This window comes from Clostridium sp. UBA5988 (assembly GCF_002435615.1).
Taxonomy (GTDB): Bacteria; Bacillota; Clostridia; order Clostridiales; family Clostridiaceae; genus Clostridium_J; species Clostridium_J sulfidigenes.
The window spans coordinates 76877-120834 of record NZ_DJBA01000059.1; the positions used below are offsets into that span (position 1 = coordinate 76877).

At 29.7% G+C, this 43958-nt stretch carries 49 protein-coding genes and 1 pseudogene; 5 read left to right on the forward strand and 45 right to left on the reverse strand.

Translation table 11 applies throughout. The features are described 5' to 3' along the window. Positions 1-457 precede the first annotated feature (457 nt). The gene (locus B3J31_RS13430) at positions 458-1108 is read right to left on the reverse strand and encodes a hypothetical protein (protein ID WP_346867094.1); all 651 of its coding nucleotides are present in this window, start codon (positions 1106-1108) and stop codon (positions 458-460) included. 97 nt (positions 1109-1205) lie between these two features. On the opposite strand from B3J31_RS13430, the gene yyaC reads away from it, so the two are divergent. Next, positions 1206-1736: a spore protease YyaC gene (yyaC, locus tag B3J31_RS13435; protein WP_150844174.1), complete on the forward strand. Its 531-nt coding sequence runs from the start codon at positions 1206-1208 to the stop codon at positions 1734-1736. Between the two features lie 330 nt (positions 1737-2066). On the opposite strand, the gene B3J31_RS13440 is transcribed toward yyaC, so the two are convergent. The 19 genes from B3J31_RS13440 to B3J31_RS13530 all read right to left on the reverse strand — a co-directional run bounded on the left by B3J31_RS13440 (position 2067) and on the right by B3J31_RS13530 (position 17512). Further along, positions 2067-3101, reverse strand: a complete 1035-nt coding sequence (locus B3J31_RS13440) for a rod shape-determining protein MreB (protein WP_150844173.1) — start codon at positions 3099-3101, stop codon at positions 2067-2069. Positions 3102-3197: 96 nt separating this feature from the next. Next, positions 3198-3452 (reverse strand): sporulation transcriptional regulator SpoIIID, encoded by a 255-nt coding sequence (spoIIID, locus tag B3J31_RS13445; RefSeq protein ID WP_035135408.1) that lies wholly within the window; start codon positions 3450-3452, stop codon positions 3198-3200. A gap of 121 nt (positions 3453-3573) precedes the next feature. Continuing rightward, positions 3574-4266 carry a M23 family metallopeptidase gene (locus B3J31_RS13450; RefSeq protein WP_346867093.1) on the reverse strand — a complete coding sequence of 231 codons (693 nt, stop codon included), beginning with the start codon at positions 4264-4266 and terminating at the stop codon, positions 3574-3576. A 138-nt stretch (positions 4267-4404) separates the two neighbouring features. After that, positions 4405-5514 (reverse strand): stage II sporulation protein D, encoded by a 1110-nt coding sequence (gene spoIID / locus B3J31_RS13455; protein WP_346874115.1) that lies wholly within the window; start codon positions 5512-5514, stop codon positions 4405-4407. Between the two features lie 146 nt (positions 5515-5660). Then, a complete protein-coding gene (gene murA, locus B3J31_RS13460; protein WP_346874116.1) occupies positions 5661-6914 on the reverse strand; it encodes a UDP-N-acetylglucosamine 1-carboxyvinyltransferase in 1254 nt (417 codons plus the stop codon). Positions 6915-6942: 28 nt separating this feature from the next. Then, positions 6943-7647, reverse strand: a complete 705-nt coding sequence (locus B3J31_RS13465; protein WP_346874117.1) for a hypothetical protein — start codon at positions 7645-7647, stop codon at positions 6943-6945. A gap of 238 nt (positions 7648-7885) precedes the next feature. After that, the gene (locus B3J31_RS13470; RefSeq protein WP_346874118.1) at positions 7886-8413 is read right to left on the reverse strand and encodes a hypothetical protein; all 528 of its coding nucleotides are present in this window, start codon (positions 8411-8413) and stop codon (positions 7886-7888) included. Positions 8414-8509: 96 nt separating this feature from the next. Further along, positions 8510-9043 (reverse strand): hypothetical protein, encoded by a 534-nt coding sequence (locus B3J31_RS13475; protein ID WP_346874119.1) that lies wholly within the window; start codon positions 9041-9043, stop codon positions 8510-8512. 14 nt (positions 9044-9057) lie between these two features. Beyond that, positions 9058-9705, reverse strand: a complete 648-nt coding sequence (locus B3J31_RS13480) for a permease prefix domain 1-containing protein (protein ID WP_346874120.1) — start codon at positions 9703-9705, stop codon at positions 9058-9060. After that, a complete protein-coding gene (locus tag B3J31_RS13485; protein WP_346874121.1) occupies positions 9695-10039 on the reverse strand; it encodes a PadR family transcriptional regulator in 345 nt (114 codons plus the stop codon). The genes B3J31_RS13480 and B3J31_RS13485 overlap by 11 nt, the downstream gene beginning before the upstream one ends. Before the next feature lie 202 nt (positions 10040-10241). Beyond that, positions 10242-10508, reverse strand: coding sequence for a hypothetical protein (locus tag B3J31_RS13490; protein ID WP_346874122.1), 267 nt, complete (start codon positions 10506-10508; stop codon positions 10242-10244). A gap of 23 nt (positions 10509-10531) precedes the next feature. Then, on the reverse strand, positions 10532-11923 hold the full coding sequence (gene atpD / locus B3J31_RS13495; protein WP_150844164.1) for a F0F1 ATP synthase subunit beta: 1392 nt from the start codon (positions 11921-11923) through the stop codon (positions 10532-10534). A gap of 92 nt (positions 11924-12015) precedes the next feature. Further along, positions 12016-12879, reverse strand: a complete 864-nt coding sequence (gene atpG / locus B3J31_RS13500; protein ID WP_150844163.1) for an ATP synthase F1 subunit gamma — start codon at positions 12877-12879, stop codon at positions 12016-12018. A 32-nt stretch (positions 12880-12911) separates the two neighbouring features. After that, positions 12912-14426 carry a F0F1 ATP synthase subunit alpha gene (atpA, locus tag B3J31_RS13505; RefSeq protein ID WP_150844162.1) on the reverse strand — a complete coding sequence of 505 codons (1515 nt, stop codon included), beginning with the start codon at positions 14424-14426 and terminating at the stop codon, positions 12912-12914. A 38-nt stretch (positions 14427-14464) separates the two neighbouring features. Further along, a complete protein-coding gene (locus tag B3J31_RS13510; RefSeq protein WP_150844161.1) occupies positions 14465-15508 on the reverse strand; it encodes a F0F1 ATP synthase subunit delta in 1044 nt (347 codons plus the stop codon). Positions 15509-15510: 2 nt separating this feature from the next. After that, positions 15511-15990 (reverse strand): F0F1 ATP synthase subunit B, encoded by a 480-nt coding sequence (locus B3J31_RS13515; protein ID WP_035135392.1) that lies wholly within the window; start codon positions 15988-15990, stop codon positions 15511-15513. A 130-nt stretch (positions 15991-16120) separates the two neighbouring features. Next, positions 16121-16369 carry an ATP synthase F0 subunit C gene (gene atpE / locus B3J31_RS13520; RefSeq protein ID WP_035135390.1) on the reverse strand — a complete coding sequence of 83 codons (249 nt, stop codon included), beginning with the start codon at positions 16367-16369 and terminating at the stop codon, positions 16121-16123. Positions 16370-16452: 83 nt separating this feature from the next. Next, positions 16453-17133, reverse strand: a complete 681-nt coding sequence (locus B3J31_RS13525; RefSeq protein WP_150844160.1) for a F0F1 ATP synthase subunit A — start codon at positions 17131-17133, stop codon at positions 16453-16455. 4 nt (positions 17134-17137) lie between these two features. Further along, positions 17138-17512 (reverse strand): ATP synthase subunit I, encoded by a 375-nt coding sequence (locus B3J31_RS13530; RefSeq protein WP_035135386.1) that lies wholly within the window; start codon positions 17510-17512, stop codon positions 17138-17140. Positions 17513-18334: 822 nt separating this feature from the next. Between B3J31_RS13530 and B3J31_RS13535 the strand changes: the two genes are divergently transcribed. Beyond that, on the forward strand, positions 18335-18883 hold the full coding sequence (locus tag B3J31_RS13535) for an NADH peroxidase (protein ID WP_346874123.1): 549 nt from the start codon (positions 18335-18337) through the stop codon (positions 18881-18883). Positions 18884-19056: 173 nt separating this feature from the next. On the opposite strand, the gene upp is transcribed toward B3J31_RS13535, so the two are convergent. The 9 genes from upp to B3J31_RS13580 all read right to left on the reverse strand — a co-directional run bounded on the left by upp (position 19057) and on the right by B3J31_RS13580 (position 26277). After that, the gene (gene upp / locus B3J31_RS13540) at positions 19057-19686 is read right to left on the reverse strand and encodes a uracil phosphoribosyltransferase (RefSeq protein WP_035135383.1); all 630 of its coding nucleotides are present in this window, start codon (positions 19684-19686) and stop codon (positions 19057-19059) included. Positions 19687-19706: 20 nt separating this feature from the next. Next, positions 19707-20156: a ribose 5-phosphate isomerase B gene (gene rpiB, locus B3J31_RS13545; RefSeq protein WP_150846299.1), complete on the reverse strand. Its 450-nt coding sequence runs from the start codon at positions 20154-20156 to the stop codon at positions 19707-19709. Between the two features lie 14 nt (positions 20157-20170). Beyond that, on the reverse strand, positions 20171-21220 hold the full coding sequence (locus B3J31_RS13550; protein ID WP_150846298.1) for an L-threonylcarbamoyladenylate synthase: 1050 nt from the start codon (positions 21218-21220) through the stop codon (positions 20171-20173). 28 nt (positions 21221-21248) lie between these two features. Continuing rightward, on the reverse strand, positions 21249-21995 hold the full coding sequence (locus B3J31_RS13555; RefSeq protein ID WP_150846297.1) for a ZIP family metal transporter: 747 nt from the start codon (positions 21993-21995) through the stop codon (positions 21249-21251). Between the two features lie 45 nt (positions 21996-22040). Beyond that, positions 22041-22625, reverse strand: a complete 585-nt coding sequence (locus B3J31_RS13560) for a hypothetical protein (RefSeq protein ID WP_150846296.1) — start codon at positions 22623-22625, stop codon at positions 22041-22043. Positions 22626-22657: 32 nt separating this feature from the next. Next, complete coding sequence (gene prfA, locus B3J31_RS13565; protein WP_346867087.1) at positions 22658-23734, reverse strand: peptide chain release factor 1; 1077 nt, start codon at positions 23732-23734, stop codon at positions 22658-22660. A gap of 74 nt (positions 23735-23808) precedes the next feature. Further along, positions 23809-24660 carry a peptide chain release factor N(5)-glutamine methyltransferase gene (prmC, locus tag B3J31_RS13570; protein ID WP_346874124.1) on the reverse strand — a complete coding sequence of 284 codons (852 nt, stop codon included), beginning with the start codon at positions 24658-24660 and terminating at the stop codon, positions 23809-23811. 22 nt (positions 24661-24682) lie between these two features. Next, positions 24683-25594 (reverse strand): DUF1385 domain-containing protein, encoded by a 912-nt coding sequence (locus B3J31_RS13575; RefSeq protein ID WP_346874125.1) that lies wholly within the window; start codon positions 25592-25594, stop codon positions 24683-24685. Between the two features lie 83 nt (positions 25595-25677). After that, positions 25678-26277 (reverse strand): thymidine kinase, encoded by a 600-nt coding sequence (locus B3J31_RS13580; protein ID WP_150846292.1) that lies wholly within the window; start codon positions 26275-26277, stop codon positions 25678-25680. A gap of 229 nt (positions 26278-26506) precedes the next feature. On the opposite strand from B3J31_RS13580, the gene rpmE reads away from it, so the two are divergent. Beyond that, on the forward strand, positions 26507-26716 hold the full coding sequence (rpmE, locus tag B3J31_RS13585) for a 50S ribosomal protein L31 (protein WP_035135372.1): 210 nt from the start codon (positions 26507-26509) through the stop codon (positions 26714-26716). A 95-nt stretch (positions 26717-26811) separates the two neighbouring features. Here rpmE and rho read toward each other — a convergent pair whose 3' ends face one another. The 14 genes and pseudogenes from rho to B3J31_RS13655 all read right to left on the reverse strand — a co-directional run. Beyond that, positions 26812-28293, reverse strand: a complete 1482-nt coding sequence (rho, locus tag B3J31_RS13590; RefSeq protein WP_414632059.1) for a transcription termination factor Rho — start codon at positions 28291-28293, stop codon at positions 26812-26814. A gap of 398 nt (positions 28294-28691) precedes the next feature. Beyond that, positions 28692-29630 (reverse strand): sigma-54 interaction domain-containing protein, encoded by a 939-nt coding sequence (locus tag B3J31_RS13595; RefSeq protein WP_346874126.1) that lies wholly within the window; start codon positions 29628-29630, stop codon positions 28692-28694. Positions 29631-29705: 75 nt separating this feature from the next. Beyond that, positions 29706-30122: a DUF1934 family protein gene (locus tag B3J31_RS13600; RefSeq protein ID WP_150846289.1), complete on the reverse strand. Its 417-nt coding sequence runs from the start codon at positions 30120-30122 to the stop codon at positions 29706-29708. 88 nt (positions 30123-30210) lie between these two features. Beyond that, a complete protein-coding gene (locus B3J31_RS13605; protein ID WP_346874127.1) occupies positions 30211-31191 on the reverse strand; it encodes a tRNA 4-thiouridine(8) synthase ThiI in 981 nt (326 codons plus the stop codon). 180 nt (positions 31192-31371) lie between these two features. Continuing rightward, on the reverse strand, positions 31372-32394 hold the full coding sequence (locus B3J31_RS13610) for a D-alanine--D-alanine ligase family protein (protein ID WP_346874128.1): 1023 nt from the start codon (positions 32392-32394) through the stop codon (positions 31372-31374). A gap of 120 nt (positions 32395-32514) precedes the next feature. Continuing rightward, positions 32515-33246 (reverse strand): stage II sporulation protein R, encoded by a 732-nt coding sequence (spoIIR, locus tag B3J31_RS13615; RefSeq protein ID WP_346874129.1) that lies wholly within the window; start codon positions 33244-33246, stop codon positions 32515-32517. A gap of 113 nt (positions 33247-33359) precedes the next feature. Continuing rightward, a complete protein-coding gene (locus B3J31_RS13620) occupies positions 33360-34538 on the reverse strand; it encodes a Ger(x)C family spore germination protein (protein WP_035134348.1) in 1179 nt (392 codons plus the stop codon). After that, positions 34528-35628 (reverse strand): GerAB/ArcD/ProY family transporter, encoded by a 1101-nt coding sequence (locus B3J31_RS13625; RefSeq protein ID WP_346874130.1) that lies wholly within the window; start codon positions 35626-35628, stop codon positions 34528-34530. Before B3J31_RS13625 ends, B3J31_RS13620 begins: the two co-directional genes overlap by 11 nt. Positions 35629-35656: 28 nt before the next feature. Further along, positions 35657-37141, reverse strand: a complete 1485-nt coding sequence (locus tag B3J31_RS13630; protein WP_346867081.1) for a spore germination protein — start codon at positions 37139-37141, stop codon at positions 35657-35659. Between the two features lie 64 nt (positions 37142-37205). After that, positions 37206-37406, reverse strand: a complete 201-nt coding sequence (locus B3J31_RS13635) for a CLC_0170 family protein (RefSeq protein WP_035134343.1) — start codon at positions 37404-37406, stop codon at positions 37206-37208. Between the two features lie 283 nt (positions 37407-37689). Next, positions 37690-38532 carry a 4-(cytidine 5'-diphospho)-2-C-methyl-D-erythritol kinase gene (gene ispE, locus B3J31_RS13640; protein ID WP_346874131.1) on the reverse strand — a complete coding sequence of 281 codons (843 nt, stop codon included), beginning with the start codon at positions 38530-38532 and terminating at the stop codon, positions 37690-37692. Positions 38533-38708: 176 nt separating this feature from the next. Beyond that, positions 38709-40271 carry a DUF3794 and LysM peptidoglycan-binding domain-containing protein gene (locus B3J31_RS13645; protein ID WP_346874132.1) on the reverse strand — a complete coding sequence of 521 codons (1563 nt, stop codon included), beginning with the start codon at positions 40269-40271 and terminating at the stop codon, positions 38709-38711. 310 nt (positions 40272-40581) lie between these two features. Further along, on the reverse strand, positions 40582-40818 hold the full coding sequence (locus B3J31_RS13650) for a Veg family protein (RefSeq protein WP_035134339.1): 237 nt from the start codon (positions 40816-40818) through the stop codon (positions 40582-40584). A 666-nt stretch (positions 40819-41484) separates the two neighbouring features. Then, positions 41485-41700 (reverse strand): annotated as a pseudogene (locus B3J31_RS13655) (sporulation peptidase YabG); the annotation flags it as partial. Here B3J31_RS13655 and B3J31_RS13660 point away from each other — a divergent pair. Beyond that, positions 41656-42201: a helix-turn-helix transcriptional regulator gene (locus B3J31_RS13660; RefSeq protein WP_346867078.1), complete on the forward strand. Its 546-nt coding sequence runs from the start codon at positions 41656-41658 to the stop codon at positions 42199-42201. The pseudogene B3J31_RS13655 and the gene B3J31_RS13660 sit on opposite strands and share 45 nt — an antisense overlap. Before the next feature lie 168 nt (positions 42202-42369). Further along, positions 42370-42951 carry a hypothetical protein gene (locus B3J31_RS13665; protein ID WP_346867077.1) on the forward strand — a complete coding sequence of 194 codons (582 nt, stop codon included), beginning with the start codon at positions 42370-42372 and terminating at the stop codon, positions 42949-42951. Between the two features lie 84 nt (positions 42952-43035). Here the strand turns inward: B3J31_RS13665 and B3J31_RS13670 are convergent, their stop codons facing one another. Both B3J31_RS13670 and B3J31_RS13675 read right to left on the reverse strand, forming a co-directional pair. Continuing rightward, positions 43036-43503, reverse strand: a complete 468-nt coding sequence (locus tag B3J31_RS13670; protein ID WP_346874133.1) for a hypothetical protein — start codon at positions 43501-43503, stop codon at positions 43036-43038. A gap of 108 nt (positions 43504-43611) precedes the next feature. Further along, positions 43612-43842 carry a BhlA/UviB family holin-like peptide gene (locus B3J31_RS13675; RefSeq protein WP_346874134.1) on the reverse strand — a complete coding sequence of 77 codons (231 nt, stop codon included), beginning with the start codon at positions 43840-43842 and terminating at the stop codon, positions 43612-43614. Positions 43843-43958: the final 116 nt, after the last annotated feature.

Consider the following 43958-nt stretch of genomic DNA (forward strand, 5'->3'; position numbering starts at 1 on the left):
GGCCACTCGGGAACTCCTCCATATTTTTAATATAACTAGATTTTCACAGTAGCTTGACCTGAGCTAATTTCCAATCTTTTACATAAATAAAAATGTCACTAAACTGACAAGACTTAGTATACAATTATATTGATTTTTTTTCAACCCCTTTTTTTAATATTTTTATAAAAATTTCATTGTTTTTTTCTCAATTAATCATAAATTCTTTATTTTAGGCATTTCGTCACTTAAATTTAAATCATTATACTAATTAAAAGTATTAATAATAAACTATTATTTCAATATATTTAATTTATTTCTTACATGATAATACCTGAAACCCGCATGAACAGAACAACTATTTTTATAGTTCTCTATTTTTATAGTTCTCTATTTTAATAGTTCTCTAGGAAACTAGATATCTATTTTCCTAGAGAACTATAAGTATAAGTTTATATTTAAATAGTTATTTATATAATTAATTTCCTTCTACTTTGTCCATATCTATATATTTAGAAAATATCTTCTTTAATTCTTCTATTTGCTCTTCATTCACCTTACGCTCTATTACATTGAGAGTTCTTAATACAGCTAATCGTTCATTATTATAAGTAAGGAATTCATTTATCTCTGAATAGTCTTCTTCATTCAAATCTTTACATATACCTATTATCTTTGCCTTCTCTGAAATTGTTAACTCATCTATTAATTCTTCTGGTGGTACCTTCATTACTTTGTTCTTTTCCTTGACCTGCTTATTATATTTATCAAACTCGATTTCATCAATTTTAACTATTTCATTATCACTCTTATAAATTTGATTTAGCTGATTTTGCCTTTCTCTATTAGCTTGAATTCTTCTTTTTTTTAATTCTTCATCTGATACAATAGTTTCATTAACCCCATTATTTTTAATTAAATCCCGTGAAGTATTTGCATCCATATTCTCCTTTTCTATACCAGTAGTAATTTCTTTATTATAATTTTCAGCTTTCTCACTGCTTTTAGCTATAACCTTATTTTCCTCTTTGTAATCTAAGTTTTCATTACTTATATTAAAGCTCACTAACGCTATTATATTTACTATTGTATATAGAATTATGGTCACAGAATATCCCTTTCTATTCATAACATATCCTCCTTAAATAAAAACTATCTAAATTATTCCATATTTTTTAGAATTTATACCCAAGTTGCTTCATATAAATTCATATGGAGGTGTTTCTGTGAGCAAAGTTAAGATTCATTACAAAGATTCATTAGGTTATTATACCTTATCCAACTTTTTAAAAGATGAATTAAATGCAAACACAATTATTGTTTGTATAGGAACTGATAGATGCATTGGAGACTGCTTAGGTCCTCTTATTGGTAGCATGTTAGAAGAAAAATTTTTCCCATTGCCAGTCTATGGAACTATAGCTAATCCTATACACGCATTAAATTTAGATAGTAAACTATCGGATATAAAATTAAAACATCCAGACTCTAAAATTATTGGTATCGATGCTTGTCTTGGTCCTCCTAATAAAATTGGCGAGATACAAGTTCGAGATTACCCCATTAATCCTGGAAAAGGTGTTGGTAAATCTCTTTCCCCTGTAGGTGATATATCAATAATAGGTATTGTCGATTCTAGCGATATTGATGAACCCTTTACAAGTAGAAATATACGATTAAATCTAATCTTGGAAATCTCTAAAGTAATAGCTCAAGGACTTGTTCATGGGTATTACCTCAGCTCATTATGTGATTAATAACAAAGGATTATCACCTAGATATTATATACAGTACATGGACTTATTTAACTATTTATACTATTAAAATCTTTTTAACAGCCCTTATTTTCCAAGATAGAATTATAGTTTTTATTAACTCTCCTTTCGTAGAAAATGAGTTCCCTACAACAACTAGAAATGATACAAAATAAAATATACCTACTATGCAAATATCTTTTTTGCATAGTAGGTATATTAAATCACATCTTTATATTTATATAACCTTTATTTTTAACTTCTATTGTTGGACATCATATAAACTTATTTACATAATTTAAAATATAGGTTTAATATTCTAACTTGTACATCTTAACTATTTATTGAAACATTATATCCTGTAAACGAATCGTCTAACTTATCTACATAGTCAAGCATCTTTCCTGTTCCAACAGCTACACAAGATACTGAATCTTCTGCTACATATACTGGTACATTAGTAACTTTTTCAATGAGTTTGTCTAATCCATCTAATAAAGCTCCTCCACCAGTCATTATTATACCTTTATCAGCTATATCTGCAGCCAGTTCAGGTGGTGTTTTTTCTAGTACAGAATGTGCACATTCAGCTATGGAAGTAACGGCTTCTTTTAATGCCTCTTCCATCTCACTAGAACAAACTGTGATATTTTTAGGTAGTCCAGTTATAAGATCTCTTCCTCTTATCTCTGCCTTCATGTCCTCATCTTTAGGATATGCGCATCCAATGTTTATTTTAAGTTCTTCTGCTGTTCTTTCTCCAATCATTAATTTATGCTTTTTCCTTATGTAACGAATTATAGCATCATCAAAATCGTCTCCAGCAACTTTAATAGACTCTCTTACAACCATTCCTCCTAGAGAAATTACTGCTATATCCGTGGTACCTCCACCTATGTCAATAACCATATTCCCACTAGCTTTAGTTATGTCTAACCCTGCTCCTATAGCCGCTGCCAAAGGTTCTTCAATTAATAAAACCTTTTTAGCTCCTGCATTTCTTGCCGCATCCTCAACAGCTCTTCTTTCTACTTCAGTAGCCTCACATGGTACGCACATTACAACTCTTGGTGTTGACATCTTTCTCTTACCGCAAGCTTTTTTTATAAAGTGCTCTAACATTTTTTCTGTAACATCATAATCTGATATTACCCCATCTCTAAGTGGACGAATTGCAACAATATTTCCTGGCGTCCTACCTATCATTTTTCTAGCTTCTTCACCTACTGCTAAGACCTTATTGGCACTTTTGTCTATTGCTACAACTGAAGGTTCTTTTAGTATTATACCCTTACCCTTTGTGTAAACCAGTACTGTAGCCGTACCTAGGTCTATTCCCATATCTGTTCCTACACCGAAAAAAAACATCTTAAAATTCACTCCTGCTCTCTAGTATTTTCTTCTTATTGAAATACTATACAATATTTACTAAAACAATATACACCTATTATATTACTATTCTACCTAACCTTCAATTGTTTTATATTTCATTTTAGTAGCTTTTCCACCTCTAATGTGTCTTTCAGCTTTATTTAGATCTAAGATGTTTTTTGCTTCTTCTGCTATTTGAGCATTTATTTTAGGTAATCTCTCAGTCATATCCTTATGAATTGTACTTTTACTTACACCAAATACCGATGCTGTTTTTCTTATTGTAGCCTCGGATTCTATTATATATTTTGCTACTTCTAGTACTCTATCTTCTATATAGTCTTTCAAAGCGTTACCTCCTTAACCCTTCTATAATTATAAATATGCTAACTTCCTTATTTAAATTACATTCTTGCTAGCCTTTTACTTTAAAGTTTAAAAGCTAGCAAGAATATTAATTCTATTTTAGTTATTTCTTATAACTAACATATTTAGCTGGGTCTATTTCTTTTCCATCTTGTAATACTTGGAAGTGAAGATAATCTCCATATTCCTCATATGCAAGGTTTGTAGTTTTACCTACAGCTCCTATTTCTTGACCAGCTGTAACTTTATCTCCAGCTTTAACTAGAACCTGTTCTTTAAGGTTTCCATATATTGTAGTTAGTCCATTTTGATGGTCTATTTCTACATAGGTACCTTCTGTATTTGCATCTACTTTTTTAACCACTCCAGCACTTACTGCTACAACTGCTGAACCTTCTGCAGCTTTAACATCCATAGCTAAGTGATTTTTATAACTCTTAGTTGTTGCCCAATATACTGGATCTTCAGAATATGCTCTACCTAAAGTACCCTCTACTGGATTTTTAAAACTAACTTTAGTTTGAGATGAAACTGCTGCAGTATCATCATTCTTAACTGTTGGTACTGGCTCAAGCTCCTCTTTAACTTGTAGTGCATTCTCAGGTTTTTCTGGTTGAGTTACAACTTCTTTTTCTGTTTGTTCTAATGCTACTTTATCTTCTTCAGAATTCTTATTGTTATTTCTTCCAGCTGTTACAGCTGCAACTGTAGCAACAGCACATAGACAAACAAATAAAATTACATAGAAGCCTTCTTTTTTGAAAAATTGCTTCACTTTATTAAGTTTATTGTTCATAAAAACACCTCCATCAGTATTGTGGACGTTTATTGGGAAATTAATACACTATAAGAAAAATTTTTTCTTATTTATCTCATCTTTTTCATATTTTTTTTGCTAAAAACTAAAAAAATAGGGCAAAAGCCCTACTTCTTCCTAATTTTCATTGATATTTTTTATTTCAATACCTGTATAATAATGTTTTAAAATCTCTTCACAACTCTTGCCTTGACTAGCCATTACATTAGCTCCCCACTGACTCATACCTACTCCATGACCAAAGCCATTACAATTTATAACAATTTGATTATTTAAAAACTCTAAAGAGAAGTTAGCGGAATTCAATCCAAACAACTGTCTAAATTTAACCCCTGTTATAGTAACATTGCCAAGGGTTATTTCTTTCACTGACCCACCATCTGTGTAATTATTTATTTTAATATGATCCTCTAGATTAGCAGGTGATAAATTTGCATTACTATAACTGCTATTAACCACATGGGCAAATCTGTTTATGTCTATAGTTTCCGTACTTTTATATCTTGGTGCAATATCTTCACCTAAGCTATCAACACTTCTAAGATAAGGTAGTGCTGTAGAAAATACATCTTCAACATTTTCAGTTTTTCCACTACTTGTAGAGAAGTAATAAGCCCCCAATACTAATTCATTATTATATGTTAATACCTGCCCTCTAGTCTCATTCACCACATCTTCAACTAGTTTCCATTTATTTTCTCCACTTATACCCAACTGAGCTATTTTTACTTCTTTGGGTGTATATACCTGACAATGAACAGTATCACACAAATCTGCTCCTCTTCCGTTGGCACATCCACTTGATATAGCTTTTGTATGAGCTAAGGTGTATGTCCTTGCTGCTATAGCTTGTGCCTTCAAAGCCTCTTTATTAAAGTTTAATGGCATCTCACTACATACTACTCCCTTAATATATTCTTCTAAAGGCACCTCTATAATTCTATTTTCCTTTGTCAAATAAACCTTTATTGTATCTACATCTATCTTAAAGGAATTGCCCTTATTTGATTTCTCACCTTTATTTTTAGATTGCATCACTTCTATAGCCTGTGATGAGTCATTTCCTTTTTTACCTATATTACCTCCTTCACCTAATATCAATTTATAGGATAATATTAAAAATCCTAGTAAAACTGCTGAATAAATAGCCACCATCAATATTGGTTTAATAATAACTATAGCTTTATCATAATTAATATTTATTTTAATCCTCCCATAGTACTTCACTTTTCTTCCTCCTAATAAATAAACTTCTCTCCTATACTAGACAGACTTAGTTATATTTATTATTATATTTATGGTAATATGCTTATAATTTTGTAAATATAAAAATGCCCAGCCTTAAATTAAAAGCTGAGCTATATAAAGTATAATTATATTCTAGTTATTTCTGCGCCTAGAGCATTGAGTTTATCCTCTATTGTTACATATCCTCTATCTATATGGTATATGTGATCTACTATAGTCTCACCCTTAGCACATAAACCTGCCAAAACCAGTCCTGCTCCTGCTCGAAGATCTGGTGCTACTACTTCAGCTCCTGTAAGCTCTTTAACACCTTCTATTGTCGCAATTCTTCCGTTAACATTAATATTAGCGCCCATCCTTCTTAACTCTGCCACCTGCATAAACCTATTTTCAAATATAGTTTCTGTCACACTGCTTCTTCCAGGGGTAATACTTAATAATGTCATCATTTGTGATTGCATATCTGTTGGAAATCCTGGATGAGGCATAGTCATAATATCTGTGGGTTTTAATTCTACATCTCCATCTACAAAAATTTTATTTCCGAATACATCAATCTTAACACCCATTTCACGTAATTTAACTATCACTGACTTGAGATGTTCTTCATCCACACCTTCTATTGTAATTTTACTTTTTGTAATGGGTGCTGCTATTATAAATGTTCCTGCTTCAATCCTATCAAATATAGGTGTATACGAAACTCCTTCTAATCTTTTTACTCCTGTTATGCATATCTTACCACTTCCTGCACCTTGAATCTTAGCTCCCATTTTATTTAAAAAATTTGCTAAGTCTACTATCTCAGGTTCCTTAGCTGCATTCTCTATAAAAGTATCTCCTTTAGCAAGAGTTGCAGCCATCATCAAGTTCTCTGTGGCTCCCACAGATGGGAAGTCTAAATAAACTGTATTACCCTCTAATTGTTCTGCAACTACTTCAACATATCCGTGTTCCTCTTTAATTGTTGCTCCTAAAGCTTTTAGTCCCTTCAAATGCAAATCTATAGGTCTAGATCCTATTTTACATCCTCCAGGCAGAGAAATTTTTGCCTTTCCAAATCTAGCTACCATAGCACCTATAACTAGGAAAGATGCTCTCATTTTTCTTACTAAGTCATTATCTATACCTTCATATTTCAAGTTTTTTGTATTAATATCAATTTTATTATTATCTCTATCTATATTAACCTCTGCTGAAAGAGATCTTAATACCTCACATAGTACAAATACATCTTCTAGCATAGGTGATCCATTGATGGTTGATACACTATCTGTTAGTATAGTGGACACTAGTATTGGTAATACAGCATTCTTGGCTGAACTTATGTTTACACTCCCTTTTAATCTACGGTTTCCATTTATATAAAATTTACTCATGTTAATCCTCCATTTAAAATGCTATTTCTTAGTATGTTATCCTGATTACAGGTGTCCCCATTATTAAATAGCATCCTGAGGAATATCTAACTATAGCACAGTTAAAATCTATCTCCTCACCTAGTATTATTTCTTTATCGTATAAATTTGTATTGCTTATAATACTATATCCATTACTTATTTCTACTTCATCAATATTTTGTGCTTTATTTAAATATAATTGCTTTAAAATCACATCTCTTGTTTCATCTATTGTGCCGTTTAAGATTTTACTTTTTACATATAGCGAGTATTCCACCTTACTACTAATTGGGGATAAAATTTCTTTAATTTTCTTTTCTACAGTTTTTTCTTCATCAATATCTAAATTAGGTTTACAAATAGAAATTCTTAGTACAACATCATATCCTTTACCATAATCAGCTATTGAAATCCTTCCATCATATTCTTCATGGTTATAATCTATTTTAAAACTTAAGTCCTTATTAACTTCTTGGTAAACTTGTCCCATAGTCTTTTCTATATTAGATGTTATAGTTTCATATATATTTTCTTTACTTTCTTGACTATAAAACCTGCCCTCCACTACATATTCCTCAGTAGAAGCATTTACACTATTTAATATTCCACTAAACATATCCTCTTCACTCTTCCCATAAAAGGTTTTATCCCTTATAATTAATATGCTTAATGTGAACATCACCACAATTAATAACTTACTATATAACTTCATACATATCCCACCTTAATATAAGAATAAATCCACCTATATTAAATCATTAACCTTTTTACTTTTTTTATTCATATTTACATATAATGTAATCAGTTATATTTTTATTTATACTAATAATATATAGCAACTTTTAAAATGTGTTCATAAATAAATTACTTTTTATCATAATGTATAAAATAAAAAGATAATTTATGAAATCACATAAATTATCTTTTTATTTCTATTTTTAAATTATAAATTAAAAGTCTTTTTCATCTAAGATTTCAAATAAGTTATTCTGATTTATTAGCCAATTACCTTGTTCCTCAGAAAGATATATATCCTTATCTACTTCATGTTTTTTTACAGTTTCCTCTTTATCATTCTTTATAATCCAATCAAAAGAAATATTGAAACGTCTCATATCATCGGATTTTTCTTTTTCTTTTATATTTATATTCTCTACTTCTACAGTACACTTTTTAAGGTAGGGTTGTCTTAATCTGTATGAAAAAATTAAACTCGCTTCGTAGTCATTATATCCTTCTTCTGTCATATATTCAGCAAATTCTTTTGTATCTTCAGATAACTTATCTCCAGGTACAGAACCTTTGGTTACATATTCATGATACATCTCTATATCTTTTCCATCTACAACATAATGCTTCTCAATAAATCCTCTTATTGTATCTTCTGCCTTATCCTCTTTTGAATTACATCCTGTTAAAACTAATGTTGATATTACTAAAAATGTGATAATGAAAATGTTTAGTAATTTACTTTTCATGATTTCCCTCCAAAATAAATAAAATTTTTAATTATAACAAAGATATAAAATACTTTAATGAAAAAATTTCATATTTCATAATATATTTTCAGTATACTAACCCATATTAAAGTTATCATATAATATTTCAAATCTATTATATCCATTTATGAGCCACTGTCCATTTTCCTTTGAGAGATACATATCTTTGTCTACTTTATGTTCCTTTACTATCTCCCCTTTATCATTTTTTATAATCCAATTGAACTTAACATTAAACCGTCTCATGTCTTCTGACTTTTCTTTTTCTGTTATTTCTAAATCCTTTATTTCTGCCGTGCAATTTTTTTCATAGAGTAACTTAAATCTATAAAAAATATATCCATCTGTCCTATATACCTCAAATCCTTTTTCAGATAAATATTCAGCAAATTCTTTATCAGCTTTTGTTAACTTATCTCCTATTCCATAACCATTTTTAACATATTCGCCATATGCTTTTACCTCTTCTTCATCTGCTACATAATGCTTCTCAATAAATCCTCTTATTGTATCTTCTGCCTTATCCTCTTTTGAATTACATCCTGATAAAACTAATGTTGATATTACTAAAAATGTGATAATAAAAATGTTTAGTGATTTACTTTTCATAATACCCCCTATATTTACTTAAATTTAAATACTTTCTTTGAATATATAAAAAAATACAATATCATATCTAAAAATAATGCTATATAATAACTTTTTTCTACTCTAAAAACATTGACTATCCCTTTAGAAGCCATGACCCATAACATACTGATGAAGATATTTAAAATATTTATAACAATAGCTTGAATCTTAAACTTAATAGTACGACTTGTAAAAATAAAATTCATAAAGGTCCATATAAAAAATATTATAGTTCCTATTATAAATACTATAAAACTAAATTTAGATATGATTCTAATGTTATAATTTGATATATCTATAAGACCTATAACTTTTAGTCTCACAAGTAATTGAATAATTATATATATAAGCACACATACATAACTAGATTTAAGGATAAATAAATATTTAGTATTATTAAATATACCTGATATTCCTTCCTCAAAGTCAGAATTATTCCCTATATTATTCTTAGCTATTTCAAAGGCCTCTTCCTCTGATTTGCCTGATTCCACTAAGTCACTAACTTCAGTTATAATGTAACTTTTTAATTCTTCCTTTAATTCTTTAACTTCTAATGTATCTTCAAAAGCTGAACTAAAGAGCTTTCTTAAGTATCTATTTATTTTCCTCTTTAAATTAATACTTAGATTATTCAACATTAACTGCCCCCTCTCTAAACTTTAAAATAAGCTCTGTTATCTTATTAAAATCTCCATTCAATTTATTAAGTTGAACTTCACCCTCTTTTGTAATTAAATAATGCCTTCTTTTGATTCCATTATCTCCTTCTATTACTTTAGATGTGATAAAGTTTTGTTTTTCTAATCGTTTTAAAGCTATATATAAAGTTCCTGTTTGAAGTTCAAAGTTATCCTTAGCAGCTATATTAACTAGTTTCATTATGTTATATCCATAAATATAATCATTACCTTTAATAATAGATAAAATTAAAATGTCTATAAACCCTTTTAATAACTCTTTATCTATTTCCAATCACACCCCTCCTTTTACTTAATATGTATAATATTATTATATGTAGTATTACTATATATAGCAATACTATTCTCGAAATATTTTTATTATTTTATCGGATTTTATTCCTATACATTTAAAAGGAGCACATTAAATGATATGAAAATCATTTAATGTGCTCCTTTTAGTTTATATAAATATTTGAAATATATGGTACCGAAATTTATTCTACCCACTGTGCTATAGTACAGAGAATACTAACATTATTTTTTCTTACCTTTAGTACTCCGTCAGAAGTATTAACTTTGTACTTCTTTCCATCTGCATCTTCAAAGGTTGTTATTGTTGGTATAAGTCCTGCAATTATAGCAGAATGATCTGGAAGAATTCCTAGTCTGCCTTCTGTAGTTTCACAGTTTAAAGAGACTGCATCTCCTTTAAAAAACTCACTCTCTGGAGTAATTATTGTAAGCTTAAAGACCTTTTTCATATTTTATCACATCCAAAATAATATTAACCCAAAGTCTTAGCTTTCTCTATAACATCATCTATTGTTCCTGCAAATAAGAATGCTGACTCTGGTAAATGATCATGTTTACCTTCTAATATTTCCTTGAATCCTCTTATTGTTTCTTTTATAGGAACATATCTACCTTTTAAACCAGTGAATTGCTCTCCTACTGTAAAAGGTTGAGATAAAAATCTTTGAACTCTTCTTGCTCTATTAACAAGAACTTTATCTTCATCTGATAATTCATCTACACCTAATATAGCTATAATATCTTGAAGTTCTTTATACCTTTCAAGAATATACTTTACTTGAGTAGCTATTTCATAATGTTCCTCACCAACGATTCTAGGATCTAGTACTCTTGAGCTTGATTCTAATGGATCAACCGCAGGATATATTCCAAGCTCTACTATAGCTCTAGATAGAACTGTAGTTGCATCAAGATGGCTAAATGTTGTTGCCGGTGCTGGGTCAGTAAGGTCATCAGCAGGAACATATACTGCTTGAACAGAAGTAATTGATCCACTGTTAGTAGATGTTATACGTTCTTGTAATGCTCCCATCTCTGTTGCTAGGGTTGGTTGGTATCCTACAGCACTTGGTATTCTACCTAATAATGCAGAAACCTCTGAACCTGCCTGAGTAAATCTAAATATATTATCTATAAATAATAATACATCTTGACCTTTATCTCTGAAGTATTCAGACATAGTAAGTCCTGTAAGTGCAACTCTCATTCTAGCTCCTGGTGACTCATTCATTTGTCCAAATACTAAAGCTGTCTTATTTATAACCCCTGAATCTAGCATCTCATTGTATAAGTCATTTCCTTCTCTTGTACGCTCTCCTACACCAGTGAATACTGATAATCCACCATGTTCTCTAGCTATATTGTTGATTAATTCTTGTATAAGTACAGTTTTACCAACTCCTGCACCACCAAAAAGTCCTATCTTTCCACCCTTTTGATATGGTGCTATTAAATCTATAACCTTTATACCAGTTTCAAACATTTCTGGTTCCACAGATTGCTCAGCAAAGCTTGGAGCTGGTCTATGAATTGTATAATAATTATTAGTATCAAGAGGACCTTTTCCATCTTTAGTTTGACCTAATACATTAAATAGTCTTCCAAGTACCTGTTCTCCTACAGGCACTTCAATAGGTCTTCCTGTATCTATAGCCTTAACTCCACGTTTAAGTCCTTCTGTTGATTCCATAGATATAGTTCTAACTATATCATCACCTATATGTTGTTCAACCTCAGCAACTATAACTCTACCATCCATCTTAATTTGGATAGCATTATAAATGTTAGGCAATGAGTCTGTATCAAATTTTATATCTATTACTGGTCCAATAATTTGAACTACTTTACCAATACGTTGTGCCATATTAATTCGCTACATCTAACTATATTAATATATAAGTTAAATATAACTCCTCCTATCTATACTTTTTATATAGGTTACGATATAATGGCTTATTAACTTTGTGCTTGAGCTCCACCAATAATTTCTGAAATCTCTTGAGTGATAGCCCCTTGTCTAACCCTATTATATTTTAACCTTAAAGAAGCTATTAATTCATCTGCATTTTGAGTCGCACTATTCATTGTCTCCATTCTATTTCCCTGTTCTGAAGCCTTAGAATTTATCATTGCATTAAGTATCATTGCATTACAATAGGATGGTACTATTGACTCTATAATCTCTTCTTTGTCGCCTTCTATATCAAATTCATCTTCACCAATATGGTCTTCTTCGCTTTCTTCAAAAGTAAGAGGCAATAATCTACACTCTTTTGGTTCTTTTACTATTGGATTTTTAAACCAAGTATAAAGTATACTTACTTCTCCTACTTTTTCTTCACTAAACATATTGAAGCTATACTCAAAGATACTCTTAGCTTCAGTAGCTGTAGGCACATCAGAGATAGTTTGATTATATTTATCTAATGTCTTAATCCTATGTCTCTTAGCTAAGTTTTTACCTTTTTCACCAATAACTGCTATTAAATAATCCTCTTCATGGCCTTTAGTTATTTCTTTAAGCTTATCTATAACATTATTATTATAGGCACCGCACATTCCCATATCTGAAGTTATAACAATGATTAATTTCTTTTTACTTCCATTGGATTGCATATATCTATTTTCTTTTGGCAGTGATGGAATTACTTCATTCATAACTTCTCTATAGCTTTTAAAATACGTGTCATTTGTATATAAGGATACCCTTACCTTTTTTAGTTTAGATGTTGCTACTAAAGCCATAGCCTTAGTAAGCTTTTTTGTATTCTCTATAGATTTTATTCTCTTTTTTAAAATAACTAATCCTGCAACGCCCATATTTTCACCTCCTAAAAATTTAGGTGATATCTCTAAATTTCAGTTAAAAATACTTTTTTAAATTCAGTTATGGCCATATTAAGTCTTTCTTTTATTTCTGAATCTAATTCTTGTTTTTCTTTTATAGAACTTGGGATGTCTCTATAATGAGTACCTATATATTCTAAAAATTCCTTTTCAAAAGCTTTAACCTTATGAACTGGAATATCACTTAAGAAATCATTCACTCCGCAATATATTATTATTATTTGCTTTTCTACATCCATAGGAGCATATTGTCCCTGCTTTAATATTTCTATTAGCCTTTTACCCTTTTCAAGCCTCTTAACAGTTTCCTTGTCTAAATCTGATCCAAATTGAGTAAAGTTCACAAGTTCTCTATATTGAGCAAGTTCTATTCTAAGGGTTGATGATACTTGTTTCATAGCTTTAATTTGTGCATTTCCTCCAACCCTAGATACTGATATACCTGCATTTACCGCTGGTCTTTGACCTGCATGGAATAAGTCAGATTCTAAGAAAATTTGACCATCTGTTATAGATATTACATTTGTAGGAATATATGCTGTAACATCTCCTGCTAAAGTTTCTATTATTGGAAGAGCAGTTAATGATCCTCCTCCTAAGTCATCAGAAAGTTTTGCAGCTCTCTCTAAAAGTCTTGAGTGAAGATAGAATACATCTCCTGGATAAGCTTCTCTTCCTGGTGGTCTACGAAGTAATAATGACATAGTTCTATAAGCAACAGCATGCTTAGACAAATCATCATATACTATAAGTGCATCTCCACCTTTATACATAAAATACTCAGCCATTGAACATCCTGAGAAAGGTGCTAAATATTGAAGAGATGCAGATTGTGATGCCGTTGCAGCTACAACTATTGTATAGTCCATAGCCCCTTCAGCCTTTAGTGTATTAACTATATTAGCAACAGTTGACTGTTTTTGACCTATAGCTACATAAACACAAGTTACATTTTTACCCTTCTGATTTATGATAGCATCTATTGCTAATGCACTTTTTCCAGTCTGTCTGTCTCCTACAATTAACTCTCTTTGACCTTTTCCAATTGGAATCATAGAGTCTATAGCCTTTATACCTGTTTGCATAGGGCTTTTTACTGATTGTCTCTCTATAACTCCTGGTGCTTCTACTTCTACAGCTCTATATTCTGAAGTTACTATCATTCCGTTACCATCGATAGGATTTCCTAGAGAATCTACAACTCTTCCTATAAGAGCTTCACCAACAGGTACTTCTACTACTCTACCCGTTCTTTTTACTATATCGCCTTCTCTGATACCTTCTTCAGAACCTAATAATACGCATCCAACATTGTCTTGCTCTAAGTTAAGGGCAATTCCATATACGTTATTAGGAAATTCTAATAGCTCTCCTTCTAAACAATTATCTAATCCATATATTCTAGCTATACCATCTCCAATTTGGATTATAGTACCAGAATCTATAGTGTTAATGTGACTTTCATATCTATCTAATTCTCTTTTTATAATAGATGTTATCTCACCTGGTTTAATATGCATGATTCCACCTCTATTCTCACCACGATTTAAAGCCTGTATTACATGTCATCTCTAACATATCTAAGCTTACTTTTTACTGTTCCATCAGTAATATCATTTCCTATTTTAACTAATACTCCACCAACTATACTCTCATCTATTTCTTCATGGATTACTATTTTTCTACTATAGAACTTCTCAAGTCCTTTAGTTAACTTAATTCTCTCTTCATCAGTTAGTGGAATTACAGTCCTAACTGTGGCATTAAGAATTTTACCTTTTTCATCTAAATCTATAATACACTCTTGAGATTTAGCCTTACCAATCTTACATTTTTCACTATTAACTATCTCATCAATTGTAGCTTTAGTAGTTACATCTTCACCTATAATAACTTTGATATCATCTTTGTAAGACTCATCTACTATATTATTTATGACAATTTCTCTACTATAGAAATCCATTAACCAACCTCTTAATTTTTTTATTTCTTCTTCATTTAGAGGTTTATTAGTTATAATATCTGCTAATAATTCTTTATTAAGCTCACTAAAGTTATATCTACCTATGTTACCTTCTGATATATTTTTAAGATCCATAAGTTTAGTCTTAATAGTTCCATCTATGGTTTCATCTCCTACAGAGATTAACATTCCGCCTAATAGAGATTTATCTATTTCTTCCTCTATTATTACTGTCTTTTCATAACGTTTTTCCAACTTACTTTTAATAGTTTCTCGTTCATTATGATTTAATGGAATTACAGACTTAATTTTAGCTACAACGGTATTATTATTTTTAAGGTATACTAATTTAAACTGATTATACTTTTCTCTCAGATAAAGTATTCTTCCTTTATCAATAAGTAATAATAAAAAACTTAAAAGTTCATCCTCGATCTTACCCTTAAATAATTCCTCAAATATTCTCTTCTTATTGTGCTTATTAATTTGAGGATTTCTGATAATCTTTATAAGTCCTTCATTATTATCCATTTCCTCAACTACTTCACCTAGTTCTTCCAAAACAGTTTCTACATTACCTGCTTCTTTACACATTTCATAAAGAGCTAGAGCATACCGCCTATCTAAAAATTCATACATTTTTAAATACCTACCTTAGCTATAAATTTATCAATTAACTCTCTGTGACTTTCTTCATTAATTTCTTTCTCTAAAGTTTTCTCAGCAAGTTTCATGGATAAATCAATAATTTCTTGCTTAATTTCTTTACTAGCTTTTTCTCTTTCCCTTTTTATTTCTTTAGTAGCTCGTTCTTTTATGTTAGCTACTTCTCTTTGTGAGTCTTCAACTATCTCAGCATAGACTTTATCAGCTTTTTGCTTATAACTCTCTACTAACTTCAAGCCATCATTTCTATATCTTTTAACATCTTCATCATACTTTTGTTTTAATAACTTCGCTCTTTCTTCTTCATCCCTAGCCTTTTTGAAAGCACTTTCCACTTCTTCTTTTCTAGTATTGATAACTGCTAAAGTCTTATTAAACACAAATTTTCTTAGTATTAAATAAAATATAAAGAAATTGATGGTTGATGGTACTATAATACTCCAATCAATATTCATAAGCTACGTTCCACATCATCCTCTTAATTTAATTACAAATATATACTACACTACCTACTATATCTTCTTCAAAATGCAACTAATTAAGATATGGAACTATACCCTCCTTCTCAATATTTTTACTAAGATATTAACCTTTTACTCCGAATAATATTAATAATAATCCAAGTAAAAATCCATATATAGCTGTGGCCTCTGATAAAGCTCCCCCTACTATTAAAGCACTCATTATTTTACTACTAGCCTCTGGTTGTTTTGCTATACTCTCTACTGCTTTACCAGTAGCATTTCCTGTTCCTAATCCTCCACCAATAACTGCAAGTGCTGCTATACCTGCTCCTAATGCTGACATTCCTGCTATAAAAGCTGCTGAATCCATTTATAATTCCTCCTCAAAAATAAATATTTTTTATATTTATAGTAATTTACTATTAATAATTTTTATTTAGTTAAATTTAGTTTTTAATGTTCTGCTGTAATCTTAATATTAATCATTGTTAACATTACAAAAATAATCATTTGTATAGTTCCATCAAATATATCAAAATAGAAATGGAACGGTATAGGTAATCCTATTGCTGCAATAAAATTTAATCCTGTAAGAGCTCCGTATAGAAGTTCCATGATCATTGTTGCTGCAAAGATATTTCCAAAAAGTCTTAGACTTAATGATATTGGAAGCATAATTCTCTCCATTATATTTATTGGTAACAATAATGGTACAGGAGATGCATATCCTTTAAAGTAACCCCAAAGACCTAACTTTTTAATAGTATGCCCTTGAATTACAAAAAAAGTAGTAAGTGCAATTCCTAAGCTTACACTAAAATCTGATGTAGGAGGCTTTATTCCAAATAACCCTACCATATTTAATAAAAATAAATAAATTCCTAAGGATCCTATGTAAGGAATAAAAGGACTTGAACCTGGTCCCATGTTATCTTTAACTACATTAGATAAAAATTCTATTCCAACTTCTACAATACTTTGTACCTTACCTGGAACTTTTTTAACCTTTCTACTATATAGAATGGATAAAACCAATGCTAATGCAATAAATACCCATTGTATAAAAACACTTGACATAACTTCATATTTATATCCAAAGAGATTAATTGCAAACAAAGGTGCCATTTCTTCCATAACATCATACTCCTTTCTGGCTTTTCAAGCTAAAACCATAACATAATATAGCTAATAGCTGAGCCGTATATCCTGCAATAAAAATAAAAAAGCTCACCTCACTTTTCTTAATTATAGCGAGAGATATTCCACAAACAAGTCCTATTCTAACTATATAAGATAAAAGTATTAATAAACCTTTAAATCTCTTATCCTTCATAATAATCATTTCAGTTGTCAGTGAGTTAATAATAAAATTCACAAAACTACAAATTATCCCCAATAAAAAAAACCAAGATATCCAGTTAAAGAATAACATTAAAATTAATGAAACTATAATTCCTATAATAGAATCAAATAAGCCAACAAGCTTAATAACCTCTGAGCACTCTTTATTCATTGGATTGGACCACCTCGCTTTTGCATATATGATATTATACATCTAGGTTCAAATCTTCTAAAACCTAAATTTCCACCAAATTAGGTCAAATTTGTTCTAAAGAAGTAAATAATCAATAATAGTACAAGTTCTCTCTGCTTTGCTACATTTTTTGAGGTTTTACAATAAAAGGATTATTTCAAAAAACTTTTATTCATTTGTCTGTTAAAACTGAAAATTTACAATAGGTAGTCAAAAGAATTTAAAATATCAATTATTTTCTGAATTAAAAGATTTATTACTAAAATATTCCCTACTAAACTATAATAAATCAATTTAAACCTCTACATTACATTTTTTATATAAAAAAGTATATAATTGTATATTCGTTGTATGCAATTTTTTTATGCATTGCATTTATTAGAAAAACGGATGCGACCTTTAATTTTACTTAATATTGATTAAATATTTATTAACTTATTCAAAATTCTAACTAATAAAAGCTACTATTCTCTATAGAAACATCGTTTTTAGGCTTATTGTTTTACTTTTATCCTTTAAAGTTATTTTTATTGTATCTTATCGGTGCTATTTCTATACTAAATTAAATTATAAATATTTGAACTTTATATTAAAATACAGAATATTATATGATCTTAACCTTATTAAGTAATATAATAAAGTTATAGTATTTTTTTATTACCTAAAAAAAAATAATAAAAAATAATAATTTTCTCTTGATAATTATTATTTAATAGTATATAATAAGTTCATAAGATAAATACATCGAGAAAATCTAAAACAAAAATTAATATAACATGAAGATTTAAGGAGGAAATATTTATGAAAAAATTTGTATGTACAGTTTGTGGTTATATTCACGAGGGAGATTCAGCTCCAGAGTTTTGTCCAGTATGTAAAGCAGGTGCTGATAAATTTGTAGAAAAATCAGAAGGCAACCTAGCTTGGGCTGATGAACACAGAATAGGAATTGCAGCAGAAGTTGATCAAGAAGTAATCGAAGGATTAAGAGCTAACTTTACTGGAGAATGTACAGAAGTTGGAATGTACTTAGCAATGAGTCGTCAAGCAGATAGAGAAGGATATTCTGAAGTAGCTGAAGCTTATAAGCGAATAGCATTTGAAGAAGCTGAACACGCAGCTAAATTTGCTGAATTATTAGGAGAAGTAGTTGTAGCAGATACAAAAACTAATTTACAAATGAGAGTTGATGCTGAGCATGGTGCTTGCCAAGGTAAAAAAGACCTTGCTACATTAGCTAAAAAATTAAACCTAGATGCAATTCACGATACAGTTCATGAAATGTGCAAAGATGAAGCTAGACACGGTGCTGCTTTCAACGGTTTATTACAAAGATATTTTGGTAAATAACCCTCCATTCCCCCAATTTAGTAAAATTTACCTAAATAATATATGGAGCTCTAGTATTAACTAGGGCTCCTTTTTTGTATGCAATCTAATATGTCAATATTATTTTTATTAGAAAAATACCCTGATTAGAAATCTAAATCTAATCAGGGCAATATTACAATTGTAATAATATACTACTTAGTTCCGAATAAACGATCTCCAGCATCACCTAATCCTGGAACAATATATCCATGTTCATTTAATTTCTCATCTATTGATGCTAAATATATATCTACATCTGGATGTGCTTCCATAACAGCTTTTATTCCTTCTGGAGCTCCAACAAGACACATAAGTCTTATATTTTTAGCCCCTCTTTTCTTAAGAGCATTTATCGCATCTATAGCTGAGCCTCCAGTTGCAAGCATTGGGTCAGTTACTATAATATCTCTATCTTCTATATCTTGAGGTAACTTACAGAAGTATTCTACCGGCATTAAAGTCTCTTCATCTCTATACATACCTATATGTCCAACTTTAGCTGCTGGTATAAGCTTAAGCATTCCATCAACCATTCCAAGTCCAGCTCTTAGTATAGGTACTATTGCCATTTTCTTTCCTGCAAGAACTTTACACTTTGTAATTCCTATAGGAGTTTCAATTTCAACTTCTTCTAGTTGCATATCTCTAGTAACCTCATAAGCCATAAGCATAGCAACCTCTTCTACTAATTCTCTAAAGTCCTTAGACCCCGTATTTATATCTCTCATGAATGCTAATTTATGTAGTATTAATGGATGGTCTATTTGTGTAACTTTACTCATATGTTCTTATCCTCCTAAAATTATTTATTATATTTTTTTTCTATCTCCATTATCTTGTTAACCCTATTCTCGTGTCTTCCACCTTCAAAGGTTGATCCAAGAAATGCATCAACTATATCTAAAGCAAGTCCGGTTCCTACAACTCTTTCTCCCATTGCTAATATATTGGCATTATTATGTTCTCTAGTTGCATGTGCACTAAAAGTATCACTGCATAGTGCTGCTCTTATTCCTGGTATTTTATTAGCTGATATACTTATTCCAATTCCTGTACCGCATATTAAAATTCCATAATCATATTCTTTAGCAACTACCGCTTCAGCCACTTTTTCAGCAAAATCTGGATAGTCACAAGAATCTTCTGTATATGTACCATAATCCCTAACTTCTATGTTCTTTTTCTCTAAGTGTTTAATTACTTCTTTTTTTAGTCTTAAACCACCATGATCACTACCTATTGCTATTTTCATATTTATCCCTCCAATTATACTTTTAATATGTTAAAGCCAGCACTTTTTTTAAGTCTATTCATTACTGCAGTACCTACTCCACTCTCTTCAAATGCTTCACAAAGAATTATATCAATGTCTATACTATCAAAACTTCTTAAAACTCTAAATAAATTTTTACCTATATCTTCTATATCACATCTTGCTCCAATAGAAACGACAGTTCCTTTATTATATAAAGATTTTGTTTCATCAGTTGCTATAATTCCAACTTTTTTCCCTTGTTTAATATAATTTAATACTATTTCATTAATTTTTGCAACAACTTTATCTATATCACCGTCTACTATCTTCACTGGAGCCTTCGGTGCATAATGTCTATATTTCATTCCTGGTGCCTTAGGCTTAAAATCTTCTGTAGGCTTTGATAATATAGATGGATCTATATAAACCTGATTATCTATTTCCCTTAACATCTCTAAAGTTATAGCGCCTGGTCTTAATATACATATAGGAGAAACTGTACAATCTACTATAGTTGACTCTACGCCTACAATACTATTTTCTCCTCCTAATATATAGTCTACCTTTCCATCTAAGTCTTCAACACAACTTTCCATATCAGTAGGGCTAGGTCTACCGGATATATTAGCTGAAGGTGCTGCTATAGGCACTCCAGCAGCTTTTATCAAACTTATAGCGATATTATTTTGTGGCATTCTAATTCCCACAGTAGGTAACTTTGCACTAGTAACCTGTGGAACTAGTTCAGTCTTCTCAAGTATTATGGTTATTGGTCCTGGCCAAAACTTTTCTATTATTTTTCTTGCTACAATTGGTACATTTTTAACGTAAGGTTCTATATTATAATCTCCTACATGAATAATAAGAGGATTATCTTGTGGCCTACCCTTTGCCATAAAAATTTTAGCTACTGCTTCACTATCTAACGCATTAGCACCTAATCCATATACGGTTTCCGTAGGGAAGGCTACAAGGCCACCATCTTTTATAACTTTTCCTGCTTCTTTTATCACACTTTCATCTGGAGTCTTCTCACTTAACATCATAACTTTTGTTTTCATACCTATTAACACCCACTTCAATAATCCATTAAAATAAATTTATCATTACAAACCCAAATATAATCCCAAATATAATCCACATTGCATTTGTATAACTACTATGCAATTCATTGCTTTCCGGAAGCATTTGTCCAAAAGCTACATAAAGCATAATTCCACTGGCAAAGGCAATACTATAGCCTAAAAATGCAGATGATATAGAATTAATTAACATACCTATCCAGGCTCCTATAACAGTTGGAAATGCTACTAAAAAACTATACCATAAAATTTTAAATGGTTTCTTGCCAGCAGCTATTAACGGTGTTGCCATGGCAATTCCTTCTGGTATATCATGAATGGATATTAATATACTCATCTTTATACCTAATCCCGAACCCTTAACAAATCCAAAACCCATTATAATACCTTCTGGAAAATTGTGCATCATTAACCCTAAGGCCATTAATATTGCAACTTTTGTATGATTTATCATACTTGGATTTCTATCATTACTGTGGCTACTTACTTTAATTAAACAATCTATAAAATATATAACTATTACTCCAATAATTATAACTATGAGAGTTCTAATAAAGCCGATCTTATCAATTGATTCTGGTATAAGTTCTAAAAAAATTATTGATATAATTATCCCTGTAGCAACTGCCAATAAAACTCCTAATAACTTGTCAGTAGGATTTTTTAAGGATACTCCAATTAATGCACCAACCATAGTTCCTATTAGAGATACTATAGCAGAAAAAATTCCTATTATAAATATAGTACTATTCATAATTTCTCCTTGAAAATTATTATTAGTAAAATATATTTATAAATTCTATATTTTATTCTGTTTTCTATATTCTTTTATATTAGCTATAGCATCCTCAGTAAATACAGCAGTTACACAATACTTAAAAAGTAGATCTAATAGCATATATTTCTTTACTCCACCTCGTTTTACTACAAAGTAATAGTAGTCATCATCCTTAGGCATTTTTACTTTAACATAATATTTCCCTATACCACTGAATCTCTCTAGCACTTTATTGGTAACCAATCTCAATCTTTTATTTCTAAACTTAGACTTTGTTATTATCAATATATCAAAGTATTTTTCTTGAGGTATTGTATGAATAATTGCTACTTTACTATAGTGAATTTTATATTTTATTCTACCACCTAAAATAGATATCAGTATTTTATCTTCATATAATTGAAATTTTAAATATTCTTCGTTGTATCTCATTAGCACAGAAAATAATATTAAACTTTCAATAACACAAAGATATATAATAAAAAATATATTTATTTGTTTAGCTATAAGCAACACTATAGGCAATATTATAAAAATAAAGCCCATAGATAGCATAAACCTTTTGTAAGATTTTCTTTGCTTCTTTAGGACTTTATCTATATCCATTAAGTAATCCTCCATCTTACAAAATTTAATACCTAAATACCATTTCCCATTGCCTTCATTTTTTCGGCTTGGTCAGCAGTTATTAGCCCATTCAACATTTCATCTATATCCCCATCTAAGAAAGCTTCAAGCTTATAAAGAGTTAATCCTATTCTGTGATCTGAAACTCTTCCTTGAGGATAGTTATAGGTTCTAATTCTTTCACTTCTATCTCCAGTTCCAACTTGACTCTTTCTATCATCTGCAATTCCTTTAGCTCTTTCTGCTTCTGCTGCTTCATAGAGTCTAGCTCTTAATATTTTCATAGCCTTTTCCTTGTTTTTAAGCTGGGATTTTTCATCTTGGCATGAAACTACAAGTCCTGTTGGTAAGTGAGTCATTCTTACTGCTGAATCTGTTGTATTAACGCACTGCCCACCATTTCCTGAAGCTCTAAATACGTCTATTTTTATATCATTCATATTTATGTCGATATCTACGTCTTCAACTTCTGGAAGTACTGCAACAGTGGCTGTAGATGTATGGATTCTACCACTTGATTCTGTGTCAGGTACCCTTTGAACTCTATGCACTCCACTTTCATACTTTAATTTACTATAAGCCTTATCACCCTTAACCATGAATACTACTTCTTTAAATCCACCAATATCAGTTTCATTAGCACTCATTATTTCTACTTTCCATCTGTTACGCTCTGCATATCTTGTATACATTCTAAATAAGTTAGCTGCAAATAAGGCTGCTTCATCTCCACCAGCTCCACCTCTAACCTCTATAAATACGTTTTTATCATCATTAGGGTCTTTAGGTAATAATAATATTCTTATTTCTTCCTTAGCCCTTTCGCATTGTTCTGTTAATGCCTTTATATCTTCTTGAATCATCTCTCTCATTTCTCTATCTGATTCTTCATTTAGCATCTCTTTATTTTCAGCTAATGCATTTTCAGCATCTCTGTATTCTCTATACTTTCCTACAATTATCTCTAACTCAGCATGCTCTTTGCAAAGCTTCTGCCATTCCTTTTGATTAGCCATAACACTAGGATCACTAATTTTATTTGATAATTCATCATATTTGTTTTCTAAAAAACCTAATCTTTCTAACATATATTAACACTCTCCGTAATTTAATCATAAATCTTAATTTTTTACATCATTCCATTATACCATAAAAATATTATTTATGGTAACTTTCCTATGACAACTCGGTGATTTCCACCCAAATCCCTTAAACTATATATATCACTAAATCCTTCAGTTTTCATGATGGATTTTACTTCCACTTCCTGATCATGTCCTATTTCAAAGCACAAATATCCATCAGAGGAAAGTACCTCTTTTCCTTCTTTGCATATCCTTCTATAGAAATCAAGCCCATCTTGACCTCCTGAAAGAGCTAGGTGAGGTTCATAGTCTTTAACATCTTCCATAAGGATAGGAATTACTTCTTGCTTAATATATGGTGGATTTGACACTATCATATTAAATTTTAAACCTTCTTTTATAGGTAATTGAAATAAATTACTTTTATTTACATTGGTCTTTTCTCCTAAATTTAAATTTGAAATATTTTTTTTAGTTACATTTAATGCTATATCACTTATGTCGTATAACCACACTTTGCTATTTCCCACATAATGGCCTATTGAAACTCCAATAGCTCCACTTCCACAGCACATATCACATATTAAACTTATATTATTTTTCTTTATTATAGAAATACACTCTTCTACTAAAATCTCTGTATCTGGTCTTGGTATCAACACTCCCTCTTCTACGAAAAAGTTAATACCCATAAATTCAACTTGCCCTAGAATATATGCCATAGGTTTTTTGCAACTTCTTAAATTTATAAGTTTAAAAAATTCTTGCTCTTTATCTAAAGTTAATATTTCTGACCTGTTCATAATTATATACAACTTTTCTACATTTAAAACCCTGCATAATAGAAGCTGTGCATCTATTATGTATGATTCAATATCACTACTTTTTAATATATCATATGCCTTTATTAACGCTTCATTTATATTCATATTGTTCCTCATTCACTATAATTCATTCTAACCCCTCTGCAGCTTTTAATGAAGTTATTGCAACTTCAAGCATAGATTCATCCGGTTCTTGTGTTGTTATCTTTTGCAAAAGTAACCCTGGCCATGCAATAATTTTTGATATTTTACTATTGCTCTTTCCTAGCCATTTTATAACCTCATAAGTTACTCCAGATACCACTGGTAGTAATAATACTCTAGAAATCACTCTCTGACCTATAGATTGCCATCCCGTGAAGGAAAATATAATTATACTAATAACCATAACTAAGAATAAAAAATTAGTTCCACACCTTGGATGGAGTCTTCCAAATTTCTTAGCATTTTCTGGTGTTAAATCTATACCACTTTCATAGCAAAATATAGTTTTATGCTCAGCTCCATGATATTGATATACTCTTTTTATGTCTTCTAGTTTTCCAACAATAAATATATAGCTTATAAATATTATAACTCTTATTATCCCTTCTATAATATTTAAAACTACCACATTAGATGTTATTGTTTTTTTTACCAAACTAGTTAATGCCGTTGGTAAAATAAAAAAGAGTAATGTAGAAAAAGCTAGGGAAAGAACTAATGATATACCCATTAGTACACTATTTCCTTTCTCCTTAAAAACTTTATCAAACCATTTATCAAATTTGGATTCTGACTCTTCCTCATCATCCTCAAAGAAGGAAGCTGAATACTCTAAGCTTTTTATACCTATAATTAATGATTCTATAAGAGATATAAATCCTCTAATTATAGGAAATCCAAAAAATTTATTTTTCTTAGTCAAGCTTTCACTTGATTCTTTTTTAACTTCAATACTACCATTAGGAAGCCTTACAGCAGTTGCAAGCCCCTTAGTTCCCCTCATCATTACACCCTCTATAACTGCCTGTCCCCCGACCGTTGTCTTCTTTTCCATTTTAACACCTGCCTTCTATTTCATATTTCTTATTTCTAACTTCATAATACTATCTTAATATAAGCATCCTATTATTTTAGTTGTTATCTACTATTTGCTGCTTCCTCTTCATACTTAATATAACATTCTGCACAAAGAGACTCGTACTCTACATTATCTTCATTATCAATAGCAACTTGATTACCTTCAAAAACAAATTTACCATTAATCTTTCTTCCATTTAATATAGCTTTCTTACCACATTTACAAATTGTTTTTAGCTCCTCTAAACTATGAGCTACTAGTAAAAGTCTTTCACTACCTTCAAAGCCCTCCATCTGAAAATCTGTCCTTAAACCATAGCATATTACTGGAATATTTAATTTAACAGCTATCATAAACATTTCATCAACTTGAGCCTTTGTAAAAAACTGAACTTCATCTGCTAGTATGCAGTGAATTTGTCCATTTTTCTTTATATAATCTTCTACAGTAGTAAAAATATTCTCTCCTTTAGAAAAACTTAAATCTACTTCTTTTGTAACTCCAAGCCTAGATACAATTTTATTGCCTCCCTTTGTATCAGTCTCGGGTTTAATTATTATTACTTTCATTCCTCTTTCTTCATAATTATAAGCTACTTGAAGAAGATTTGTAGACTTTCCACAATTCATTGCTCCATATCTAAAATATAGTTTACTCATAGTAATATTCCTCCAAAGTCCATCAATTAATCACATAATATTATTTTAGTAGAAAAAACTCCATTAATCAAATTAATATTATAAGTACATTTTCAAAAATAAATATTTTTATATACACTAATACTATATAATACAATTAATAATCATATTGACCTTATTTTATCTCTATGTTATAATCTAATAGTTGATAATACGGGTATGTATGTTATATCGAAAGAGGTGAAATGAAATGCAAGAAGGAATACATCCAAACTATAACGACGAAGCTGTTGTTAAATGTGCTTGTGGAAATACTTTTGTAACAGGTTCTGTTAAATCAGAATTAAAAGTTGATATTTGTTCAAAATGTCATCCATTCTTTACTGGTAAGCAAAAGAATGTAGACGTTGGTGGAAGAGTTGACAAGTTTATGAAAAAATTCAACCTTAAAAGCGAATAATCATATATATTTTTATGTAGGAGAAGAATACTTCTCCTATTTTTTTATGTCGAAAAGCCATAGGTATAAACTCTACCTATGGCTTTTCATATAATCTATTTTAATATATCTTGATTTTTAGATACAACTTCAAAAAATTCTTCATTATTGTTAGTTTTTGATAAAATTCCTATAAGTTTTTCAGTAACAGCTTGAGGGTTCCCTGTCTTATACATAATCTTTCTTATGTTATAACTAACTTCAAGCTGTGATTTTGTAAGAAGCAAATCCTCTCTACGAGTTCCTGACTTATAAATATCTATAGCTGGGAAGATTCTACGTTCTTGTAGCTGTCTATCAAGGTGTACTTCCATATTACCAGTACCCTTAAATTCTTCAAAAATCATATCATCCATCCTACTTCCAGTCTCAACCAAAGCTGTAGCAAGAATAGTTAAACTTCCGCCTTCCTCAACATTTCTAGCTGCACCAAAAAACTTTTTAGGCATAAGTAAAGCTCCTGTATCTAATCCACCTGATAGAGTTCTACCCGTTCTAGTTATTGTTAAGTTGTAAGCTCTAGCTAATCTTGTTAAACTATCTAAAAGAATTATTACATCTTGTCCTTGTTCTACCATCCTTTTTGCTCTTTCAAGCACCATATAAGCTACCTTGGCATGATGTTCTGGCTCTTCATCAAAGGTTGAGTAAATTACATCTCCCTTAATAGATCTTTGCATGTCTGTAACCTCTTCTGGTCTTTCGTCGATAAGAAGTACTATAACTTTAACTTCTGGATGATTCACTGCTATACTATGAGCAATTTTCTTTAAGATAGAAGTCTTTCCCGCTTTAGGTGGAGCAACTATTACACCTCTTTGACCTTTCCCTATAGGTGATAATATGTCCATTAATCTAGTTGATAAATCTTTAGAATCCTCAGTTTCTAATTTCAATCTCTCTGTAGGATATATAGGAGTTAGTTTCTCAAAAGATGTTCTCCCTACAGCTCTCTCTGGATTTTCACCATTTATTTTTGTTACTTGTAGAAGAGCTTGATATTTTTCTCCTTCTTTGGAACTTCTTACTTTACCCTCTACTTCATCACCATTCTTAAGATTAAATCTTCTAACTTGAGATATTGAAACATATATATCATTACTTCCGCTTAAATAGTTATTCATTCTAAGTAATCCAAAATTAGCATTATCACTTAATTCGAATATTCCTTTTGATGTTTCTGATTCACTTATTAAGCTCTTTAATCTTTCACGCTTTTCTTCTATACTATCAACCTTTTCTTCCACTGTAGTTTCCTTTGATTCTTCATTGTCCAAACCTTTACTAATAACTTCATTTTTACTATTATCTTCTTCTACATTTTTCTTAGTAAGTTTCTCCTTAAGAATTATACCTTCTTTTTTTATTTGAGCAGGTTGTATTTTTTCATCATCCTTATGGGAATCTTCTTCATTTTTAATCTCACCAGATTTTAAAGATACTCTTTTAATTTCTTCAATTAATTCATTCTTTTTAAACTTAGTAATATTTTTTATTCCTAATTCCTTTGCAATACTCTTTAATTCTATAACACTCATGCTATGTAAATTTTCACTATTCAAAGGATCACCTCCTAATTGTATATTTCATTTAAATGTAACTTTGGAAAATAATATTTATATGATTAATATAATTCGATATTATTTATAAATGATAGAAGTTTGAAGCTTTCTTTTAAAATGTATTAAAATTATATATTGTTTATTTAATCTATTAATATAATTATATATAACTAAACTTGTTTTAGTATAGATTTTACTATATAAGTATACACTATATTTTCAAAAAATCTATTACCAAGTAAAATATTTATTGTTATAGCAATAAATATTTTACTTTAAATTGAAAAAACTAAGAACTCTGTTTATCATTTTAACCAAATATTTCTATACATATACAGAACTAAACTATTTAAATAATCTATTATAATTTAAAACTACTTATCCTTATCTATCAAATCCATTATATTATACTTAGTTATTTTATATTGAAGTGTTTGCCTTGGTATATTAAGAAATTTACTTGCTTTACTTACATTATTACTATTAATAATTAAAGCTTCCTTTATATATTTAATTTCCATATTCACAAGTTTATCTTTAAGGGACAAACTTTCGGTAATGTTTCCTAATTGCAAATCAGATATTTCAATAATTCCATGTCTTTTATAATTTAAAGCACCTTCGATTATATGCTCTAATTCTCTCACATTTCCATCATAGTCTTTTTTCATTAAAACTTCTAATGCATAACTATCTATTCCATTAACACTAGTACCTAATCTTTTATTATGCTTTTCTATAAACATTGATACAAGTATAGGTATGTCTTCTTTTCTAGCATTTAATTCAGGCATGTTAATTCTTATAACATTAAGTCTATAGTATAAATCTTTTCTTAATTTATTACTCTTAACTAAAAAATCAGGATTCTCATTTACTGATGCTATTATTCTTATATCTGTTTTTCTAGTATTAGTCTCACCTATTCTTCTAAACTCTCCTTCTTGAAGAACCCTTAAGAACTTACCTTGAAAAACTATATCCATAGAATTTAACTCATCTAAATACAAAGTACCACCATTGGCTATATCAAATAATCCTTCTGTCTCTATAGCTCCAGTAAAACCACCTTTTCCTACTCCAAAAAAAATACTCTCTAATAAATTGTCTGGAATTGCAGCACAGTTCTGTGCTATAAAGGGCTTTTTTCTTCTTATTGAACTATTATGTATAGCTTGTACTATCAATTCTTTTCCTGTGCCAGTATCACCATAAACGAAAATTGGAGATTTTGAATTACATACCTTCATAGCTAATTCTTTAACATTTCTAATTTCTTTACTATTCCCAATTATATCTTCAAAGCTATACAAAATTCACAACCCCTTTAATAATAGAAGCTATGCATTATATAATTCTGCATAGCTTCTAAGTAAAACATTTTTATACTATTTAACATTTATGGTAGCTACAAGCTTAGTATTAATAATTTGGTCTTTGGCTATTATTACATCATAGTCAACTTTTACTTTTCCACCAGCTTCATTCATATCTATGTGTACATCATTAGTTTTAATTTTAATAGACAATCCACCATGAGGAGTATTATAAAGAATAGACGAACTACTCCCATTTTTAAACTCCATATTAGTATTTACGTCCCCTTCTCTTATAAGATTAAAATAATTTTCACCTATTCTAAAAGTAGTTAATGTATCCCCTAAACCCGAAAGTTCTGTTTCTTCATATGTAGCAACATACTCATCATCTTCTTTGAAAAATGATCCTGGACTAACAATTTCAATGCATTCATCCTCATCATTATTCTGTATACTACTTATTCTAATTATAGCATCCTTATCCATAATATTTACCTCTATTCTTCCTAAGAATCTTATTTAAGATATATTCAAACTCTAAGGCTAATTTTTATTTACTTTTCTAAACACTTTTCTATATAAGATAAGAATTTATTTCCTCATCAGTTGCACAAATCTCTTCTACAGTCCTATGATCCTTACTTCCAAACTCTGAATATCTAACAGTGACCTTTGGTTCATCTTTACCTTTACTATATCTTATAGCAATCTTAGCTGCAATAGATATTACTTCTTCTGTAGCTTCACCTATAATTACTATCATAGAACCATTAAAGTCCTGAACTAACAGTATTGTATCACCTTCATTAAGAAGACTTTTTATCATTTCTCCTTCTTCTTGAGTTCTTGTAGATATAACCTTAGCCTTAGGTGTAACTCTAAAATGACGACCTATTCTAAGTAATTCAAGCTCTCGTTCCTCTGGATTTTGGTTATGAGATAAAAGTTCTTTTAATCTAACAGAATAATTTGGTTCTGTTAATTTGCATCCTCCTGCTGGTGATGGATATTCCTTTATACCCCACTTATCAGCAAGCTCCATTTGAATCTTTCTTCCTCTACCTTGAATATTTAAAAGTCTTTCCCTATCTACAAGGCCATTCTCTTCCATCTCTGTAGGTTTAAGATTTTTAGCACAAAGAGGACGAAGAATTTTGCTTCCTATTCTACTTTCATTTTTAACTTTATCTAATGCACTTCTATTTTGAGACATAGGTCTTTGATTTAAAACCTCTCCAGTTATAATAAAATCTGCATCTAATTTTTCTAAGAGTTGTCCACAGTACTTCATCATCATAGCATGACAATCAATACAAGGATTCATATTTTTCCCATATCCGTTTTTAGGATTTTTAACCATCTTAAAATGTTCTTCCTTAAAATCTACTACTTCTAAAGGAATATCTATCTGTTTTACCATTCTTCTTGCATTTTCTTCGTTAAAAAAATAAGATTTAAAGCATATTCCAATAACCTCAATTCCTTGATCTTTAATTAACTTTGCTGCAAGAATACTATCTAAACCGCCTGAAACCATAGCTAATGCTCTTGTCATTTTTTTCTTCACCTAACTCTCTTAGTTTCTTTATCTTGTATCTTTTACTCTAATCTATAGTATATTAATCTCTTTATATCATATTAACTTATAGAAATATTAAAAATAACACATATAATAATATTACTATTTTCTTTTATTACTAGCAACTTGAAAGTAATGGTTAGTAAATTTTACTTACTAACCTCTTTCAACTGCCAATTCAATTAATCTATCTATAAGATTACTATAGGATAACCCTGTAGCTTCCCACATCTTAGGATACATGCTTATACTTGTGAAGCCTGGTATAGTGTTTACTTCATTTAAATATATTTCTCCACTTTCCTTATCTACTAAAAAGTCCACTCTAGCCATGCCTGCACAATCTAACTTTTTATAAATTTTAAGGGATAAATTTCTTATAGTAGCCATTTCTTCATCATTTAAATTAGCTGGAATTAAAAGTTTAGATTCCCCGTTAGAATACTTAGCTTCATAATCATAAAATTCCTTAGCTGGAATTATCTCTCCTGGAACTGAAGCTTTAGGGTCATCATTTCCAAGTACAGAAACTTCTATTTCCCTAGCATTTAATCCTTCCTCTACAAGAATCTTTCTATCATGTCTTAAAGCTTCTATTAATCCATTTTCAAGACTTTCTCTATCATGAGCTTTAGTTATTCCTACAGAAGAACCACTGTTAGCTGGTTTTACAAAACAAGGATATCCTAGGTTATGTTCAATTTCATTTATAAATTTCTCACTATAATTTCCATAATCAAAGGCATTTACCACTACATAGTCTGCTTGTTTTATACCTTCATGTTCTAAAAGATATTTCGTATAAACTTTATCCATACATACAGCTGAACTCATAACCGAAGGACCTACACATGGTAATTTCATCAGTTTACATAGCCCTTGAATAGTACCATCCTCACCATACATACCATGAAGTACAGGAAAAACTACATCTACCTCTTTATTTAATAATAATTTAATTCCATCTTCAACTTGATTTTTATAGTCTTCTTCCCATTTTCCATTTCCTATATTCTCTATATCACCTTTATAAAGAAACCATTTTCCCTCTTTAGTTATACCTACTGGAAATATACTATATTTTTCTTTATCTATATGATTTAGAACAGATGTTGCCGATACCCTAGACACCTCATGTTCTGTTGATTGTCCTCCAAATAGTATTGCTACCTTCTTCATATTTATCACTCCTAACAATAATTTTATCCTTGGTACAATCTATTCACTATGAAAATAAATAGTGAACATAAATAAATTATACTCCTTATATTTTATATATGTTCACTACCATATTCAATATTATTTAAACAGATTTTTCAATATATCTTCTATTTTAAATTTTATTACTATATTATCATCTTCAGTATTATCCGTTAAAGCATTACTTACATCTTTAATCTCTTCTATTTTTTCACTACTAACATTTTCTGAGTTAGTGTTATCCACCATATTGAATTCTTCATCATCTAAAACCTTTTTCATTTCCTCCTCAGTCTCTTCATAGGCAACTTCACCTTTTGTTATATCTACAAAACATATAGGAGGAAACATAACACACCACCAATTTTGGCCTTCACCAGTTCCAATTATTATTCTATATGCTTCATATTCTCCTTGAGGCAAAGTAATATTACCATAGGTTTTAACAGGAAAATTCTCTTTATCTAGGGTAGATTCTACAGAATAGTCATAACCATTTTCTTTTATAACTTCTCTAGCTATCTCAAGAACTTTTTCGTTTTCCCTATTTAAAATCTCTCTTGATTCTTCTATATTCTTACTGTCTTTTAAAAGTGGTTGTACATATTCTAAAACTTTATCTCTAACTTTAAGCTTTAGATTTTGATCTTTCTCGCTATCACTATTAGCAATAACGTGAAACCTAATTAACTTTCCTGATATATCTTCTATTGAAACATTATCAGAAATCTTATTTTCAGAAATAAAATTAGCTGCTTCAACTCCCTGTACCTTAACTAAAAGTATAATTATAAGAAATATGGTAACAACTACAGATATAATTTTTTTCATTGTTTCTTCCTCCTAAAACTTAAAATCATATCTTAATTGTTACCACATGGACAAGTTATATTCACTTTTAATAATATTTTTATTAATATTTTAGAACATCATACTTTTAATATTTAATTTGATAACCCTATATTTCTTATATCATTGTTTACTTCAATAGATATTTCTGCATTTTCAAGAGCCTGTGGCCAGTTATCTTTTACTTCATTCCAAATTCCTTTATGAAACCTTCTAATATCACTTCCAATATCTAATACATCTACTTTTAAATTATTTCTAGTAAAATCTATAAGCTCTTGGAAGTCCTTTTTCATAGACTCATTAAATTGCTGTTCAATCTCCTTTATAACCTCACTATCTAAAGATTCTGCTTTAGCATAATACCCCTTTAAAGTTCCTTCTGTATCAATGGTGTACTTAAGCTTTAATTTATTATCTTCATAATCTATATGTAAATCTCTATCTACATTTTTTATATAGTAGTCTATATTATGACCTTCTTTATTCACAGCTTTTCTACATGAACCAATCTCTCCTCTAAGTATTTGAATATCTGTCATCTGGTTATTATCTAAATAATCCTTTATGGTAAAATCTTGTATAATGGCCATACCTGTAAGCTGTATATCTTTTTCATTCTCAAGAGAAAAGACTGGTAACGCACTGGAATTGTAAGATTTAACCATGTCTATGTATTTTGTTAAATTTACAGGTGCTACTGTCCCATTTTTACTACTGTTACCCATAAGACTAGTAATATAATTATCAATATTTTCTTCAGTTACAGGCTTAACTTCCACATAATCCTTGGCCTTTCCTTTAACTATAGTCATCATAATTGTTCTATTTAAACTTGGTTCTCTTTCAATATAATCCATTACTTCTTGTAAAACTTCAGGATACTTAAATAAGTCTTCACTTAAAAGTAATAGTTTACTATGTCCAAAGTGAAGAGTTCTACTGCTCTTTGCAAGGGCTTTAAAGTATGTATCCGTCATTGAATACCCTTCTACCGTTATAGAAAGTTCTGAAGCAGTACCCTTTTTAGAATCCATATTTCTAATGTCTGGAAATCCATAAGTAACTCTTAACGTATTATTTTCTTCAATACTCTCTTCTGATGTATTATCCTTAGAATTTATTATTTCACTTCTAGCTTTAATATCTTCACCTACATCTATTGCTATGGTAGATACAAAGGCTTTTCTATCAATCTCTACGCTGTCCCAACATCCAGTAAGAAGTAAAGATATAATCATTATAGGAATAAGTTTTATTATCTTATTCTTCACTTTGCATCCTCCTTTTCTTTATATAGCTTAATAATAGAGTTATTCCTATCACAACTATAATTGTTGTAATGAAACCAATTCTTAAATAGCCAAATTTAAAATTTCTAACTTCTATAATACTTTTAGGTATCATAGCTGCTAAATATACTATAGGAACATATATCATAGATGACGTTCTACTATCATCTAAATTAAGACTTTCTTTTAATATGGAAGAAGCAAAGTAATATATATTAGCAAAGGATGTAAAATAGAATATTACCCACAAGGACATAACTAAACCATCCCATTTTTCCAAAAATCCACTTCTTGAACTTATAGATTGTAGCATTGTTATGGTTGGGAATATACTTTCAGCAGTTTGTACTGATGATAAAGTAGCAGACACTAATATAAATATTATTACATAGAACAAACCTACAAAAAGACTACTTCTTCTCAAAATAGGACCAATCTTTCCTTTTTCTCTTACATAGGGTATCAAAATAAAAGCAATAGAAAAGCCATTAAATAGAAATAGCATTTCAAAACTAGATATAAAATAGTTTTGAATAGGTGAAGCACCTATTGGTAAAAGATTTTTAAAATTTGCTTCAGGTAAAGTTAACAATAAAATTATTGCTAAAGGTAAAAACATAACCCAGAAGGCTATTTCATTAAAATGTACCACATTAGCAAGGCCTCCACGACTTAAATACATCCCTATAAATATAAATGTTATTATTATTACTTCAGTAGGTGTATTAACTAAAAGATACATGGTTATAACCTCAGAAAATACCCTAAGAGAAAATGCTAATACAATTATTATCACCAATGAATATATTAAAGATATAATTGTTCCTAAAACGCTTCCATAGGTATCTTTTAATATTGGTGTAATATCCTTATATTTATTTATTTTAACTATTTCATATATACAAAAAAGAATTAAACAAATTGCAATTCCTGCTATTATTGCAGATATCCAGCTATCCGCTCCTACATATTTAGCTACAATAGCGGGAGCATAAAAAACACCTACCCCTATCATGGATACTGATAAGCTAGCAAAGAGTGCAAATTCTTCAATAAATCCTTTATTTTTCATATTTCAACCTCCCAGCTATGGTAACACCTTATTTAGTACCACCTTGTCTTTTAGTTTTCTGTCTTACTGCATCTCGTGGTTTTAAGAAATGTGGCCTATCTTTAAAGACTTTAAGTGGCATTCTTACATATAGGTCTTTTAAATCACTCCAAATTAAATCTACTGCTGGAGCAAGGTAAGGTATTCCAAAACTTTTTATTCTCGTTAAATGAATTATTAAAAATATAATACCTAGCATTATTCCATACAAACCAAAAACTGCTGCTAGAATAATAATCATTATTCTAAAATAAGTAAAGGCTGAAGTTACTGTATAGTTAGGTATTAAAAATGTTGTTATTGCTGTAAGTCCTAAAACTATAACCATTATAGGACTAACGAGTCCTGCCTCTACAGCTGATTGACCTATTATAAGTCCTCCAACTATACCAATGGTAGAACCAACTGGTTTCGGTAATTTTATAATAGCTTCAACTAGAAAGGCTAAACTAGCTTCCATTAGCAATACCTCTACATAGGCAGCAAAGGGTACTCCCTCTCTAGATGAAGCTATAGCATATGCTAGTTTTGTAGGAATTAAGTCTGTGTGAAATGTGGTTACAGCTACATACAAAGCAGGTAAAACTAAAGATACCAGTATTCCTACAATTCTGATGAACCTTACCATACTTCCACTTATCCAACTTGTATAGTAATCATCTGGTGATTGAAAGAAATCCACTAACACTGCTGGAACAATTAATGCAAAAGGTGAGCCATCTACAATTATTCCTATTCTTCCTTCATATAAAGCAGCAGCTACCACATCTGGTCTTTCAGTACTTTGTACTTGAGGAAATGGAGTTCTATCATTATCTTCAATAAATTGTTCAACATAACCACTATCTAAAATTGCATCAATATCAATTCTATCTAATCTTTCCTTCAATTCTTCTAATACATCAGTATTTACTATGTCATCTATGTATACTATAGCCATATCGGTTTTAGATCTAACACCACATTGTCTTCCCTCAATTTTAAGGCCTACATCCCTAATTCTTCTTCTAAGAAGTGCTGTATTAAACCTAATAGTTTCTGTAAAACCTTCTCTAGATCCACGTATTACAGTTTCTCCTGAGGGTTCACCAACTCCACGATTAGGCCAAGCTCTATTAGCTACCACTAATGCTCCTTGTAGGTTATCAATTAAAACTAAACTTTCACCTGATAATATTGCAGTAATTCCATCACTTAACTTATTAACTTCCCTCATATCAGATATAGCTATAATCCTATCTTTTATTTCATTAGAATCAGTTACATCTCCACTCATCTTCATCATAGGTTCAAGTAAAAAATCATTTAATAATTCCTTATCTGCCATACCATCTATATATATGACTCCACAAAGAATATCACCAAACTTAAATTCTCTAAATACCATGTCGGATGTATCTTTAAATAATTTCTTAAGATAATCCATGTTCTCTCTTGTGCTATTAGAAATATGTTCACGAATTTGATCCTTCATATAGATATCTCCTTCCCTTCAGTGCCACAAAATTAAAAAACTAATTTTTTCTGTATCTATTCTTTTAGATAAATATTCCTCTCACAATAAACATTCCAATCACAACTAACATCATAGCTATCCCAATTACTAAGCTTTGTTTTTTAGCTTTATGCTTATCCTCTCTTGAAAAATACCTTACATCGCTACCTACCATCATATACCCAGATACTAATATTAGTATTACTAGGTATATATCAAATCTTTCAATAAAAAGTCTCATCATAAATTATCATCCTTCAAATTTATATTTTAATTTATCAGTTATCTAGAACCTTAACAATTTCCTGCAAACCTAGTTTTACCTTAATGTAAAGTTTATATTCATAAACAGAATTCTTTGCTTCAAAGGGAGTTTTTACTCCCAATGAAGCTTACTAATAGAATTCTTAGCATAAACCTTTAACCTTCTTAAAATCTAATTTAACGAAAAAAATAAGAGTGCAATTCTTCTTGAATTACTCTCTTATCTCTAATTATATTATGGCTTTTATTTTATTAAAGAAATTCTAGATGGTTCTTGTAACAAAAACCTCTTTATACTTATCCCGTAACCTATCTGCACACTGATTTGCTTTATTAATATCATTAAAAAAACCAAAAACAGTAGGTCCACTTCCACTCATCATTGCTCCTAGTGCGCCTTCTTTGCACATAAAGTCCTTTATATCCTCAATTTCCTTATGATCCTTTATTGTTACAAGCTCTAGTAAATTCATCATATTATTAGCTACATATTTAACATCATCCCTAGCCATAGCTTTTATAACACCCTCCACATCAGGATGAACCTTTACCTCATTAAGTTTAAAACCCTTATAAGTATCCACTGTAGATATCCCAAAATTCGGTTTAACAACTACCATTAGTTTATCTTTAAAATCCTTAAGGGGAGTTATAACTTCTCCAATACCTTCACAAAGAGCCGTTCCCCCTTCTATACAATATGGTACATCTGCTCCTAGTTTAACTCCAAGTAATCTAAGCTCTTCATTACTAACATTAGGTTTATATATATCCCTCATAGCTCTTAAAGCTGCTGCTGCATCAGTACTTCCTCCTGCCATGCCAGCTTCTACAGGAATATTCTTTTCAATATGAACTTCCATCTCTCTTTTTATGCCATAGGTATGGCAAAATAATTCTATTGCTTTATACACAAGGTTTTTATTATCTGTAGGGACAAACTCCTTATTACTTGTAATATGTATTCCTTCTGCTCCTTTATTAAAAGTTAATTCATCATATATATTAACAGTTTGCATAATCATTCTTAAAAGATGATATCCATCTTCTCTTTTCCCAATAATATCAAGGACTATATTTACTTTACCATAAGCTTTTACCTTCATCTATTCATACACCTCACTACAAATGAGAATAATCCTTTTTACCCTTTACGTCAAGAACTCTGTTTATAAGTGTGATACTCAGCTTAGCAAAATAAAATGCCATGAAGTATAGAGCTAATGCTACCCTTCATGGCATTTCTACTTAATAAATATTAAATATATCTAATTTAAAATCTTTAAACTGTAGCTCTTCCTGGTATAATTAATTTCTGAGATGGCTTAACTTCTTCCCCTTCAGCTAATTCATTAATATTCATAATTTCATCAACTGTAGTCAAGTATTTCTTAGCTATGCTCCAAAGAGTATCCTCTGGCTGAACTACATATATTATTATACTTGCTTTTTTCTCTGGAACTTCACCATCATTAATTGCCATGTTAACAACAAATTTATTTTTAATATTGTAATATACCTTGCAATGAACTTTAACAATGGCTCTAATAGATACATTTCCAGCTTCTAAGCTTCCCTCTATCATCTCTAGAGATATATTAGCATTTGCTTGCATATTTGGATTTGTTCCAGCTATATCAACCTTGCAACTAAAAGGAATCTCATCCTCTACAGTAACTAAATACTGCTCTTCATCCTCAGTTGAATATAGCACATCAACCTTTAATAATCCTTCAATTTCTATCTTATCATTTTTAATATTTTTATCAGTAATAGATGCATTTCCTGTAGTCATTATCACTTTAATTGGTTTTAAATCATCACTCTTTACGTCAATATCTCCTTTAACCAAACTTTCAGTATATCCATGACCTTGTATCACATTAATATTATTTTCTTTAATATCCATGTTTAATAGTTTTGTAGGGCAATATACATCTTGTATAACTTCTACTTCTTCTTTATACATTACATGAGTAATAGCTTTAACTACAAATTCTACATCAATTACTCTGTTTTCACCCATATCGTCTTGTCTAACATCGTATTCAAAAGATTGAACTTCAAATTCAGTGAAGTATTCCATATTTGGTTTTAACTCATCAACGGTAACTTCTTTATATAAAGGTACACTTTCTGAAACGCAGAATAAGTCTCTTCCATTCTTGCCTTTATATAATATAGCTACATTGGCCATGGCCTCTATCTTGAGTCCACCATCATATATTCTTACATCCTTCTTACCAATAGTAACGTCATATTTTATAACCTTTAGACACTCATTTTTATCCATGTCTATTTTAACTTCTGCTTTTCCAACTAATTCAGTTTCTATAGGTTCCATAACCTTATCTACAGTCATAGGATTCTTTAAAAACTGAATATCCTTTCCTTCATGTACATCTTTAACTATCTCAAAGGAATTTATATTATATCCATTGCACTTACATATAATAAACCCTTGAATAGCTATCTTTCTTTCATTAATAATAACACAATCCATATGTTCAATGTTTAGCTCTATATCGCAATACATATTTGATTGGGCACCAATCATGTCAATAGACTCAAAAATGTTACCATTATATACTACTGAATGAGCTTCAGTAGCTCCTCCATCTTTAGCCATATAAAGGATAGTATACTGAAGTTGACCCTCTAAATTTACCTTATCAGTTCCAACCTCTTTATTTGTTATCACAGGCTTTACATCTAACATTAGTATATTATCCACATCTGGTAGCGTATCAGGTATAACATATTCTTCCTTTATGAACATCTTTGTGTCATTTTCAGCTATTGATTGCTCATATTCTATATAGTCTTTTATCAAATCCAAATCCATAACTTTCCCTCCTAAAATACCTACTAATAATGTATATATGAGAATGTTATGAAATATAACTACTTATATTAAATTTTCTTAAAAGAATAATTATTTATCCGATGACTACCAGCTCTAATACTCCCATCTTTTTTAAAGCGGGAGTAAAGAGCTGCTATGTCCCTGGATAACGATTTCCCCTAAAGGACAACGAATTCTAAGTATCAAAAATACTGATACTAAGAATTCTGTTAGTAGAGCTTCGAAGAAGCTAAGAACTCTGTTTATACGCAAAATAAAAGAGGCATTCTTAAAAGAACACCTCTTCATTTTACCCTGCAAACACTAGCTGAACAGTTTTTGTTAGTACATCACTATAGCTATAACTAACAGTACGTTGCACATTATTATCAAGTCTAATTGTAAATATACTGTCATATGTTTTTTCCAAAACACCATCATTTACTACTACTTTACGTCTTCCTCCATTTGCCTTCAATGTCACTTTTTCGCCAACATGACTTTCGATATCTTTTTTTATCGTAGTCAATACATTTCCCATCTTCACAGTAGACACCCTCTTTCTAATATTTCCATAAAGGCTTCCAACTTTATTATAACAGTTACCTCTCCTTATGTCAAGCAAACTAAATATTTTACAACATTTTAATAATACTTGTCAATGTTAAATATTCGTTAAATTTTTATGTATTATTTTGTTTTTTTAACGCTATGTCGTTTATTCAGCTATAATGGCCAGAAACCAACTTGACATTATTATGTGTAGAATTTTTTAGAATATTCACATATAACTATACAAATCTATATTTTAGATGAAAATGTATGGCAGTTATAAAAGGTTTTAGTATAAATTCATCTACAGACTCGACTGTATTCAAACTTATATCACTTGTATTTAAAGTAAAAAACACCTAATCATGAGTAATTTTCTTACTCTTATAATTAAGTGTTTTATATTTTATAAATTTGTCCTGTTTTTATCAACATTTTCTTAAATGTATTTTCATATATAAATATTTATATATGAAAATAGGTATATATAAACCTATTTAACTTTATACCTATATAACTATTTAACTTCATAACTATTTACCTATATAACTATATAACTATATAACTAGTTAACTATTTGTTCTATTCATGCGGGTTTCAGCGTTTTCACCCTATACATACTATAGTTAAAATTGTATAAATCACAACTCATTTTCTCATTTCACTTTACATACTGAGATTTAGGATATCCTTCTCTATATTTACCTCTAGTTTGTAATCCTCCTACCCCTTTAATACCTGTAATTGTATTTTTAATTACATCTTCAATATTTACTATATCTTCGATATTAGTGTAAGCTACCTTCTCACAAATTAATACTGGATCTAAACAATGGATGAGGACCCTACTGGGGGAAGATGCAAAATTAGCACCTGCACACTATATGAAAATGATACATGGAAAACTATTTTTAAACCCTATACTTATAATATATATAGATGTTTATACAGTAGTCTTCCAGAAAAAACATTTGCAGAAAAAATATTAAAACTAAGAAAATTAAACAATTTAGAAAGATTAGAGCTTTCAAAGATTTTAGATCTTCATTTAGATACTATTATTAAATGGGAAGTTGATGAAATAGAGCCAAAGCCTAAAAATGTTAAAAACATATGTGATAAATTTAATCTTTCTTTATCTTACTTTGGAGATTATTACTTTACTTATTATAATAGTCCTGGTGAAAAAATAAGGCAATGGAAAGATGAAAACAATTATACCTATACTCAATGTAGCAATATATTAAATATATCTTACTCTTGTTTTGGAAGATTACTTAGTGGGAAAAATATCATAGGATCTATTATTATATATTTTAAAGTATTTATAACAAAATATATAGCAATATTCAGAAATGACTTTTGTCACAAAAACTAGGGTTTAATTTCCCCGTATTTTATAATGATAATTTTATTTAATCTTGACAATTTCTATTTATATACTTAAATATTTAAAATTATATATATTGTAATAATTATGATATAATGTTTATTATAATATATTATAATTATGATAAAATATTTATTATATATAATGGGGGGTAAAATGAAAAAGAAAAATCAAATAATAAAAAATATATCTCTTACTCTTTTATTTGTTATGCCAATTATAATTATAGTTTTAAGTAGTAATGGAATTACTCTTATGAATAATACTTATGTATATATATATATGGCTATTTATATAGGGGTTTCAGTAACATATGTTTTGGTAGCTAATAAAACTTGTAATTGGTTATGTATATTTGTAGTTGTTTATTTGATTTATGTATTTTTAAGTTATTCTGGTTCATCTGTATTATATAAATCACCAAACAATAAAAATACATTAATAGTAGATAATGAAACCGTATTTCTTAATTCTACAAAGTTAAAGGTCAGCAAAGGAACTTGTGTTATATTTAAAAAAGAACTATTTCAAACCCCTAGTACTGGCTCACAAGGGTGGGATGTATTCTGGAGAGACGATAGTTCAATAATATTAACTGGCCCCGCTGTAGCAGGGTTTAAAGCTCTTTATAAGCATGGTACTCTTGATAATCATTATATAAACATGATAAAAGAAAACAAAATTGAAATACTTCCTGATGAACTTTCTGCTGAAGGAATTCTGATAAGAATAGAATAAGACATATATTCACTGTGTATATTAGAAATGCAGATATGTGAGTATGAGAGAAAAGCCTGTAAATTACAAGTAATAAGCACCTTTCTATGAGAAAAAATATGATTCTGCTGCTTTGATTACTGTATCAAAATCACTAGATCTATTACAATTATTTAGTATTGGATTAATAGAAGAAGCTAAATCTCCACCCCAACTAAACCATTCTTTTTGTATAATTGCAACCAGAAAAGCTTGCAATACTGCAAACATGTGAGGTACATCCACTATATTACCATTCTTATCTTGCATATATAATTGATCAGATTTTCCATAATTATAGTATCTATTATATAGTTCTATATTATGTTTTTTCACATAGCTGACGAAAATAGGGTTAAGTCCACTAAGTGCAAGATGCCATTTTAAATCTCCGTAGTGTGGCATTCTACAGAATGCTGCTATAAATGTAGCTCTGCTTGCTGCACTTAAAGATCCATCATATGATTTCACTAGTGAGTCAAAAGTTTTCATATCATTTATAAGAGTGTAATGTGATATTGTTGTAGTTGACATATTAAATTCCTTCTTTCATAAATTATTTTTAAAAACCTAACCGATTAAGTAATTACACTTATAAAAGAGTAATTTAATTCTCATTTGTAAACCTAATTTGAAAAACTTTTATTTATTTTTCATTACATATTGTTTTATATCTTCTACATCTTTTTTTACTTCATCTACTATATCAAATTTATCTGTAAGCTTTGCTATTATATCTTGATAATTTTTTTCTCTTTCTTCCTGCTTCATGTCTCGTTTCTCTTGAGCTTTTAATATATAAAATAATAAAAATATACTAAGTACCGCCCAAATACCTTGGGATAGCGCTGCTGTTAAGATTTCTTTTTCCATCTTTTATACTCCCATCAATTTAAATATTTTTTTATATTGTTAATAGCTTGTCTATGCGTTTTGCTTATAGCTTGTCTACTTATATTTAAAGTGCTTGCTATTTCAATATCTGTAAA

Excerpts from the sequence above, each read along its gene's own strand:
- B3J31_RS13430 (WP_346867094.1), bottom strand. The coding sequence starts at position 1,108 with ATGAATAGAAAGGGATATTCTGTGACCATAATTCTATATACAATAGTA.
- B3J31_RS13440 (WP_150844173.1), bottom strand. The coding sequence starts at position 3,101 with ATGTTTTTTTTCGGTGTAGGAACAGATATGGGAATAGACCTAGGTACG.
- B3J31_RS13450 (WP_346867093.1), bottom strand. The coding sequence starts at position 4,266 with ATGAACAATAAACTTAATAAAGTGAAGCAATTTTTCAAAAAAGAAGGC.
- murA (WP_346874116.1), bottom strand. The coding sequence starts at position 6,914 with ATGAGTAAATTTTATATAAATGGAAACCGTAGATTAAAAGGGAGTGTA.
- B3J31_RS13465 (WP_346874117.1), bottom strand. The coding sequence starts at position 7,647 with ATGAAGTTATATAGTAAGTTATTAATTGTGGTGATGTTCACATTAAGC.
- B3J31_RS13470 (WP_346874118.1), bottom strand. The coding sequence starts at position 8,413 with ATGAAAAGTAAATTACTAAACATTTTCATTATCACATTTTTAGTAATA.
- B3J31_RS13475 (WP_346874119.1), bottom strand. The coding sequence starts at position 9,043 with ATGAAAAGTAAATCACTAAACATTTTTATTATCACATTTTTAGTAATA.
- B3J31_RS13480 (WP_346874120.1), bottom strand. The coding sequence starts at position 9,705 with ATGTTGAATAATCTAAGTATTAATTTAAAGAGGAAAATAAATAGATAC.
- B3J31_RS13490 (WP_346874122.1), bottom strand. The coding sequence starts at position 10,508 with ATGAAAAAGGTCTTTAAGCTTACAATAATTACTCCAGAGAGTGAGTTT.
- atpD (WP_150844164.1), bottom strand. The coding sequence starts at position 11,923 with ATGGCACAACGTATTGGTAAAGTAGTTCAAATTATTGGACCAGTAATA.
- atpG (WP_150844163.1), bottom strand. The coding sequence starts at position 12,879 with ATGGGCGTTGCAGGATTAGTTATTTTAAAAAAGAGAATAAAATCTATA.
- atpA (WP_150844162.1), bottom strand. The coding sequence starts at position 14,426 with ATGCATATTAAACCAGGTGAGATAACATCTATTATAAAAAGAGAATTA.
- B3J31_RS13510 (WP_150844161.1), bottom strand. The coding sequence starts at position 15,508 with ATGTATGAATTTTTAGATAGGCGGTATGCTCTAGCTCTTTATGAAATG.
- B3J31_RS13515 (WP_035135392.1), bottom strand. The coding sequence starts at position 15,990 with ATGAATATTGATTGGAGTATTATAGTACCATCAACCATCAATTTCTTT.
- atpE (WP_035135390.1), bottom strand. The coding sequence starts at position 16,369 with ATGGATTCAGCAGCTTTTATAGCAGGAATGTCAGCATTAGGAGCAGGT.
- B3J31_RS13525 (WP_150844160.1), bottom strand. The coding sequence starts at position 17,133 with ATGGAAGAAATGGCACCTTTGTTTGCAATTAATCTCTTTGGATATAAA.
- B3J31_RS13530 (WP_035135386.1), bottom strand. The coding sequence starts at position 17,512 with ATGAATAAAGAGTGCTCAGAGGTTATTAAGCTTGTTGGCTTATTTGAT.
- B3J31_RS13535 (WP_346874123.1), top strand. The coding sequence starts at position 18,335 with ATGAAAAAATTTGTATGTACAGTTTGTGGTTATATTCACGAGGGAGAT.
- upp (WP_035135383.1), bottom strand. The coding sequence starts at position 19,686 with ATGAGTAAAGTTACACAAATAGACCATCCATTAATACTACATAAATTA.
- rpiB (WP_150846299.1), bottom strand. The coding sequence starts at position 20,156 with ATGAAAATAGCAATAGGTAGTGATCATGGTGGTTTAAGACTAAAAAAA.
- B3J31_RS13550 (WP_150846298.1), bottom strand. The coding sequence starts at position 21,220 with ATGAAAACAAAAGTTATGATGTTAAGTGAGAAGACTCCAGATGAAAGT.
- B3J31_RS13555 (WP_150846297.1), bottom strand. The coding sequence starts at position 21,995 with ATGAATAGTACTATATTTATAATAGGAATTTTTTCTGCTATAGTATCT.
- B3J31_RS13560 (WP_150846296.1), bottom strand. The coding sequence starts at position 22,625 with ATGGATATAGATAAAGTCCTAAAGAAGCAAAGAAAATCTTACAAAAGG.
- prfA (WP_346867087.1), bottom strand. The coding sequence starts at position 23,734 with ATGTTAGAAAGATTAGGTTTTTTAGAAAACAAATATGATGAATTATCA.
- prmC (WP_346874124.1), bottom strand. The coding sequence starts at position 24,660 with ATGAATATAAATGAAGCGTTAATAAAGGCATATGATATATTAAAAAGT.
- B3J31_RS13575 (WP_346874125.1), bottom strand. The coding sequence starts at position 25,594 with ATGGAAAAGAAGACAACGGTCGGGGGACAGGCAGTTATAGAGGGTGTA.
- B3J31_RS13580 (WP_150846292.1), bottom strand. The coding sequence starts at position 26,277 with ATGAGTAAACTATATTTTAGATATGGAGCAATGAATTGTGGAAAGTCT.
- rpmE (WP_035135372.1), top strand. The coding sequence starts at position 26,507 with ATGCAAGAAGGAATACATCCAAACTATAACGACGAAGCTGTTGTTAAA.
- rho (WP_414632059.1), bottom strand. The coding sequence starts at position 28,293 with ATGAGTGTTATAGAATTAAAGAGTATTGCAAAGGAATTAGGAATAAAA.
- B3J31_RS13600 (WP_150846289.1), bottom strand. The coding sequence starts at position 30,122 with ATGGATAAGGATGCTATAATTAGAATAAGTAGTATACAGAATAATGAT.
- B3J31_RS13605 (WP_346874127.1), bottom strand. The coding sequence starts at position 31,191 with ATGACAAGAGCATTAGCTATGGTTTCAGGCGGTTTAGATAGTATTCTT.
- B3J31_RS13610 (WP_346874128.1), bottom strand. The coding sequence starts at position 32,394 with ATGAAGAAGGTAGCAATACTATTTGGAGGACAATCAACAGAACATGAG.
- spoIIR (WP_346874129.1), bottom strand. The coding sequence starts at position 33,246 with ATGAAAAAAATTATATCTGTAGTTGTTACCATATTTCTTATAATTATA.
- B3J31_RS13625 (WP_346874130.1), bottom strand. The coding sequence starts at position 35,628 with ATGAAAAATAAAGGATTTATTGAAGAATTTGCACTCTTTGCTAGCTTA.
- B3J31_RS13630 (WP_346867081.1), bottom strand. The coding sequence starts at position 37,141 with ATGAAGGATCAAATTCGTGAACATATTTCTAATAGCACAAGAGAGAAC.
- B3J31_RS13635 (WP_035134343.1), bottom strand. The coding sequence starts at position 37,406 with ATGATGAGACTTTTTATTGAAAGATTTGATATATACCTAGTAATACTA.
- ispE (WP_346874131.1), bottom strand. The coding sequence starts at position 38,532 with ATGAAGGTAAAAGCTTATGGTAAAGTAAATATAGTCCTTGATATTATT.
- B3J31_RS13645 (WP_346874132.1), bottom strand. The coding sequence starts at position 40,271 with ATGGATTTGGATTTGATAAAAGACTATATAGAATATGAGCAATCAATA.
- B3J31_RS13660 (WP_346867078.1), top strand. The coding sequence starts at position 41,656 with ATGGATGAGGACCCTACTGGGGGAAGATGCAAAATTAGCACCTGCACA.
- B3J31_RS13665 (WP_346867077.1), top strand. The coding sequence starts at position 42,370 with ATGAAAAAGAAAAATCAAATAATAAAAAATATATCTCTTACTCTTTTA.
- B3J31_RS13670 (WP_346874133.1), bottom strand. The coding sequence starts at position 43,503 with ATGTCAACTACAACAATATCACATTACACTCTTATAAATGATATGAAA.
- B3J31_RS13675 (WP_346874134.1), bottom strand. The coding sequence starts at position 43,842 with ATGGAAAAAGAAATCTTAACAGCAGCGCTATCCCAAGGTATTTGGGCG.